This is a genomic window from Bacillus sp. F19 (assembly GCA_023823795.1).
Lineage (GTDB): Bacteria > Bacillota > Bacilli > Bacillales > Bacillaceae > Bacillus_P.
Window position 1 is genome coordinate 3863027 of record CP085710.1, and the last position, 57671, is coordinate 3920697.

At 41.0% G+C, this 57671-nt stretch carries 55 protein-coding genes and 2 other annotated features (2 of these 57 running past the window's edge); of the genes, 5 read left to right on the top strand and 50 right to left on the bottom strand.

Annotation, left to right across the window (positions count from 1 at the left end; translation table 11 throughout):
- From uvrC to zapA, 12 genes are all read right to left on the bottom strand, one after another.
- Window positions 1-398 carry the start of an excinuclease ABC subunit UvrC gene (gene uvrC, locus LIT25_19900; GenBank protein USK32826.1) on the bottom strand. It extends 1375 nt beyond the left edge of the window, so the window shows 398 of its 1773 coding nt (coding positions 1-398); the start codon lies at window positions 396-398; the stop codon falls past the left edge of the window.
- A gap of 236 nt (window positions 399-634) precedes the next feature.
- Window positions 635-949 carry a thioredoxin gene (gene trxA / locus LIT25_19905; GenBank protein ID USK32827.1) on the bottom strand — a complete coding sequence of 105 codons (315 nt, stop codon included), beginning with the start codon at window positions 947-949 and terminating at the stop codon, window positions 635-637.
- Window positions 950-1115: 166 nt separating this feature from the next.
- Window positions 1116-2093 carry an electron transfer flavoprotein subunit alpha/FixB family protein gene (locus LIT25_19910; GenBank protein USK32828.1) on the bottom strand — a complete coding sequence of 326 codons (978 nt, stop codon included), beginning with the start codon at window positions 2091-2093 and terminating at the stop codon, window positions 1116-1118.
- 54 nt (window positions 2094-2147) lie between these two features.
- The gene (locus LIT25_19915) at window positions 2148-2921 is read right to left on the bottom strand and encodes an electron transfer flavoprotein subunit beta/FixA family protein (protein ID USK32829.1); all 774 of its coding nucleotides are present in this window, start codon (window positions 2919-2921) and stop codon (window positions 2148-2150) included.
- Window positions 2922-2996: 75 nt separating this feature from the next.
- The gene (locus LIT25_19920; protein ID USK32830.1) at window positions 2997-3770 is read right to left on the bottom strand and encodes an enoyl-CoA hydratase; all 774 of its coding nucleotides are present in this window, start codon (window positions 3768-3770) and stop codon (window positions 2997-2999) included.
- Between the two features lie 49 nt (window positions 3771-3819).
- Window positions 3820-4404, bottom strand: a complete 585-nt coding sequence (locus tag LIT25_19925; protein USK32831.1) for a TetR family transcriptional regulator — start codon at window positions 4402-4404, stop codon at window positions 3820-3822.
- Between the two features lie 214 nt (window positions 4405-4618).
- Window positions 4619-6307, bottom strand: a complete 1689-nt coding sequence (locus LIT25_19930) for an AMP-binding protein (GenBank protein USK32832.1) — start codon at window positions 6305-6307, stop codon at window positions 4619-4621.
- A 387-nt stretch (window positions 6308-6694) separates the two neighbouring features.
- Window positions 6695-7099: a DUF350 domain-containing protein gene (locus LIT25_19935; protein USK32833.1), complete on the bottom strand. Its 405-nt coding sequence runs from the start codon at window positions 7097-7099 to the stop codon at window positions 6695-6697.
- Between the two features lie 21 nt (window positions 7100-7120).
- Complete coding sequence (locus LIT25_19940) at window positions 7121-9478, bottom strand: endonuclease MutS2 (GenBank protein USK32834.1); 2358 nt, start codon at window positions 9476-9478, stop codon at window positions 7121-7123.
- 29 nt (window positions 9479-9507) lie between these two features.
- Entirely contained in the window at window positions 9508-11229 is a 1722-nt protein-coding gene (gene polX / locus LIT25_19945; GenBank protein ID USK32835.1) for a DNA polymerase/3'-5' exonuclease PolX, read from the bottom strand.
- Between the two features lie 137 nt (window positions 11230-11366).
- Window positions 11367-11909 (bottom strand): CvpA family protein, encoded by a 543-nt coding sequence (locus LIT25_19950; protein USK32836.1) that lies wholly within the window; start codon window positions 11907-11909, stop codon window positions 11367-11369.
- Between the two features lie 8 nt (window positions 11910-11917).
- Window positions 11918-12190 carry a cell division protein ZapA gene (zapA, locus tag LIT25_19955; protein USK32837.1) on the bottom strand — a complete coding sequence of 91 codons (273 nt, stop codon included), beginning with the start codon at window positions 12188-12190 and terminating at the stop codon, window positions 11918-11920.
- A gap of 105 nt (window positions 12191-12295) precedes the next feature.
- On the opposite strand from zapA, the gene rnhC reads away from it, so the two are divergent.
- Window positions 12296-13231 (top strand): ribonuclease HIII, encoded by a 936-nt coding sequence (gene rnhC / locus LIT25_19960; protein USK32838.1) that lies wholly within the window; start codon window positions 12296-12298, stop codon window positions 13229-13231.
- A 30-nt stretch (window positions 13232-13261) separates the two neighbouring features.
- Here the strand turns inward: rnhC and bioD are convergent, their stop codons facing one another.
- Both bioD and LIT25_19970 read right to left on the bottom strand, forming a co-directional pair.
- Window positions 13262-13978, bottom strand: a complete 717-nt coding sequence (gene bioD / locus LIT25_19965) for a dethiobiotin synthase (GenBank protein ID USK32839.1) — start codon at window positions 13976-13978, stop codon at window positions 13262-13264.
- Window positions 13975-14568 carry a biotin transporter BioY gene (locus LIT25_19970; protein USK32840.1) on the bottom strand — a complete coding sequence of 198 codons (594 nt, stop codon included), beginning with the start codon at window positions 14566-14568 and terminating at the stop codon, window positions 13975-13977. Before LIT25_19970 ends, bioD begins: the two co-directional genes overlap by 4 nt.
- Window positions 14569-14711: 143 nt before the next feature.
- Between LIT25_19970 and bioA the strand changes: the two genes are divergently transcribed.
- Window positions 14712-16091 carry an adenosylmethionine--8-amino-7-oxononanoate transaminase gene (bioA, locus tag LIT25_19975; GenBank protein USK32841.1) on the top strand — a complete coding sequence of 460 codons (1380 nt, stop codon included), beginning with the start codon at window positions 14712-14714 and terminating at the stop codon, window positions 16089-16091.
- Between the two features lie 53 nt (window positions 16092-16144).
- On the opposite strand, the gene pheT is transcribed toward bioA, so the two are convergent.
- The 3 genes from pheT to LIT25_19990 form a co-directional block, all read right to left on the bottom strand.
- Window positions 16145-18559 (bottom strand): phenylalanine--tRNA ligase subunit beta, encoded by a 2415-nt coding sequence (pheT, locus tag LIT25_19980; GenBank protein ID USK32842.1) that lies wholly within the window; start codon window positions 18557-18559, stop codon window positions 16145-16147.
- Window positions 18560-18573: 14 nt separating this feature from the next.
- Window positions 18574-19608 carry a phenylalanine--tRNA ligase subunit alpha gene (gene pheS / locus LIT25_19985; GenBank protein USK32843.1) on the bottom strand — a complete coding sequence of 345 codons (1035 nt, stop codon included), beginning with the start codon at window positions 19606-19608 and terminating at the stop codon, window positions 18574-18576.
- Window positions 19609-19670: 62 nt separating this feature from the next.
- Window positions 19671-19913: a binding site (T-box leader), on the bottom strand.
- Window positions 19914-20733: 820 nt separating this feature from the next.
- Window positions 20734-21492 carry an RNA methyltransferase gene (locus LIT25_19990; protein USK32844.1) on the bottom strand — a complete coding sequence of 253 codons (759 nt, stop codon included), beginning with the start codon at window positions 21490-21492 and terminating at the stop codon, window positions 20734-20736.
- 264 nt (window positions 21493-21756) lie between these two features.
- On the opposite strand from LIT25_19990, the gene sspI reads away from it, so the two are divergent.
- The gene (gene sspI / locus LIT25_19995) at window positions 21757-21969 is read left to right on the top strand and encodes a small acid-soluble spore protein SspI (protein USK36348.1); all 213 of its coding nucleotides are present in this window, start codon (window positions 21757-21759) and stop codon (window positions 21967-21969) included.
- Between the two features lie 34 nt (window positions 21970-22003).
- Here sspI and LIT25_20000 read toward each other — a convergent pair whose 3' ends face one another.
- Both LIT25_20000 and LIT25_20005 read right to left on the bottom strand, forming a co-directional pair.
- Window positions 22004-23089 carry a M42 family metallopeptidase gene (locus tag LIT25_20000; protein ID USK32845.1) on the bottom strand — a complete coding sequence of 362 codons (1086 nt, stop codon included), beginning with the start codon at window positions 23087-23089 and terminating at the stop codon, window positions 22004-22006.
- Window positions 23090-23151: 62 nt separating this feature from the next.
- The gene (locus LIT25_20005) at window positions 23152-23640 is read right to left on the bottom strand and encodes a dUTP diphosphatase (GenBank protein ID USK32846.1); all 489 of its coding nucleotides are present in this window, start codon (window positions 23638-23640) and stop codon (window positions 23152-23154) included.
- Between the two features lie 138 nt (window positions 23641-23778).
- Between LIT25_20005 and LIT25_20010 the strand changes: the two genes are divergently transcribed.
- The gene (locus LIT25_20010; GenBank protein USK32847.1) at window positions 23779-24174 is read left to right on the top strand and encodes a sigma-w pathway protein ysdB; all 396 of its coding nucleotides are present in this window, start codon (window positions 23779-23781) and stop codon (window positions 24172-24174) included.
- 6 nt (window positions 24175-24180) lie between these two features.
- Here LIT25_20010 and LIT25_20015 read toward each other — a convergent pair whose 3' ends face one another.
- From LIT25_20015 to LIT25_20140, 26 genes are all read right to left on the bottom strand, one after another.
- On the bottom strand, window positions 24181-24789 hold the full coding sequence (locus LIT25_20015; protein USK32848.1) for a VTT domain-containing protein: 609 nt from the start codon (window positions 24787-24789) through the stop codon (window positions 24181-24183).
- Between the two features lie 56 nt (window positions 24790-24845).
- Complete coding sequence (locus LIT25_20020; protein USK32849.1) at window positions 24846-25115, bottom strand: DUF1294 domain-containing protein; 270 nt, start codon at window positions 25113-25115, stop codon at window positions 24846-24848.
- 216 nt (window positions 25116-25331) lie between these two features.
- Window positions 25332-25691, bottom strand: a complete 360-nt coding sequence (gene rplT, locus LIT25_20025) for a 50S ribosomal protein L20 (GenBank protein USK32850.1) — start codon at window positions 25689-25691, stop codon at window positions 25332-25334.
- Window positions 25692-25718: 27 nt separating this feature from the next.
- Window positions 25719-25919: a 50S ribosomal protein L35 gene (gene rpmI, locus LIT25_20030; GenBank protein ID USK32851.1), complete on the bottom strand. Its 201-nt coding sequence runs from the start codon at window positions 25917-25919 to the stop codon at window positions 25719-25721.
- 21 nt (window positions 25920-25940) lie between these two features.
- Complete coding sequence (infC, locus tag LIT25_20035) at window positions 25941-26459, bottom strand: translation initiation factor IF-3 (GenBank protein USK36349.1); 519 nt, start codon at window positions 26457-26459, stop codon at window positions 25941-25943.
- 58 nt (window positions 26460-26517) lie between these two features.
- Window positions 26518-26647, bottom strand: a sequence feature (ribosomal protein L20 leader region).
- 134 nt (window positions 26648-26781) lie between these two features.
- Complete coding sequence (gene thrS, locus LIT25_20040; GenBank protein USK32852.1) at window positions 26782-28713, bottom strand: threonine--tRNA ligase; 1932 nt, start codon at window positions 28711-28713, stop codon at window positions 26782-26784.
- Between the two features lie 495 nt (window positions 28714-29208).
- Entirely contained in the window at window positions 29209-30033 is an 825-nt protein-coding gene (gene ytxC, locus LIT25_20045; GenBank protein ID USK32853.1) for a putative sporulation protein YtxC, read from the bottom strand.
- A 216-nt stretch (window positions 30034-30249) separates the two neighbouring features.
- The gene (dnaI, locus tag LIT25_20050; protein USK32854.1) at window positions 30250-31185 is read right to left on the bottom strand and encodes a primosomal protein DnaI; all 936 of its coding nucleotides are present in this window, start codon (window positions 31183-31185) and stop codon (window positions 30250-30252) included.
- A 19-nt stretch (window positions 31186-31204) separates the two neighbouring features.
- Window positions 31205-32614, bottom strand: coding sequence for a replication initiation and membrane attachment family protein (locus LIT25_20055; protein USK32855.1), 1410 nt, complete (start codon window positions 32612-32614; stop codon window positions 31205-31207).
- Between the two features lie 60 nt (window positions 32615-32674).
- The gene (gene nrdR / locus LIT25_20060; protein USK32856.1) at window positions 32675-33133 is read right to left on the bottom strand and encodes a transcriptional regulator NrdR; all 459 of its coding nucleotides are present in this window, start codon (window positions 33131-33133) and stop codon (window positions 32675-32677) included.
- Between the two features lie 75 nt (window positions 33134-33208).
- The gene (locus LIT25_20065) at window positions 33209-33607 is read right to left on the bottom strand and encodes a cytosolic protein (protein ID USK32857.1); all 399 of its coding nucleotides are present in this window, start codon (window positions 33605-33607) and stop codon (window positions 33209-33211) included.
- A 154-nt stretch (window positions 33608-33761) separates the two neighbouring features.
- Window positions 33762-34142, bottom strand: a complete 381-nt coding sequence (speD, locus tag LIT25_20070; protein USK32858.1) for an adenosylmethionine decarboxylase — start codon at window positions 34140-34142, stop codon at window positions 33762-33764.
- A 474-nt stretch (window positions 34143-34616) separates the two neighbouring features.
- Window positions 34617-35639 (bottom strand): glyceraldehyde-3-phosphate dehydrogenase, encoded by a 1023-nt coding sequence (locus tag LIT25_20075; protein ID USK32859.1) that lies wholly within the window; start codon window positions 35637-35639, stop codon window positions 34617-34619.
- A 123-nt stretch (window positions 35640-35762) separates the two neighbouring features.
- Window positions 35763-36368 (bottom strand): dephospho-CoA kinase, encoded by a 606-nt coding sequence (gene coaE, locus LIT25_20080; GenBank protein USK32860.1) that lies wholly within the window; start codon window positions 36366-36368, stop codon window positions 35763-35765.
- Window positions 36369-36385: 17 nt separating this feature from the next.
- The gene (ytaF, locus tag LIT25_20085; protein USK32861.1) at window positions 36386-37021 is read right to left on the bottom strand and encodes a sporulation membrane protein YtaF; all 636 of its coding nucleotides are present in this window, start codon (window positions 37019-37021) and stop codon (window positions 36386-36388) included.
- 65 nt (window positions 37022-37086) lie between these two features.
- Window positions 37087-37911: a DNA-formamidopyrimidine glycosylase gene (gene mutM / locus LIT25_20090; protein USK32862.1), complete on the bottom strand. Its 825-nt coding sequence runs from the start codon at window positions 37909-37911 to the stop codon at window positions 37087-37089.
- A 12-nt stretch (window positions 37912-37923) separates the two neighbouring features.
- Entirely contained in the window at window positions 37924-40554 is a 2631-nt protein-coding gene (gene polA, locus LIT25_20095) for a DNA polymerase I (GenBank protein USK32863.1), read from the bottom strand.
- A gap of 147 nt (window positions 40555-40701) precedes the next feature.
- Window positions 40702-41637 (bottom strand): protease modulator HflC, encoded by a 936-nt coding sequence (locus LIT25_20100; GenBank protein ID USK32864.1) that lies wholly within the window; start codon window positions 41635-41637, stop codon window positions 40702-40704.
- A complete protein-coding gene (gene hflK, locus LIT25_20105; GenBank protein USK32865.1) occupies window positions 41627-42607 on the bottom strand; it encodes an FtsH protease activity modulator HflK in 981 nt (326 codons plus the stop codon). The genes LIT25_20100 and hflK overlap by 11 nt, the downstream gene beginning before the upstream one ends.
- A gap of 221 nt (window positions 42608-42828) precedes the next feature.
- Window positions 42829-44589, bottom strand: coding sequence for a PAS domain-containing protein (locus tag LIT25_20110; protein USK32866.1), 1761 nt, complete (start codon window positions 44587-44589; stop codon window positions 42829-42831).
- Window positions 44582-45301 carry a response regulator transcription factor gene (locus LIT25_20115; GenBank protein ID USK32867.1) on the bottom strand — a complete coding sequence of 240 codons (720 nt, stop codon included), beginning with the start codon at window positions 45299-45301 and terminating at the stop codon, window positions 44582-44584. The genes LIT25_20110 and LIT25_20115 overlap by 8 nt, the downstream gene beginning before the upstream one ends.
- Window positions 45302-45580: 279 nt before the next feature.
- Window positions 45581-46057, bottom strand: a complete 477-nt coding sequence (locus LIT25_20120) for an enoyl-CoA hydratase (GenBank protein USK32868.1) — start codon at window positions 46055-46057, stop codon at window positions 45581-45583.
- A 79-nt stretch (window positions 46058-46136) separates the two neighbouring features.
- Window positions 46137-47075 (bottom strand): malate dehydrogenase, encoded by a 939-nt coding sequence (gene mdh / locus LIT25_20125; GenBank protein ID USK32869.1) that lies wholly within the window; start codon window positions 47073-47075, stop codon window positions 46137-46139.
- A 71-nt stretch (window positions 47076-47146) separates the two neighbouring features.
- Window positions 47147-48415, bottom strand: coding sequence for an NADP-dependent isocitrate dehydrogenase (gene icd / locus LIT25_20130; GenBank protein USK32870.1), 1269 nt, complete (start codon window positions 48413-48415; stop codon window positions 47147-47149).
- Window positions 48416-48648: 233 nt separating this feature from the next.
- Window positions 48649-49767 (bottom strand): citrate synthase, encoded by a 1119-nt coding sequence (gene citZ / locus LIT25_20135; GenBank protein ID USK32871.1) that lies wholly within the window; start codon window positions 49765-49767, stop codon window positions 48649-48651.
- A 393-nt stretch (window positions 49768-50160) separates the two neighbouring features.
- A complete protein-coding gene (locus tag LIT25_20140; GenBank protein USK32872.1) occupies window positions 50161-50619 on the bottom strand; it encodes a DUF441 domain-containing protein in 459 nt (152 codons plus the stop codon).
- A 583-nt stretch (window positions 50620-51202) separates the two neighbouring features.
- Between LIT25_20140 and ytvI the strand changes: the two genes are divergently transcribed.
- Window positions 51203-52312 (top strand): sporulation integral membrane protein YtvI, encoded by a 1110-nt coding sequence (ytvI, locus tag LIT25_20145; GenBank protein USK32873.1) that lies wholly within the window; start codon window positions 51203-51205, stop codon window positions 52310-52312.
- 44 nt (window positions 52313-52356) lie between these two features.
- Here the strand turns inward: ytvI and fxsA are convergent, their stop codons facing one another.
- The 5 genes from fxsA to accD form a co-directional block, all read right to left on the bottom strand.
- Complete coding sequence (gene fxsA, locus LIT25_20150; protein USK32874.1) at window positions 52357-52743, bottom strand: membrane protein FxsA; 387 nt, start codon at window positions 52741-52743, stop codon at window positions 52357-52359.
- Window positions 52744-52834: 91 nt separating this feature from the next.
- The gene (gene pyk / locus LIT25_20155) at window positions 52835-54595 is read right to left on the bottom strand and encodes a pyruvate kinase (GenBank protein USK32875.1); all 1761 of its coding nucleotides are present in this window, start codon (window positions 54593-54595) and stop codon (window positions 52835-52837) included.
- A gap of 53 nt (window positions 54596-54648) precedes the next feature.
- Complete coding sequence (gene pfkA / locus LIT25_20160; protein USK32876.1) at window positions 54649-55608, bottom strand: 6-phosphofructokinase; 960 nt, start codon at window positions 55606-55608, stop codon at window positions 54649-54651.
- A 303-nt stretch (window positions 55609-55911) separates the two neighbouring features.
- A complete protein-coding gene (gene accA / locus LIT25_20165) occupies window positions 55912-56889 on the bottom strand; it encodes an acetyl-CoA carboxylase carboxyl transferase subunit alpha (protein ID USK32877.1) in 978 nt (325 codons plus the stop codon).
- Window positions 56883-57671, bottom strand: the 3' portion of a protein-coding gene (accD, locus tag LIT25_20170; protein ID USK32878.1) for an acetyl-CoA carboxylase, carboxyltransferase subunit beta. It continues 75 nt past the right edge of the window; the window shows 789 of its 864 coding nt (coding positions 76-864); the start codon falls outside the window, past its right edge — the gene reads right to left on this strand; its stop codon occupies window positions 56883-56885. The genes accA and accD overlap by 7 nt, the downstream gene beginning before the upstream one ends.

Consider the following 57671-nt stretch of genomic DNA (forward strand, 5'->3'; position numbering starts at 1 on the left):
TGTACGTTAGGATATGGACCAAAGTATTTTCCATGATCTTTTTTGACATTCCTTGTGACAATAAGACGCGGATGACGTTCAGCTGTTATTTTAATAAATGGATACGTTTTATCATCCTTTAGCATGACGTTGTATTTAGGATCATGCTTTTTAATTAGATTTAATTCTAAGATCAGCGCCTCGATGTTTGAAGATGTGACGATATATTCAAAATCCTTGATTTCATTTACAAGCCTTTGGGTTTTACCGTCATGTGAGCCGGTAAAGTAAGAACGCACCCTGTTTTTAAGCACTTTTGCTTTTCCCACATAGATAATGGTTCCGAATCGGTCTTTCATTAAATAACAGCCCGGCTGATCTGGCAGAAGTGCCAGCTTTTCTTTTATTAGTTGTTCCATAGCGGACACTCCGTTTCCCTGAAGTTAAGCGCAGAATAAATATCGATCAATTACGACTAGTTATTCCTTTTATTGTACCATTTTAGAGCGCCGGAGTCTTTTCTTTACGTCCATGGGTGACTTACCTTGCCTCCAAGGCGCCAAATCATTTCCTGAGCAATAATTGACAATTTTTTTGACAGCTGTCCTGTCTTCAAAAATAAAAAAAAGATCCAGATAAACCGGATCTTTTTTTATTAAGCGTGCTTATTTAAAAGTTCTGCTAATGCTTCTTTAGGCTGGAAGCCGACTGTTTTGTCAACAACTTCGCCATTTTTGAAAACAAGCAATGTAGGAATACTCATAACGCCGTATTTGCCTGCAGTTTCTTGGTTTTCATCAACATCAAGCTTAACGATTTTCACTTTATCGCCCAGTTCCTGATCAAGCTCTTCAAGGACCGGAGCAATCATTTTACAAGGTCCGCACCAAGGAGCCCAAAAGTCTGCCAGAACGACACCTTGGCTAGTTTCAGTTGTAAAGGTTTGATCTGTTACATTAGTAATTGCCATTATATTTTCCTCCTAATTATTCAAGTGATGCTTAAAGTATAGCATTAAAGAATGTGACCTGCTAATTTTTTGCTCACTATTCCTTTTCCCTTACTTTGTGATGAAAAACATTTTTTCATTCAAATCAAAAACACGCCCCTAAGTGCGTGTTTTTATGAAAATGATATTATGAATGAACTTTTAATTTTTTAAACTCTTCTGTTAACATAGGAACAACTTCAAATAAATCTCCTACAATTCCATAATCGGCTATTTTGAAAATGTTTGCTTCAGGATCTTTATTAATTGCCACAATAATCTTTGAGTTAGACATTCCGGCTAAATGCTGGATTGCTCCAGAAATACCGCATGCAATGTATAGATCAGGAGTTACCACTTTTCCTGTTTGGCCGATTTGCAGGGAGTAGTCGCAATAATCAGCATCGCAGGCACCGCGGGAAGCTCCAACTGCTCCGCCGAGAACATCTGATAGTTCCTTCAGCGGATTAAAGCCTTCTGTGCTTTTTACTCCGCGTCCGCCGGCTACAATGACTTTAGCTTCAGAAAGGTCCACGCCTTCTGTTGCTTTGCGCACCACTTCTTTTACGATTGTGCGAAGATCTTTGATCTCTGCGGAAACAGAAGAAACTTCACCCGTTCTTGTTTCATCCTTTTCAAGCGGAGCAATGTTATTTGGTCTGATTGTTGCAAAAATTGTTCCGTCTGTCACAATCTTTTTCTCGAAAGCTTTTCCTGAATAGATCGGACGGGTGAAAACGATATTTCCGCCTGCTGCTTCTAAATCTGTAGCATCTGAAATAAGACCGGATCCAATCTTAGCAGCAATTTTTGGGGATAAGTCTTTTCCAAGAGCTGTATGCCCGAAAACAAGACCTTCCGGTTTTTCAGCTTCAATAACAGCAAGCAATGCCTGTGAATAGCCGTCAGGTGTATACGTTTTCAATTTCTCATCTTCAACTGTAATGACACGGTCTGCGCCATAATGAATCATTTCTTCAGCTAACGATGCAACACTGTCTCCTACTAAAACGGCTGAAACCTCGCCACCTTCAGAAATCGTTTTACCTGCAGCAATTGCTTCAAAAGAAACATTGCGCAATGATTGATCGCGTACTTCTCCCAATACCAGTACTTTTCTTGCCATTATAAAGTCCCCCTGTTATACGTTTGATTGAAAAATATGCTTTTAGGTAAATACTTAGATTACTTTTGCTTCGTTGCGAAGAAGTGATACTAATTCCTTCACTTGTGCATCCAGATCGCCCTGAAGTACTTTACCCGCTTCTTTTTTAGGCGGCATATAAATTTCGATTGTCTTTGTTTTAGGTTCAACATCATCTTCTTCAAGATCGAGATCATCCAGTTCCAATTCTTCTAAAGGCTTTTTCTTTGCTTTCATAATACCCGGCAAAGATGGATAACGAGGCTCATTCAATCCCTGCTGTGCTGTTACAAGCAATGGCAATGTTGTTTCAATTACTTCTGAATCACCTTCAACATCGCGGACGACTGTTGCTTTGTTTCCGTCAATCTCAAGCTTTGTAATCGTTGTTACATAAGGAATATTCAGAAGTTCAGCCAGACGAGGTCCTACTTGTCCGGATCCGCCATCAATCGCCACATTTCCTCCTATGATAAGATCTGCATCTTTATCCTTGAAGTATTCAGCAAGAATTTTGGAGGTTGTAAATTGATCTCCATCTTCAAGGTCATCTTCCGTATTAATTAACACAGCCTTGTCACACCCCATAGCAAGTGCTGTACGCAATTCTTTTTCAGATTCTTCACCGCCGATTGTCACTACTGTTACTTCACCGCTGTTTGCATCGCGAATCTGAATTGCTTCTTCAATGGCATATTCATCATAAGGATTAATAATGAATTCAGCGCCATCTTCATTGATTTTGCCGTTTTGAAGCGTTATTTTTTCTTCCGTATCAAACGTTTTCTTCATGATTACATAAATATTCATGTCCATCCCCCTATTTACGTTAAGCATTCAATTTAGTTGTATAGAAAAAACGTCAGGAACGTTTTATCAAATAATTTATTCGCCTTTAAACTGAGGCTGTCTTTTCTCAAGAAAAGCACTGATTCCTTCTTTTGCATCTGCGCTTTCAAATACAGTCCCGAAATAGCCCGCTTCTTTTTTCACCCGTTCATGATACGGAAGGGTTTTAGAAGCATTGATTAAATCAATGGCTGCACTGACAGATATCGGACTTTTCGCAGCAAATTTCTTTGCAAGCTTCATCGTTTCATCTAATAAGGATTCTTCTGCAAAAGCATGGTTGGCAAGACCGTACTTGACTGCCTCTGCTCCTGAAATCGGTTCACTTGTCAGCAGCATTTCAAGAGCTTTTGCTTCTCCAACATACTTAGGAAGACGCTGCGATCCTGCGAAGCCTGGAATAAGTCCAAGCTGAAGCTCAGGCAGCCCAAGCTTTGCATTCTCAGTGACAAGTCTTACATGGCAGCTCATTGCAAGCTCAAGGCCCCCGCCTAGAGCAGCACCATGAATTGACGCGATGACAGGTTTTGAAAATGTTTCAATTCTCTCAAAAAGTTTCTGTCCGTTTGCAGCAAGCTTAGAGAACTCTTCACCATTCGGCACTGAAATAAATTCCTTTATGTCAGCCCCTGCAGAGAAGAATCGTCCCTCGCCATTAATGACAATGACCCTGACTTCTTTATTCGCTTCAAACTCATCCATAAGGGATGAAAGCTCTTTCAAAACATAAGATGAAAGGGCATTTGCGGGAGGTTGGTGAATGGTTACGACCGCAACATAATCTTCTACTTTAACATTTAAATAACTCACAGCTCAGGCCTCCTTATGTATTTAAACTATTACGTTAGGGAGGGTTTTCTTAAACCCTTCCGCAGCCTTTGATCATGAGTTCATGAACGCTTCCTGCAAGTGCAGTTAAATCATATTTCTGATCATTCATGACCCATGTTGTCACCGTTTCATCAATGGTTCCAAATATCATCTGCCTCGCTAAGCGAATATCCAGGGCTTCACTGAATTCGGATGTTTCTTTTCCTGTTTGAATAATCGAATCAAGAATATTTAAATATCCTTTCAGAACCTCGTTGATTCTCAGGCGCAATTCTTTATTTGACTGCCTGAGTTCAAGCTGGGTAACGATGGCAAGATGATGATCTTCGGCTAAAAGAGAAAAATGTTTTTCTATCAACATGTATAACTTCTCCGCCGCCGTGTCCTTTCCTGCTATTTCTTGTTGAATTTTTTCGATAAATACGCCCATTTTTTCCTGAAACAAGGAAATCAGGATGTCTTCTTTATTCTTAAAATAAAGATAAATGGTTCCGTCTGCGACTCCCGCCTGCTTGGCAATCTTTGAAACCTGTGCATGATGATAGCCGTTTTCAGCGATGACAATGGCAGCTGCATCTATAATTTGGAGATATTTTGGTCTTTTCTGTTTCAATATCAAATCGTCCCTTCAAACTGAATGAATAATCATTCATAATTTAATCATAAAATTACATCATCCATCTGTCAAGAAGAAAGATGATTTTATCTACATTATGATAGATGAAATGAACCATCTCAGCAATAGGATGAGATGGTTCTTTTATATTTTCTATTCTTATTGCTCTTCATTTTATTGAATAAGGCCATTTATATAAACGGTTTTCTGATTAATTGGCATTTTTCAGTTTTTCTTTTTCTTCTTCTACAAGTGAGCGCCTCAAAATTTTTCCGACTGCTGTTTTTGGCAGCTCTTTGCGGAATTCATAGATTCTTGGGATCTTGTAAGCTGCCATATGCTTGCGGGCAAATTCATCAAATTCCTGCTCAGTCGCCACAGCCCCTTCTTTTAAAACGATATATGCCTTCACCGTTTCTCCCCGGTAAGGATCGGGAATACCGGCTACTACTACTTCCTGCACTTTTTCGTGCTCATATAAAACCTCTTCGATTTCACGCGGATAAATATTGAATCCCCCGGCGATAATCATATCTTTTTTCCGGTCAACGATATAGAAATATCCTTCTTCGTCCATATAGCCAATGTCACCGGTTAAAAGCCAGCCGTCTCTTAATACGGCATCAGTTTCCTCTTGTTTTTTCCAATACCCTTTCATAACCTGCGGACCTCTCACAGCAATTTCTCCAAGCTCATTGTATTTTGCCTGCTTGCCTGTTTCAAAAGACAGAATAATAGAGTCTGTATTAGGCCATGGCACACCGATGCTTCCTTTTTTCCGGTGCGACCAGAGGAAGTTGGAGTGCGTAACAGGGGATGCTTCTGACAAGCCGTATCCTTCCACAAGCTTACCGCCAGTTTCGCGCTCGAATTTCTCCTGAACTTCTGCCGGAAGAGGAGCTGATCCGCTTATACACGATTCCACGGATGAAAGATCATAGTTTTTCAGATCCGGATGATTTAGTAATGCAATATAAATAGTAGGAGCTCCCGGGAACAGTGTCGGTTTTAATTTATCAATAGCTTTAAGCGTATCTGTCGCATCGAATTTGGGAAGCAGGATCATTTTAAAGCCTTGCATAATCGATAGGTTCATAACCGCTGTCATCCCGTAAACATGGAAAAACGGCAATATGCCAAGCACGGATTCTTCTCCGCGTTTGCATTTATACATCCAGGATGAGCACATGGACGTATTTGCAACCAGATTTTCATGCGTCAGCATAACTCCTTTTGGAAAACCGGTTGTTCCTCCTGTATACTGCAGCAAGGCAATATCCTCTTTAGGATTTGTTTCTATTTCCTCAATAGACGTGTGCTGCCGTTTCATGATTTCTTTGAATAAATGCGTGTGTCCGCTGTGCTCTATTTTTACCACGATTTGATTTTGCTTTTTCTGCACAAAAGGGTACAGAAGATTTTTCGGGAAAGGGAGATAATCTTTTATGCTTGTTGCAATAATATGCTCAATGCTTGTCAGCGCTTTCATTTTTGAGACTTTTGGGTAAAGGAGATCAAGTGTAATGATGTATTTCGCATCAGAATCATTCAGTTGATACTCAAGCTCCCTTTCCATGTACAGAGGATTTGTTTGAACGACAATACCTCCCGCAAATAAGATTCCATAGTAAGCAATCACTGCCTGTGGACAATTCGGGAGCATAATGGATACTCTTTCGTCTTTCTTTAATCCAAGTTCCTGGAGGTAGCCTGCAAGTTTTAAAGATTGTTCATAAATCTCTGTAAAAGTCAGTTCCTTGCCTAAAAAGTGAATAGCTGTTTTTGTCGGAAATTCTTGTGCTGCTTGTGCGAGATAAGATTGAAGAGGCTTGTTGTCAATTTCAGCATAATGAGGTATTTCTTCAGGATATAGATGAAGCCAAGGTTTTTGAACTTCCATTTCATTTCCTCCCTTTGTCGCCATTATGACTTTTGGCTTATAAAGAAAGTATACCAAAGTTATATTTAGAATATAGAATGTTTTTGAATTATTTTAAATGGATTAATAAAAGCGCAAACGCCCGTTTAGCCGGCAGGAAAGCCTTGGTTTGACTTTTCCCGCGGATTTGTTTTGGCCGAGGAGTTGGGCGCATCGGCTTACCATGAATGCGAAGAACTTTATACATATCTTATTTAAAAAAATCCGGATTCATGTCATGAAATCCGGATTTTCTTCATAATATTAAATTTTTCAAGCGAAAAAAACCATAAAGATAATGCCTATTACAATAAACAAACCGCATACTCCAAACAGTACTTTTGCTAATGTTTCCACTGTTTTCTCCCCTTAAATGCCTGCGCCGATAACGTAGGATAGACCAATTGAAATCACCATTGAAATAAAGCCTACCGCACGATTGTCATTTTGAATTTCATCATCTATTCTGAATTTAGGCGTTAAAAACTCATAGATAAAATAGCCAAAAAGCAATAATATGAAGCCAAACATCCCCCAGCCAACCATCTCAAGCAGGGTATCATGCTGCCCAATTGAAAAACGGAACACATTGGCAATTCCAAATATCTTTCCGCCCGTCGTCATTGCAACTGCAAGATTCCCTTTTTGAATTTCTTCCCAGTTATTATATTTCGTCACCAGTTCAAAAATGGTCAAAAACACAACAATGCATAAGATGACTACGCTAAAATACGCTGCTGTCTGAACGAATTCATTCTCCCAAAATTGATTCATTTCTAATCTCCCATATTTCGATTATTTTAATTCAACAATCGTAACGCCTGAACCGCCCTCGCCGGATTCCCCGTACCGGGTGCTCTTAACGTTTCTATGCTTTTTCAAGTATTCCTGCACTCCTGTTCGAAGTGCTCCAGTCCCTTTGCCGTGAATAATTGAAATTCTCGGATAGCCGGCGAGCACAGCATCGTCCATATATTTTTCTACTCTGAGAAGAGCATTCTCATACCGTTCGCCTCTTAAATCAAGTTCGAGGGAGACATGATAATCCTTGCCTTTTACCATTGCAAGAGGCTTGGTTTCAACAGGCTTAGGTCTGCTGATGTACTGCAGATCATCTTCTTTCACCTTCATTTTCAGAATGCCGATTTGCACCTGCCATTCTTGGCCGCCTACTTTTGACAGCAGATGCCCTTTTTGGTTGAAGCTGATGACTTTCACTTCATCGCCCTCTGCATACTGATGCTTCTGCGGCTTGCTTTTTGGCTGCTTGCTGCTTTTTTCAAACTCAGGCACCGCTTCTTCAAGACGTTTTTTGGCTTCGATTAATTCATGTTCTTTAATACCTGTCCGGTTTTCTTTTTGCATCTTTCTTAATTCGCGGATAATGGAGTCTGCTTCCGCTTTTGCAGCTTCCACTTTTTCTGCCGCTTTCTTTTCTGCCTGTTCGTAAAGCTTATCGCGCTCTTCGTTAAAAGAAAGAATTTGATTTTGCAGCTCTGAATGAAGCTTTTCTGCATCTTTGCGCAGCTGTTCTGCTTCAGTAAGCTCTGTGTCAGAGCGTTTTTTGCTCTCTTCAAGCGAAGCAATCATTGAATCTACTTCATTGCTCTCTGCACTCATATGAGATTTTGCTCGGTCTATGACAGTTTGCATAAGACCTAGCCGCTTTGAAATTTCAAATGCATTGCTTCGGCCGGGAACGCCGATTAAAAGCTTATATGTGGGGCTTAATGTTTCAATATTGAATTCAACACTTGCATTGACAACACCTTCACGGTTATATCCGTATGCTTTCAGTTCAGGATAATGCGTTGTGGCGATCACTCTTGCCCCGCGATGATGAACTTCATCCAAAATGGAGATAGCAAGTGCAGCTCCTTCCTGCGGATCTGTTCCTGCACCCAGCTCATCGAATAGGACGAGGCTGTTATTGTCAACGCGTTTTAAAATATCAACAATGTTTACCATGTGAGAAGAAAACGTACTTAAGCTTTGTTCAATTGACTGTTCGTCTCCGATATCAGCATATACATTTTCAAATACAGCCATTTCAGAACCGTCAAGAGATGGAATCTGCAGGCCGGATTGCGCCATCAATGTAAATAGACCGACCGTTTTAAGGGTTACTGTTTTTCCGCCTGTATTCGGACCTGTTATAACAATTGTCGTAAATTCACTGCCAAGTTCAATGTCATTTGCGACAACTTCCTCGGCATTCAAAAGCGGATGTCTTGCTTTAAACAGCTTAATTCTTCCGCTGTTATTCATTTCTGGCTTTGAAGCTTTTATTTTTTTTGCGTACGCTGCTTTCGTAAACATAAAATCCATTTCGCTCAGCGCTTCCACATTAATATAAAGGGGATCAGCTTCTTCAGCCACTTTCACAGTAATTTCTGTTAAAATGCGGTCAATTTCGATTTTCTCTTTCATGCGCGCCTGCTGAAGCGTGTTGTTTAAGTCAACCACTGCCTGAGGCTCGATGAATAAGGTTGCTCCTGATGAAGACTGATCATGGACAATACCTCCGTATGCTGAACGGTATTCCTGCTTAACAGGAATCACATACCTGTCATTACGTATGGTAATAATCGCGTCAGAAAGCATTTTTTGAGCAGATGAGGACCGGATCATCGACTCAAGCTTTTCTCTAACCCTGGACTCTGTTGTTCTTAATGATGTCCGGATTGATCGAAGAGCATCGCTTGCTCCGTCCAGAACCTCTCCATTATCACCAATACAGTGAAGAATGTGCTGTTCTAACTCCTGCAGTGGCTGAATTTCAGCCGCGAATCCGTCCAAATGAGGGATGTCAATTCCATTTTCCACCATGTCCTCAATAAACCGTTTCATGTGCTTGCCTGCATAAAGAGTTCCGGCAATCTCCATCAGCTCATGCGGATTCAGCATTCCGCCGATTTGAGACCGTTTAATGCTTTGGCGAATATCAACGAGACCGCCTAGGGGAGCATTGCCTTTCAGCCTTAGGACTTTTGCAGCCTCATCAGTCTGCTCCTGCCATTTCCTTACCTCATCATAATCAGTGGATGGAACAAGCTTCTCCACTTTTCCCTTTGCTAAAGAAGAAGATATATGCTTTAGAAGCTGTTCTTTAACTTTATTTAATTCTAATACTTTAAACACACGCTGCTGCACGGTATACAGCCTCCTTGCTGTCATTTAGGCTATTTATTATGCCTGTTAAAAAAGGATTGCAGTTGATTCAGATCCCAAGTATTGATTACGTTCTCTGCTTTCACCCATCCTTTAATTGCTGTTGAAACACCTGTTTTCATATCTTCAAGCATGTCTATATTATGTGCATCTGTATTAATTGCAAGTTTTACACCTGATTCATGTGCTTTTTTAATGTGCTCAGCACTCAAATCCAATCTGTTCGGATTTGCATTCAGCTCTAAAACAGTATTCGTTTCTTTTGCAAGCTGAATCAGCATCTCAACATCCGGCTCATATCCGTTTCTCTTGCCTATTAGTCTGCCTGTAGGGTGTGCGATCATATCCACATGATGACTTTCAAGAGCCGTCTTCAGGCGCTGCATAATGATCTCCTGTGATTGAGAAAAGCTGGAATGAATGGATGCAATGACAAAGTCCATGCCTTCTAATACTTCATCATCATAATCAAGAGTGCCATCCGGCAGAATGTCCATTTCAACTCCTGCAAAGATTTTAAAATCCTCATATTGTTCATTTAATTTGTCAATCTCATCCCGCTGAGCTTTCAATCGTTCAGGAGTCAGGCCATTTGCCACTTTAAGATACTGGGAATGATCCGTAATAGCCATATACTCATACCCGCGCATTCTGCACGCTTCTGCCATTTCACTGATTGTAAAAGCTCCATCGCTCCAAGTTGAGTGCATATGAAGATCGCCTTTTATATCATCGGCAGATATCAGCTTGGTCTCCTTCAGGTATTTTTCTACTTCTGTTCCGTCTTCTCGGATTTCAGGCGGAAAGAAAGGAAGATCAAAGTGAGCGTAAAATTCTTCTTCTGTTGAAAAAGTTGTGATTTCACCTGTCTCACTATTTTCCACACCATATTCGCTTATTTTTTCGCCGCGTTCCTTTGCAAGCTGCCGCATTTTTACGTTGTGATCCTTTGAACCGGTAAAATGATGAAGTGTGGTAGCAAATTCATCAAGAGTAACTAAACGAAAATCTACACCGATTTCATATTCATATTGCAGCTGAACAGAGACCTTTGTGTCTCCGTTTGCAATGATTTCAGAGAGATTAGGGATTTTTATGAGCTGATCTCTGACATACTGGGGGTGTTCCGTTGCGATAATAAAATCCAAATCTTTGACGGTCTCTCTCATTCGTCTGAGACTGCCTGCCCTGCTGTACTTTTGAACCTCTTCACACGATTCCAAATACGTCTCAATTTCCTCTGCAATCGGCAGAGCAAATGATAACGGCAGCCTTTCAGGACGCGTTCCAATTTCAGCAATCGCAGCAAGAATTTTTTCTTCTGTTTTTTTCCCGAATCCGGCAAGACTCTGAACCTTTTCTTCAAGACAAGCTTTTTTTAGAGATTCAACGTCCGTTACCCCAAGCTCTTTATAGAGCTTTGCAATTTTTTTGCCGCCAAGTCCTGGGAGTTTCAACAATGGAATCAGCCCTTGCGGAACTTCTGACTGAAGCTGCTCAAGAGTTTCAGATTTGCCTGTTTGAATAAACCCAGTGATAACCGCAGCTGTTCCTTTTCCGATTCCTGCGATTTTTGTAAAATCCTCAATTGAAGACAAGCTCCGCTCATCTGTTTCGAGTGCATTGGCAGCTTTGCGGAAAGCAGCAATCTTAAATGGATTTTCTCCTTTTAGTTCCATGTGTACAGCTATATATTCAAGTAATTTAATCACATCTTTTTTATGTACGCACATTGTTCCTTCACCTCGGGTCAAGTCGTTTTTCCATCTATCTTGGTTCATTTAAAATGATACAAATTTTTTCAGCAAAAGTACAACAGAAGAGATAAAGGGCTTTTTACCAAAAAAACTTCTCCTAATTGGAGGAGAAGTTAATTCGGTGCGTATTGCAGCCATAATTCCTGAACTTTATCAGAAAAATACGGCGTGTGATGAACGATTACTTTTGCAAGTCCTGAATCCCCCATTGCTGACTGTACTTCCGGAACCGGAAGCAGCCCGCCAATAAACAGCAAGATAAAAAGAATTAAATAGATTTCAAGAAATCCCAAAATGGCGCCAGCCCATTTATTCAGCTGTTTAAGGATTGGAAGGTATGTAACAAAATCAAGCATAGATCCTACTACTTGCATCAAGATCTTTGTGCCGATAAATAAAATGACAAACGCTACGGCTCTATAGTAGGCATCTTCAAGATTTCCGCCTGTAAAAAAGGAAATAGCCGATCCGCTCTCGCCAAGCGTTGGGTATGGAACCCACAGCTCTAACTTTGGCGCCAAAACACCAAAGTATTTATATGCTACAATATAGGCGATGATAAACCCAGTAAGATGTATGAATTGAAGAATAAAGCCGCGTTTTATTCCGACTAATAGGCCCATTGCCAGGATGATGAAAAGTGCAATATCAAGCATTTACCGCGTCAATCCTTTTCTATGATTTGTTTCTCTAGTTTTTCAAATTCATCTCTTAATTTTAAATAGTCATGCACAACATTCACTGCAGTTAAGACTGCCAGCTTATTAATATCAAGATTAGGACTTTTGCTGCTGATTTCACGCATTTTATCATCAACAATAGAAGCCACCAGGCGCACATGACTTGTGCTTTCCGTGCCTACTATTGAAAATTGCTGTCCATATATATCAACTGTCGTTTTCTTTTTTGAGTGGTTATCCAACGAAAAATCCTCCATTCTTGAGAATCCTAATCTTTATCATAACATGATATCTAGTATAATGAAAAGATAATGCCGATCAATATCTAGTATCAATCATTATTTTAAAAGAGGTGTCATCTCTTGTCCAATGCCGTTATTAAAATCGATCAGCCGACCATCCTGAAAATGAAATCCTACTACTCTTCGGATTTGGGCACAAAGCTCCCGCCGGGTGCAGTATTTACCGCTAAATCAAATGGATGTACCATTACTGCCTATAAGTCAGGAAAAGTTCTGTTTCAAGGTAATCTGGCAGCGGAAGAAGCAGAAAAGTGGTCTAAGCCTGAGCAAAAGACTACTAAGAAAACTTCGAAGCCACTTACTGTTTTTAGTCCGCCGGCCAACATATCCTCTCTCTCCATCATAGGATCGGATGAAGTCGGAACCGGTGATTTCTTCGGCCCGATCACCGTGGTTGCAGCCTATGTGAAAAAAGAGCAGATTCCGCTGCTTCAGGAATTAGGCGTAAAAGATTCGAAGCATTTAAATGATAAACAAATTACAGCCATTGCCAAAAATCTGCTGTCTATCGTACCCTACAGTCTGCTGGTCCTGCATAATGAAAAATACAATCAGCTGCAGAGCACTGGTATGTCACAAGGGAAAATGAAGGCTATCCTTCATAATCAGGCAATCAACAAACTTTACGACAAAATTGAGCCGGAAGTGCCGGAAGCTGTGCTGATCGATCAATTTGCAGAGCCTTCCATCTATTTCAAGCATCTTAGCGGAAATTCCTACCGTAAAGAAAATACTTTTTTCAGCACAAAAGCAGAAGGAATACACCTTGCGGTTGCAGCTGCTTCTATTTTGGCAAGATACGCCTTCCTTAAGGAGATGGATCGTCTGTCTGAAAAAGCCGGCATGACACTTCCTAAAGGGGCTGGAGCGAAGGTTGACGAAGCTGCAGCAGCAATAATTGTGAAAAAAGGGGAAAGCACATTAAAAAGCTTAACAAAGTTTCATTTTGCCAATACAGACAAAGCAAAAAAATTGGCTGCAAGAAAAAAAGGATAGATGAAACCTCATAAAAACAGCGGCAAAATCTCAATGATTTTGCCGCTGTTTTTTCACGATTTGTTCCAAGGAAATAAGAGACTCTCTATTTAATAGACTTTCAAACTTTCCCTTCGAGTATGGAATTTTCCCAATCACAGGCACCCCGCTCAAGATTTCAATCATCCGCACATTGTCCTGTTCCATTAAAGACTCTTCCTCAGACACATTGTTGATGATAAATCCAAGGATCGATATATCATTTTTCTTTGCATATTCTGCTGTCAGCAATGAATGATTTATCGTTCCAAGCGAGGGATGAGTGACAATCAGGACAGGAATGTCGAGCTCTTTAATTAGATCTTTCGTTAAATAGATTTCATCTTCATTTTCAGCAATAGGGACTGCGAGACCGCCTGCACCTTCTACGATCACAAGATCATTTTCCTTTTGAAGCTTGAGATATTGATTGACCAAACGGTTCTTATCGATTTTAACACCTGATATTTTTGCGGCTAAATGGGGTGACACGGGTTCTTCCAGACAGTATGTACAAAGCTCTTCTTGCTGGTAGGGCAGATTTGCAGCCAGACGATATTCTTCAATATCCTCTGCGACAAGAATACCCTCCTCCCGCCTTCCGCCACTTTGAACTGGTTTGTACGGTACGGCTTTTATACCGGAACGCTGAAGAATTCCGAGTAAATACGCCGTTACAAACGTTTTGCCAATGCCTGTGTCTGTGCCTGTAACAAATACTCCGCTCATCCTTTAGCTGCCCCAAAATAGGATACTTGACCTTTTTCTAACGGCCTGCGCACAGATTTATACAATCTTAATGCTAATAGCGATGCTCCAAAACAAAGAAGCAAGTCGCCGAATATACTCAGCAAAAAACCGCTGTAAAATGCTGCACCAAAAGAAATGCCTGTTCCAATCCAGGTGTTTAACGAGAGATATAAATAGCCTACGCCGAACAAATACACAATGATAAGACCAGTAAAATGGGCGAACAGAAAATGCTTCAGCTTCGGCTGATTGCATCTCTCAAGGATATAGCCAATGACAAAACTGGCGGCAGCAAATCCCATTAAATAACCGAATGTCGGCTGAAAAATATAGGAAAGCCCTCCACCGTTTGAAAATACCGGCAGTCCGGAAAGTCCGATTGCAATATAAAGACATTGACTCATTGATCCAAGCTTGCTGCCCAGCAGAGCACCTGCAAGGTAGACAAATAGAATCTGCAATGTAAATGGAATAACAGGCATCGGTATTTTAATAAATGCTCCTACTGCTGTTAAAGCTGCAAACATTGATACAACTGAAATGGAATAAACCGACAGCGAACGCTTCATCCTTTTTCTTCCTTTCCTTCTATTTGTCTTTATTTTATCTGCAGCAAAACATATATGTCAACTTAATTATTTTTTTAGTTGACATATGTTGTTTGCGGTCTATACGATAGAGTTATAACAATATTCTTAGAAGGGGGCAAACCATGTATAAAAGTCCGGCACTCACTGAAATCACCTACGAAGAACTGGCAGCTAAGAACAAGCAATATATTTGGCATCCTTTTACCCAAATGAAAGATTACATAGAGGATCAGCCTGTTATTATCGCTGAAGGAAAAGGCCTAAAACTAATTGACGTAAACGGCAAAGACTATTGGGATGGCGTCTCTTCCATCTGGTTAAATGTGCACGGCCACAATGTAAGAGAATTAAATGAAGCTATCACTCAGCAGCTGGATAAAGTAGCACACTCCACCCTGCTTGGAATGGCCAATGTTCCTGCCATTCTTTTGGCTGAAAAAGTCATTAAACTTATGCCAGATGGCCTCAGCAAAGTGTTTTATTCAGACTCAGGTGCAACTTCTGTAGAGATTGCTGTTAAAATGGCCTTTCAATACTGGCAGCATAAAGGAAAAGAAACTAAGAGACAATTTATCACTATGAAGGAAGCTTATCATGGAGATACGATTGGCGCGGTTTCAGTGGGAGCCATCGACCTGTTTCATAAAGCCTATTCATCCCTGCTTTTTGACTGCATTAAAATTCCTTATCCAACGGTATACCGTTCACCATACGGCAATTCTGAAACAGTCATCGTTCATGAATTGTTAAAAGAGTTAGAGACTCTGTTGGCACAGCGTTCTGATGAAATTGCTGCTCTGATTATTGAACCAATTGTACAAGGTGCAAGCGGAATTATTGTGATGCCTGAAGGTTATCTGAGAGGCGTGAGAGAGCTTTGTACCAAATATGAGGTTCTTATGATAGCGGATGAAGTCGCTACGGGGTTTGGCAGAACAGGGAAAATGTTTGCATGTGAGCACGAACATGTAACTCCTGATTTTTTAACAGCCGGAAAAGGATTGACAGGCGGATATCTCCCTGTCGCAATTACAGTTGCTTCTGAAGAGATTTACACTGCATTTTTAGGAGACTATGAGGAGCAAAAAACGTTTTTCCATGGCCACAGTTACACCGGAAACCCTTTAGGGTGTGCTGTTGCCATTGCAAATCTTGAATTAATAGAGAAGCGGAATTTAATACAGGAAGTGGAGATCATGTCAGAATATCTGGCAAGTCAATTAACAGCTTTTTCACAATTAGCCCACGTGGGTGATATTCGGCAAAAAGGATTTATGATCGGGATAGAATTAGTAAGGGATAAGGATACAGCCGAGCCGTTTGATTGGAAGGACAGGGTGGGAGTTAAAGTCTGCAGACGTGCTAGAGAGCTCGGCATGCTCCTCAGACCACTGGGAAATGTCATTGTGTTTATGCCGCCGCTTGCAGCTGCAAAAGAGGAATTGGACGAGATGACTGACATACTTTATCAGTCTATCAGAGACGTTACTGAGAAAAACTGAATGCAAAAAAGCAGTGAAATCTCATTAGATTTCACTGCTTTTCACTTCATTCATTAACCTCTCAGCACAGCTGCGTATTTCTCTTCAACTGCACGAAGCACTTTTTCATGAGCTTTCGTTACTTCTTCATCCGTTAATGTGCGCTCCGGGTCGAAATAGCGCAGAGAGAAGGCGAGAGACTTTTTATTTTCTTCCAGTTTATCGCCTTCATATAGATCGAATACAGACACTTCTTTTAGAAGCTTTCCGCCTGCTTCAGAAATCGTTTCTTTAAGATCGCCTGCGACAATTTCTCTGTCAACAACAAGGGCAATATCCCGTGTCATTGAAGGAAAGCGAGGGATCACAGAAAACTTTAATTCTTCCAGATTCGCCTCCAGCAGCTGCTGTAAAGCAAGTTCAAATACATATGTTTCAGTTAGATCCATTTGTTTTTGAAGCTTTGGATGAACTTGGCCGATGAATCCGGCAGTGATCCCATTTAGCAAGATTTCTGCCGTACGTCCAGGATGCAGCCCATCGCGCTTAGCTTGTTTGTATATGATTTGCTCTTTCAGCCCAAGGACATCAAACAATCCATCAAGAATTCCTTTTACTACATAGAAATCAACAGGCTTCTTTTCTCCCTGCCATTGATTTAAATGCCACAAACCAGTAATAGCACCGCTTAGTCGTTCTTTTTCAACAGGCTGTTCGCCTGCTCCATTTGAAATGAAAACCGAACTCATTTCATAAAGCGCTACTTGGTCATTTTGACGAGCAAGATTGTATTTCAGCGTTTCCAGCAAATGCGGAACCAAGCTTAAGCGGAGGACGCTTCGCTCTTCGCTCATCGGCATAGCAAGACGAGTATAATCTGATGCTTCAAGAGCAAATTGAGATGCTTTTTCTTCACTTGTTAAAGAATACGTAATCGCCTGGTACAAGCCTGCTCCTTCCAGATAACGGCGTGCTTTGCGGCGGTTTGACTGATATTCAGTCAGTCTGCCTGGTGAAGAAGCGCTGACCGGGAATGTTGATGGAATATTATCATAGCCATACAGTCTTGCTACTTCTTCAATTAAATCTTCTTCAATCGTAATGTCTCCGCGTCTTGTCGGAACAGTAACCGTAAACGTTCCGTTATCTTCCTTTACTTCAAAGCCAAGACGAGTGAAGATCGACTGAATTTCATTTACTGAAATGTTCATGCCGAGCACTTTGTTGATTTTATCCGCATGAATGCTGACAACAGCAGGCTCTGCTTCTAAGTAGTTCACTTCTGAAGATCCATTTAATACTTCTCCGCCTGCAAGCTCCATCATTAATTGTGCTGCACGTTCTGCTGCAGCGCGGACACGGTTTGGATCAACGCCCTTTTCAAAACGTGCACTAGCTTCACTGCGCAGCCCATGATCCTTGGAAGCTTTGCGGACGGTTTGACCGTTGAAGTACGCAGACTCAAGCAGGATCGTTGTTGTATCTGAATGAACTTCAGAATTTTCTCCACCCATCACGCCTGCTAGAGCAACAGGCTCTTTCCCATTTGTTATCACAAGGTGTTCAGGAGTAAGAACACGTTTCTGTCCATCTAATGTAATGATTTCTTCCCCTGCTTCAGCAAGGCGAACAAGAATTTCTTTTGAACCTAAGCGGTCATAGTCAAAGGCATGCAAAGGCTGACCGTATTCGATTAATACATAGTTGGTAATATCCACAACATTATTGTGCGGACGAATTCCTGCAGCCATTAACCTTGTTTGAAGCCAAAGAGGTGATGGAGCAATTCGTACATTGCGGATCACTTTAGCAACATATAAAGGATTCTCTTCTTTGGCCTTTACGGTTACAGAAATAAAATCTGATGCCTTTTCAGAAGCTTCCTCATGTGTAAGATCAGGATATGTGACACTTCTTCCTAAAATCGCAGCTACCTCATGTGCAACACCAAGCATGCTTAAGCAATCTGAACGGTTCGGAGTTAACCCCAGTTCAAGAATCTGATCATCACGGCTCAGCTCAGCTAGAGCATCTGCACCTGGCTGAACGTCATTCGGGAAAACAAAAATCCCTTCAGAAAATTCTTTTGCCACAAGCTTCGACTCAATTCCGAGCTCCTGAAGAGAACAAATCATTCCGTTTGATTCTTCACCGCGCAGCTTAGCTTTTTTAATCTTAAAGTTTCCAGGAAGAACTGCACCCACAGTTGCAACTGCTACTTTTTGGCCTTTATCGACATTTGCAGCACCGCAAATGATTTGTACAGGCAGTTCTCCCCCGACATCGACTAAACATTTGTTCAGTTTATCTGCATTAGGGTGTTGTTCTTTTTCAAGAACTTGACCGATGACAACACCGCTCATACCCTCGTTCAGTGCTTCAACTCCTTCTACTTCAATCCCGCTTCTAGTGATTTTTTCTGCCAGTTCTTCTGCTGATATTCCGCTGAGATCAACGTAATTCTGCAGCCATTTATATGAAACAAACATCGGTAAACCTCCTTTTATGCTCTTTTAAATTGTTTTAAGAATCGTACATCATTTGTGTAATAGTGGCGAATATCGTCAATGCCGTATTTCAGCATGGCAATGCGCTCAGGTCCCATTCCAAATGCAAATCCGCTGTATTTTTTCGAGTCAAATCCAGCCATTTCAAGCACGTTCGGATGAACCATTCCTGCACCTAAAATTTCAATCCAGCCAGTGCCCTTACATACATTGCATCCATGTCCTCCGCATGCAAAGCATGAAACATCAATCTCGACTGAAGGCTCTGTAAATGGGAAGAAACTTGGGCGCAAACGAATTTCTCTGTCCTCACCAAACATCTTTTTAGCAAAGGCTTCCAGTGTTCCTTTTAAATCGCTCATGCTGATGTTTTCATCAATCACTAACCCTTCAATTTGAGTGAATTGATGAGAATGTGTCGCATCGTCGTTGTCGCGGCGGTACACTTTACCCGGACAAATAATTTTAACAGGACCTTGCCCTTTATACTTTTGCATCGTTCTAGCCTGAACAGGGGATGTGTGTGTACGAAGCAGCGTTTCATCTGTAATGTAGAATGAATCCTGCATATCCCGGGCAGGATGTCCTTTAGGAAGGTTCAATGCTTCAAAGTTAAAATAATCCGTTTCAACTTCAGGGCCTTCTTCTACTGAATAGCCCATTCCGAGGAAAAGATCTTCAATTTCCTCAATAACAGCTGTGATAGGATGATGGTTTCCAGATCGGACCGGGCGTCCAGGAAGAGTTACATCGATTGTTTCTGCTGCCAATTTTTCCTCAACCGCAGCTTCCTCCAGTCCCTCCTGTTTTGCTGCAATGCTTGTTGCAATGCTTTCGCGGACCTCATTTGCAAGGGCACCCATTAACGGACGCTCTTCTGCAGATAGTTTTCCCATACCGCGAAGCGCTTCTGTAATCGGTCCTTTTTTGCCTAAGTATGAGACACGGATGTCATTCAGGCTTTTTAAATCATTAGCAGTTTGTATTTTTTCAAGTGCTTCTAACTGAAGCTGTTTCAGTTGCTCCTGCATGCTGTTTCCTCCTTTATTTCAAATGATTGCTCATTTTTTTCCAAAATAAAAAACCCGCCCCAAAAAGGGACGAGTTGAATATCGCGGTACCACCCTTGTTAACAGCCCAAAAAGAAACAGCTGTTCACTTCGTTCTAAGATAACGGAATTGATCCGGAACATCTTTACATTCAAAAACCGAATGGTCCTGATGCCAGCTAAAGAGGTGAATTCATTTACTGCTGTCAAAAAAATGCTCTCAGTCACCGGCATTTTCTCCCTGATTGACGCTCCCGTAAACTACTCTTCTCTATCATCGCTGTTAGAGTATGTAACTGTATCTTATTATAATGAAAAGAATATGTTCATGCAACACCGAAAAGCGGAACCGACTGATCAGACCCGACAGACAGATAAGAAATCACCCGAAAAGTCCGGGTTTGACTTTTTGGGGGATTTTGTTCTGGCCGAGGGGCTAGGAGGTGAAGCTGGACATCTCGAAAAGCGGAATCGCCGTTTAGCTCCGACAGACAGATAAGGATCCGACAGAAAAGGCGCTTTTTGACTTTACTGGCGGATCCGTTCTGGCCGAGGAGCTGGGTGATGGAGCTGGACAACACCGAAAAGCGGAACCGACTGATCAGACTCGGGCAGACAGATAAGAAATCACCCGAAAAGTCCGGGTTTGACTTTTTGGGGGATTTTGTTCTGGCCGAGGGGCTAGGAGGTGAAGCTGGACATCTCGAAAAGCGGAATCGCCGTTTAGCTCCGACAGACAGATAAGGATCCGACAGAAAAGGCGCTTTTTGACTTTACTGGCGGATCCTTTCTGGCCGAGGAGTTGGGCGATGGAACTGGACAAAACCGCGAAAAGCGGCATGCCATCTAAAATCTCTAATATAACTGCCAATTCAGCTCAGATTGGGATGAACAATTAGCCGAATTTGGAGTTTTATTAGCCAAAACTTCATATTTTCTAGCGGAAATTCCGTTTTATTTAGCGGATTTTGGAGTTATTTTAGCCGTTCATTTTTTTGATGCAGCCTATTTTTTATTAATTCATCCGTTTTGTTTTAAATTTAGCAAAAAGGCTGATTTATTAGCCGGACCCGCCGCAATATATTAGGAGTTGATAAAATCCCGTTCTTATTGATCCCCTATACAATGATACAAAAGAATGCCTGCTGCAATTCCTGCATTTAAGGATTCTGCTTTTCCTAGAATCGGAATGTACAGATTTTGATCAGTGAGCTGTAGATATTCTTTATTTACTCCGCTTCCCTCATTGCCAATAAGCAGACCAAATGAAGCTGCTGCTTCGGTTTTGCGGTAATCAACACCATTTTGAAGCGAGGTTCCGTATATAGAGACATTTTGCAGTTTAAGCTCTGAGATTGCCTCATTCAATTTTCTTTTTACAATTGGAATATGAAAAATTGATCCCTGACTGGAACGGACAACCTTTGAATTGTATGCATCCACAGTTCCGTCTCCAAGAATGACTCCATCCATCCCTGCTGCATCTGCAGTCCTGATGATTGTTCCCAGATTGCCCGGGTCCTGAATGGCATCTATCAGCACGACCTTTTTCCAGGCACTGATTTCGTGCTTTTCTGATTGAAAACAGACTGCAGCTGCACCCTGTGGCGATTCTGTTTCAGAGATAGCTTTCATGATTTCTTTCGTTACATATATAATCGGCAGATCATCCGCATTCCAATGAGATGGAATGGATGCTTCTTCTGAAATGATCAATTCTTTAATCACTGATTTATCTTTTAAGGCTTCTTCTACTAAATGCAAGCCTTCAATTAAAAATGTATTCGTTGTGTCTCGTTCTTTTTTGGTATGTAATTTACGCCACTGCTTTACCTTTTGATTTTGTACAGATTCAATTCGTTTCACGAGTACTGCTCCTTTATAGCTGCTTTTCATCTATTTAATTATTGGATCTTTTAATATTCTGCTTTTATCTTTTGTCCAGCTGCACTGCCAAAAGACTTCGCCATAAAAGTCATAACCGGGCTTTTATAGCTGAGCTTTATCTATCTGTCTGAGTTAAACGGGCGATATCACTTTTCTTTATTATATCTTATAAAACATACATAAAAAACACAAACTAACACAGGATATAGATAGGTAAATATTATATGATGTGGAGTGATTATGTTGGATTTAAATCTAAGAAATGCCATTATCTCAAATGTATCAGGCAATGACCAAGGTCAGCTTGAGGATACGATTGTAGATGCGATTCAAAACGGCGAAGAAAAAATGCTTCCTGGCTTAGGCGTTCTGTTCGAAGTGATCTGGCAGAATTCCAGCGAAGATGAGAAAAATGAAATGCTGACGATTCTTGAAGAAGGTTTAAAGAAGAAATAAATGCTGGGCAGACTGCCCAGCATTTTTATGTTATTTAATCAAAGGTAATCGTTTTAACGGTGTCTTCGTCTAAACGTTTAATAACCTCAGTAATTAATTTCACTGCATTTTCATAATCATCCCGATGCAGCATGGCAGCATGAGAGTGGATATATCTAGTAGCAATCGTAATGGAAAGAGCAGGAACACCATTCGCTGTCATATGGATTGCGCCTGAATCTGTTCCTCCGCCTGCAATCGCGTCAAATTGATATGGGATGCTGAGTTCATCGGCAACACCGACAACAAAATCACGCAATCCTTTATGAGACACCATTGATGCGTCATAAAGAATAATTTGCGGACCTTCACCCATTTTACTTGATGCTTCTTTCTCTGAAATTCCTGGTGTATCACCAGCGATTCCAACATCAACGCCAAATCCAATATCAGGCTGTATCGCATGTGCCGACGTACGTGCTCCGCGAAGCCCTACTTCTTCTTGAATCGTACCCACACCATATACAACGTTTGGATGTTCAGCATCTTTCAGTCCTTTTAGGACATCAATTGCAATTGCACAGCCGATGCGGTTATCCCACGCTTTCGCAAGCAGCATCTTTTGATTGTTCATAACCGTAAATTCAAAATACGGGACGATTTGATCTCCAGGCAAGACACCGAACTCCATTGCTTCTTCACGGCTTGATGCCCCTATATCAATAAACATATCTTTAATGTCGACCGGTTTTTTTCTCACTTCAGGAGGAAGGATGTGCGGCGGTTTAGAACCGATAACACCTGTAACATCCCCTTTTTTTGTAGTGATCGTCACACGCTGTGCAAGCATAACCTGTGACCACCATCCGCCTACCGTCTGAAAACGAAGAAATCCTTTATCATCAATTTGCGTGACCATAAAGCCAACTTCATCTAAGTGGCCGGCAACCATAATTTTCGGGCCGCCTTCTTTGCCTGTTTTTTTGGCGATTAAGCTCCCAAGACCATCTGTCGTAACCTCATCGGCATATGCCGTTATGTATTTCTTCATGACTTCTCTCGGCTCTCTTTCATTGCCGGGAATGCCTTTTGCATCTGTTAAATCTTTCAGCATCTGCAGTGTTTCATCTAATTTCGCCATTCATTTACCTCCCTCTTTTACTATTTCCTATTATACTAAACGCTGGAAAGTAATTCAAAATCTTAATAGCCCTGTTTTTGACGATCATGGTTTACTTCATTCTTTTTAACATAAGCAGTCTCAACTTCTTCAGCCGAAAATCCAAGAACTTTTCCAAGCAAAAGGTACTGCTGAAACATTTCAAGATAGTGTGCTTCAGAATGGCTTTTTTCAAACTGCGCTATCTTTTCATATACATGAACAAAATGTGCTGTTAAAGAAATTTCCTCATCGAGCAATTCAAATTCATACCCCTCTGTCATGCCAATCTCAATTCCAAGCGATAAAATGAAATGTATGCCATCTACATACTCCTCAAGAATGACGCTTGTTTCAGCTGGAGGTTTTAAACTCCAAAATTTAAAGCACCTTGTTTCATTGGCAAGTTCGCCAACTTCAACTAGCAAAGCTAAAATTTTCTTTTCAAGCAGCGGTTCCTCTTCCAGGCCGTGCTGTTTTTCAATTTTCAAATCAAGGTTCTTCTGCATCTCAAACAATTTCAAAAAATTCACTGTTCATCACTCCTATACTCCGCCAAGTTTACCACTTACACTTGTTTACTTCAAAAAAATTTAATCATACATAAAAAAACTGAAACCTTATGAATGCTTCAATCGTATTGTAACAAAATACGTTTGGGAGGCACTGCCATGATAGTAATCCTGTTACGATTACTTTTGCTTGTTCTTTTTGTCTTTGTCCTATATTCCCTTGCAAAATATGTGCTGAATCCCAAGCGGAGGCTTGAGCTTGCACAAGAAAAAAAGCAGTTTTTTCTGCTTGATGAACGTGACAACGTGCGCAAAAACTTCTTGTTAACTTACAAGGGTGTTTTGTTCGAAGGCGAGAAATACCTTGGAACAACAGATCAGGCGTTTGAGGTTGTATCCATCTTTATTTGGACCGGCACCCTAAGTAAACTTCAAGGGCTCTCCCTCTCTGATTTTGAATTTGTAGAAGAAAAAGTGAGGGAACGATATCCTCATGCTGCTCTTAATTGGAAAAGTCCCGTGAAAGAATTCTTGTTAAAAAGCCAAAAGCCGTGACAGAGGTCACGGCTTTTGCATGGTTTTTGCAAAAAAATCATGCCATTTAATAATTACTCTTTTTTCTCTCAGCAAATAGACAAATAAAATCAGCGTTCCAATTAATACAATTGTTGTAACAAGAGAGAATTTCCCAAAGTATGCCCCGAAGGATGTAAAACAAAAAGCTGCAGGTATATGAGTCCAAAAAGAAAGCTTTGCGTAGTCTTTAAATGAAGTCGACCGATCAAGGATACATAACGATAAAATGGAAAAGTTAACGAACGGGATCATTCTGAGAACAATAATTTGCCCTACAGAAAGTCTTGTATAGTTTCCAAGCCATTTTTTCTTTAACCCTGAAAAACGCTCCAAAAAAGAAGGAAATTGTTTTGATAGGGTATAAAAACTTATGCTTGCGACAGTAAGGCCAATAATGGAATAAAAGGTCCCAAATTGAGTGCCGAATAAAATTCCGCCAATGATGCAGATGACAACTACAGGAATGAATAAAAATTGCCTTAAAATGTGCATAAAGATAAAAAAAAGCGGGGCTAGAAAGCCTGTTGACTGAACCGTTGAAACGACTGCAGAAGTTGCAAGATCGATTGTCCTCACCTCTTTCGTGCAGTTCATAAGATGACTTTTTGTGAGAATCGTGTGTACTAAATTGTATCTAATTCAATGGAGGATTATGACATCTTATATAAAAAATAGCCGAACAGGACGAGATGAATAATCATTAAAGCAGGCAGACCGACAACAAAAGATTGATGCTTCGTTTTGTGCCTGAACGCGTTCATTCCAATTGTCAGCCCGACCGCTCCCCCAATGAAGCCAATAAGCCAAAGATTGCTTTCTTTAATTCTCCATTGTCCCTTTTTAGCTTTATTTTTATCTGCTCCCATTAAATAAAAGCCGTAAATATTCAGCAAGATGTAATAACTGATCAAAAGCGCCATCATCATCATCCTTTCTATAAGAAAAGTGCAAGTGCTTGTTTAGCTCTGGCATGACAGATCAGCAGCAAAGTCCGATTTTGACTATTTTGACGGATTTGTTCTGGCCGAGGATCTAGGCTTGCCATCAATGCTTAAAATTATATACTTTCTTATCTTCTTTAAAATAATGAGAAAAAAGGCCATTCTCAAACGGTGAGAATGACCTTTCTGAAGCGATTAGCTGTTTAATTTTGCTTTAGCAGCGTCTGCTAATTGAGCGAATGCTTGAGCATCAGTTACAGCAAGCTCAGCAAGCATTTTGCGGTTTACTTCGATGCCAGCAAGCTTTAAACCATGCATTAAACGGCTGTAAGAAAGACCATTCAAGCGAGCAGCTGCGTTGATACGAGTAATCCAAAGCTGACGGAAATCGCGTTTTTTCTGACGGCGATCGCGGTAAGCATACATTAATGATTTCATTACTTGCTGGTTAGCAACTTTGTATAATGTATGTTTTGAACCGTAATAACCTTTAGCTAATTTAAGAACTTTTTTACGTCTTTGACGTGAGACAGTACCGCCTTTTACTCTTGGCATGTCAATTCCCTCCTATGTGAAAACGAATTATTTAATATTATCTAATAAATGACGGATGCGTTTGAAGTCGCCTTTGCTTACTAAAGTGCCTTTGCGAAGTTTGCGTTTTGCTTTTGTAGATTTGTTAGCAAATAAATGGCTAGTGTAAGCGTGTGAACGTTTTAATTTACCTGATCCAGTCTTTTTGAAACGCTTTGCAGCGCCGCGATGAGTTTTCATTTTTGGCATAAGGTATTCCTCCTCGTATCTTTACTTTTCTACTTTAGGTGCTAGAACCAAGAACATGCTGCGTCCATCCATTTTCGGATGAGACTCAATTGTACTTAAATCTTCACAAGCTTTAGAAAAACGGTCTAAAACACGTTGACCAATTTCTTTATGAGTGATTGCACGGCCTTTAAAACGGATAGAAGCTTTCACTTTGTCTCCTTTTTCTAGGAACTTGCGTGCATTCTTAAGTTTTGTGTTAAAATCATGCTCATCAATTGTCGGGCTGAAGCGAACCTCTTTAATACTGATGATCTTTTGATTTTTACGTGCTTCTTTATCTTTCTTTTGCTGCTCAAAACGGAATTTGCCGTAGTCCATAATACGACATACAGGTGGTTTCGCGTTTGCAGCAACTAAAACTAAATCAAGATTCGATCTGGCAGCAATCTCAAGCGCCTCTTGGCGAGATTTAATTCCAAGCTGGTCGCCATTTGCACCAATCAGACGAACCTCACGAGCGCGAATTCCATCGTTTACCATCATGTCTTTGCTAATAATTAGCCACCTCCAAGGATTTTTAACTGAACAGATGAATTGTTTGTGCTACACTTTCTTGAAAAACAAAAAAGTGTGGGCGCACAAAACACCCACACTACGATTTAGTATACTAAGTATATATAGTCGTAAACCTGCAGACTGCAATGATGCGTCGATCAGGTGAGAAGCGGGTGCTTCTGCTTGCAAGACAAACTTCTATTCAATTACCCTGCAAATTATATCACGAAAAAATTTCCGCTGTCAAGTCATGCTGGTTTTATTGCAACAAAATGAATTGTATCAAACATTTACTGGATGTGCAATACTTTTTTTCTAGAAGATTTTATCTCTTCACTTCTTTTACGATTCCTTCGATAAATTCTTTAAGAGCAATTGTCTCTGATTTTTGTTCTCCGTATTTGCGGACATTAACGGCAGATTCAGCCGCTTCATTGTCACCGACAACAAGCATATAAGGTGTTTTCTGAATTTGCGCCTCTCGGATTTTATAGCCGATCTTTTCATCGCGTGCGTCAAGCTCTACGCGGATTCCTTCAGCCTGCAGCAGTTCTTGAACTTTTTTTGCATAATCAAGGTGCACAGAAGGTGAAACTGGAATCACCTGCACTTGTGTCGGAGCGAGCCAAGTCGGGAAAGCCCCTTTGTATTCTTCAATCAAGAATGCAACAAAGCGTTCCATTGTTGATACTACCCCGCGGTGAATAACAACTGGGCGGTGCTGTTTGCCGTCCTCGCCGACATAATTTAAATCAAAACGCTCCGGCAATAAGAAGTCAAGCTGAACAGTAGAAAGCGTTTCATCTTTTCCAAGCGCTGTGCGGACTTGTACATCAAGCTTTGGACCATAAAAAGCTGCTTCGCCGTCTGCTTCAAAATAATCAAGCTGAAGCTCATCCATTGCTGACTTCAGCATGCTTTGAGCTTTTTCCCACATCGCATCATCATCAAAGTATTTTTCCTTATCCTCTGGATCGCGGTAAGAAAGACGGAATGAATAATCATCGATTCCAAAATCTTTATATACTTCTTCAATCAATCTCACAACTCGGATAAACTCGTCTTTAATTTGATCCGGACGGACAAAGATATGTGCATCATTAAGTGTCATCGCACGCACGCGCTGAAGCCCGCTGAGTGCACCTGACATTTCATAGCGGTGCATTGTACCCAGCTCGGCTACACGGATTGGAAGCTCGCGGTAACTGTGAATATCATGCTTGTAAACCATCATGTGATGCGGACAGTTCATTGGACGAAGAACTAAATCCTCATTATCCATAGACATTGCAGGGAACATGTCATCCTGGTAATGATCCCAGTGACCTGATGTTTTGTACAGCTCCACACTTCCCAGAACAGGAGTGTAAACGTGCTGATAGCCCAGGCGCTCTTCTTTATCCACAATGTAGCGCTCGACGATGCGCCGGATTGTCGCACCTTTTGGAAGCCAGATCGGGAGACCCTGACCTACTTTTTGTGATGTAGTGAATAAGCTCAGTTCTTTTCCCAGCTTGCGGTGATCGCGCTCTTTCGCTTCTTCTAATAAACGAAGATGCTCATCTAAGTCAGCTTTTTTAATAAAAGCTGTGCCATAAATGCGCTGCAGCATTTTATTGTTGCTGTCTCCGCGCCAGTATGCACCCGCTACACTTAAAAGTTTAAACTCTTTTAATTTTCCAGTTGAAGGAACATGAATTCCGCGGCAAAGATCGAAAAATTCACCCTGCTCGTAGATTGTCACCTTTTCGCCTTCTGGGATAGCATCAAGCAGTTCTAGTTTCAGGTTATCGCCAATCTCTTCATAGATGGCTTTTGCTTCTTCCCGCGTTACTTCCTTGCGGACAACCTCAATGTTTTCATTGATGATTTTTTTCATTTCTTTTTCTATTGCCGGAAGATCTTCAACAGAAATCGATTGGTCCATATCAATGTCATAATAGAATCCATTCTCGATAACCGGTCCAATTCCAAGCTTCACATCTTTGTAGATCCTTTTTATAGCCTGCGCGAGTACATGTGCAGAACTGTGACGGATAATCTCTAATGCATCAGAACTGTCCAATGTGACAATTTCAATGCTGCCATCTTGATCGATTGGTGTTTTCAAGTCAATTAATTCACCATTGAATTTACCTGCCAATGATTTTTTTCTAAGCCCCGGGCTGATGGATGCCGCAATATCTTCAGTTGTTGTGCCTGCCTGATATTCCTTTACAGCTCCGTCCGGAAATGAAATTTTTACAGCGTCTGACATCCTTGTCACTCCTTAAATATAATTTTTAAAAAAATAAAAAACTCGTCCCTATAGTAAGGGACGAGTGATTATTCGCCGTGGTTCCACCCTTGTTTCCATCCACAAAGTACAGTGAATGGCTCAAAAAAATCTGTAACGGGAATACCCGTCAGCAATTACTGGGCAGCATGCCTTTCAAAGCTGAAGTTTAGAGGTGGTAAGCGAGTTATTCATGCCAGGAAGCTCTCAGCCGTGACTTCCCTCTCTTTGCGCCGTGATAACACCCTCATGTCCTCATCGTAACTTATCATGTATTTACTACGTATTATAGAATCATTTCCTGGGGAAATCAAGATTATTCAGCTTTTTTTTATAAGATAAGATAGTATCCGCATTGGTGTCTGGCTCCGTCTCCCAACTCCTCGGCCAGAACAAATCCGCCAAAAAGTCAAACCCGGACTTTTCTGCCTGATTCTTATCTGTCATGCCTGAGCTAAACGGGCGTTTCCGCTTTTCTTAAATACCGGCCATTATTCTGGGATAAATGTTTACCCGCTCCAAAAAAATATTCTGTATTGTCCGTACCATGCCAAAGTCTGGTGAATCGGTATATAAATGAATTTTGTTTGGAGCGATTGACACCAGCGGCGCCAAAAGCGAGGCATCAATGTACATAGGATGCTGATGAATAAAAGACCTGTCAATATACTTCATCAGCTCATCCTGGCTCAGTTCAGCAAAATGTTCATTGTAAACTGTCAGCTCTTTTTCATGCACGATGTGAAGCACGTTCACTTTCGTTTTCCTGTTCATGGCATAATCTCTTAAACTTTGAATAAATGTCTGATATTCCTGCTCGAGCTTGTACTCTTCGATCGCAATCTCAATATATTTATTTAAACGCTCCACATACTGGTGAAGACGGAATTTTATAAAGGATGGAAGAGCAAAAGACAGATTAGGCCTGATGAAATCGGCCAGAGCTTCATAGATGGGAGTTTCCCTTAGCGGAAGCTGATCAACTTTCGGAATCTCGCTGCGTTCTCCTTCAATAATCGCCTCGGCAATATGTATTATTTGCTGCTGTTCCTCCGGCTCTTGAAAATAGAATTTGTCTTTGATGATGGACAGCATCAGGTGAGATTCTTTGTACTTCAGGATGTAGCGGACGATCACCGGAATCAGAAGGACGTTAATCATCTCACCTGGATCATTGCTTACAATCTGGATTCCATGTTCCTTTATTCTAACAATCTCGGCTTTCCATTTATCACGCTCATGATCAAGCATATTGTGGACTGTTTCTGCTTCATGCGGAGAATTGAAAAATATTTCGATCATGGTTGTCCCCCCTTTTTAGCCAATACCTGATTTCATGTATATGGCGGAGAACCGTTAAATAGAATCGTTTTTTAAAGGAATTAGAAAAGCGCAAGCGCCATTCCGGTCTGATCGAGGATCTGTGCGATCCGCCTGCCATCAAATCGCAGCATTTTTACTTTCTTAAAAATAAATAAAAAACACAGTCCCTGTAGAACTGTGTCTTGCACTGCTTATTTATCTCTCCCGCCAATTTCGTCCTTTTAACTCATAAGGATCGGCAAGATATTTAATTCTCTCCATGATCCGCGCTGATTTGACAGGTTCTTCTTCCCCGCGCTGTGTAACACTTAAATGACTCTGCAGATCTTTCATGCTGAAGTTTGATGTGAAAAATGTCGGAAGATTTTCAAGCATGCGATATTGAAGAATAGAGCCTAATATATCATCCCGAATCCAGCTGGACATCGCTTCTGCGCCAATGTCATCGAGCATAAGCACTTTCACTTTTTTAACGGCATCAATCTTGTCTTCAAGTGAATTGTCATGGAGTGAGCTCTTCAGCTCTCTCATAAATTCGGGAACATAGACGAGCATGGAAGGGATTTTTTTCTTGGCGAGCTCGTTCGCAATGGCTCCAAGTATATAGGTTTTGCCGACTCCAAACGAACCGTATAGATACATTCCCTTTACATGTTTTCCTGCTTCATATTCTTCGCTGAAGCTAAGCACCATATTGACAACTCTTATTCTGCTGTCTTCTTTAAGGTCAATATCTTCAAGTTTCGCATTAAGAATATCACGGGGAATAAACATGGATTTAATTAAAGCCTGATGTTTTTTCCGTTCATCCTCCGCTTCCTTCATTGGACAAACCTCATATTTTAAATCAATCGTTTTTCCCTGAAGAATGAGCTGAGGATGATACCCCTCAACTAAATTCTTGCACTCTGACAGGCTTGGGCAATCTGCACACCGCTTGCTTTGGCCGATATATTCATACAGCTTGATTAGACTTCTGTTAATCATCTCATCGTTAATTTCTGTACGATGTTCACTCAGAAATTTTTGAATATCGGGATTCTTCATAATTTGTGCTTTCATCGCACTCATCCGTTTTTGAAAATCCTCACGGCCCGCAAGTCCGCTTAACGTTTTATTTATCGATTCCACTTGGATTCACCTCCAATTGTTAATCTGACTGCTGCTGTCTGTATTGTTTTATTTTTTCTTCAAGCCTTTTCCGCTCAAGATCCACTTCTGTTTGGTTGATTTCTTCTTTTGGATCGGGTTTTTCCAGGTCTTCTTTAAGCCACTGAGGAAGCTTCTCTTTCCGTATCAGCTTTCTGCCTGTTTTAGAAACGGTTTTCTTTTCGGCCCACTCCTGGTATTGGCGATGCTCCTGCTTTGCGAGCTCCATAGCTGATTTCACAGTGGATACTTGTTTTCTTGCCCAGTGACTTGCAATTTTTTGCACATACGTTTTCGATAGCTTCATATCTGTTTTTAACATAACATAGTAAATTAAAACATTGACGACGCCAGGATGAAGCTTTTGCTTAAACATCACTTCTTCAACGATCTGTAAATCTGCAGCTGCCGGCTCAATTCCGTCTGCCAGATCCATTAAAAATTGCTTTGGCGATATTGAATCCAGCTGTCTGATCAGCATTTCCTCCTGAGACAGTTCTTTTTTTGAGGAAGTATCAGATCTTAGTAAAACCGGCTGGGTTTTATCGGCAAGTGCAGGCAATTTTTCGCCGTGTTCAAACTGATACCAGTCTCTTGCAGCTTTTCTCAAACTGTCGATCTGGATTGTTTCATTTGCGTCAATTGCATTCATCACGACATTTTTCATTTCCATTGCACCTATGCCATACAAGTAAGAAAGCTTTTTAATGGTTTCTTTCACTTTCTTTGTTATGGATTTTCTGGGAATGACAGCTTCAGACAAACCTGCAAAAAATAAATCAAAATCAAACACTTCATCTGTCATCTGAGGCGATGCGGCTTCTCCAGAATGATAAAATTCTGATCCTTTTTCAGGTTCAAGGTCTTCCTGCACCTCATCTGTAAGTCTGGAAATCATTTCACTCGGCTGAAGAGATTTAAATACCTCATTAAACGGCCTGGTAATCTGGACAAGATCAGAAGACAGACTGCTGTCTGCAAAAAACTTTTTCAGCTGATTGTATTTGTTTTTCCCTACGCGATTATATAAATAAATGTTTAATACCCCATCCTGAAAAAAATCAGCAGGCTTTAGGGGAGGCATTAATTCGTAGATGTACAGCTTTGTGTCACTTTGTTCCTTTTGATACGTTTTTAATAATCCTATGCCCTCAAGTTTAATCCGCTCTTCATAGATTTCTCTCAGGTTGCTTTGCATGAGGGACATCAGTCCATGATGTGTCGTTTCTTCGCTCCACATCCGGTCCTGTTCAAGCTCCGCCCAAAGCGTCATATAAAGACCATAGCATTTTGCACCTAATAGCGGCTGATAAAGCAGCGTCAAAACTTTCCTGTCAAAATCCTGCAGGACACCATTCATTTTGACCAAATACCGATCAACAGGCAATAACTGATTCCAATGCTTGTCCATTACTTTCCCTCTATTTCATAAGTTGAAAAAAGAGCCTGAAGCGATTCCTTCACGAGCTCTTTATTTCACCTTTTTAATCAGCTCTGATAACTCTTGAATGAAAACATTGATATCTTTAAATTGACGGTAAACTGAAGCAAACCGGACGTATGCAACTTCATCAACGTGCGCAAGTCTGTCCATTACCATCTCGCCAATATCTTCACTGTTTACTTCTGAGATTCCTTGATTTCTTAATTCCTTTTCAATATCCTGGACGATTTCCTCTAAGTTCGTAAGAGGCACAGGGCGTTTTTCGCAAGCCTTAATCAAGCCCCGCAGAATTTTGTCCTTGCTGAACTCTTCTCTAACGCCTTCTTTTTTCACAACAATCAGAGGAATTTCTTCCACTTTTTCAAAGGTTGTGAACCGATATTGGCATTCCTCGCATTCACGTCGTCTTCGAATCGATTTCCCTTCATCAACAGGCCGAGAGTCAAGCACTCTTGTTCCATTATGCTGACATGTTGGACATTTCATACTACCAGCTCCAATCCAAAAGCATCAGGGTTGTTTCTTTATTTTTTTATGAAAATAAATGACATGCTGCAAGAATCACTTTGGATTCAGTCCGGTTCCTATAAACGGCAGTGCCTTGTTCAGCTTTTCATAGGCATCAATAATCAGCTTTCGGCTGAATCCGAAATCGCTTGCCAATCTAGTGTCTGCTGATACATTAAAATCAATAGCTGTTTCATAAGGTCTCACCGAAACGATGGTTATAATCATCAATGCTTTTTTCGGCTTGTCAATCACAATGCTGATTTCGCCTCGATCTTCTGAAACTGATGTAACCGTCGCACCGGGCTGTTTGCTGAATGTATTTTCAACAGCTTCAATTGCCTTTTTTGCAGTTGTTTTATAATAATGGCTTTTTAATGCGTCGTCATAATGATTTTCGGATGTTTCTTGATCTGTAGAAAGAAAAACCTTCATTTTTCGCAGCATGCTCATAGTCGAAGTAAAGCTCCTTTTATTGTTTTCTATATGTAAACTTGTAATTCTTAGACAAAAGTGCAGGTGTTTTATAATAAAATAGCATTTCTGAAACATAAGAAAAAAGAGGTGCAGCTGCACCTCTTTTATTTTACATTAAAATGATTCATCATTAAAGAGCTTTTACTTGAGCTTGTTTAACTTGTACAGGACCCATGCCGCGCGGAATTTCAATATTCTCGCGAGTTTGTGCTCCAAGAGCTTCTGCAATGTAGTCTGCAGCAATATTTGGATTTAAGTCACCGCATGTGTAAACATCGATGCTTGCATATCCGTGCTCAGGGAAGCTGTGGATGGTTAAATGCGATTCAGAGATGATAACAACTCCGCTTACACCTTGTGGAGCAAATTTATGAAAGGCAACCTCGCGTACTTCGGCACCTGATTTTAAAGCAGCATTTACAAACGTTTTTTCAATGTATTCCATGTCGTTCAGCTTATCAAAGTCGCATCCCCATAATTCTGAGATAACGTGTCGTCCCATTGTTTCCATTTTTAATGGATCCCCCTTTAGCAAAATTAGTTTACATGAATTCTTCGCAAATGGTTTGTTCAACTACCACGGGGGAAAGTTAGTCCAAAGAGGTCCTAACCCTTTAAGTAGCCACAAGGCCGTGCTTAGTAAGAAGTTCACGAAAAATAGTATACTTCCTTTAGTTTCTTTTTGCAACAAACTTTTTTTAAAAAAACTGCAGCACAGTTTCTCACATGAACCGCAGAGCCCTCCAAAACTGATTTTAGAGAAGCCCATTTTTTCGAAATATCCTCTTTTTTTTGTTGTGATGGTTAAATTTATGAAACTGTGAACGTTTGTTTTAACCGCTTAATGCGGATTTATAACCTTATCTGGACGCATAGAGCTGCTTCACATTCGTTAATCCATCTATTCACATTCCCCAAGCTCAGGTTCATTAGACATTAAAAAAAACAGGCTGTCAGCGCAGCCTGTTTCCATCTTATCATCCTATTAAACTGCAGACAGCCGCTTCATTTTTGAAGCAACAAACTGAACTAGGTCAACGACTCTGCAAGAATATCCCCATTCATTGTCATACCAGGCCAGCACTTTTATTTTTCGGCCCGCCATCACAATTGTTGATAAACCATCAATGATTGCAGAGTGGGGGTTTGTATTGAAATCTACAGAAACAAGCGGTTCTGTCGTGAAGTCCAGCACTCCTTGCAAAGGACCGCTTGCAGCAGTCATAAATGCAGAACTTACTTCTTCAACCGTTACATCCCTCTTGACATCCACCACAAGATCTACAAGCGAAACATTAGGTGTTGGCACTCTGAGCGCCATCCCATGCAGTTTTCCCTGAAGATGCGGCAATACGAGTGACAGTGCCTTTGCTGCTCCTGTCGTTGTTGGAATTATGGACTGGCCGCAGGATCTTGCTCTGCGAAGGTCTTTATGAGGGTTATCTATGTTTTTTTGATCATTTGTGTAAGCATGTACTGTCGTCATTAATCCGTTTTCAATTCCGAATTGCTCGTCAAGTACTTTTACAACTGGCGCGAGACAGTTTGTTGTGCAAGAAGCATTTGAAATAATGACGTGCTGATCATTATTGTAAGCCTCTTCATTTACTCCCATCACAATTGTTACATCTTCGTTTTTGCCGGGTGCCGTCAGGACTACTTTTTTAGCCCCTGCTTGTACATGGTACATGGCTTTTTCGCCGTCATTGAACTTACCTGTTGCTTCAATGACGATATCAATATCCATCAATCCCCATGGCAAATCCCTGGGATCTCTGAAATTTAACAGCTGGATTTTTTGTCCATTTACAAGTAGATAATCATCGAATGGAATAACTTCTCCCTCGAATTTCCCGTGATTTGTATCATATTTTATCATGTGCGCCAACGTCTCAGCCGGATAACTGGCGTTAATCGCTACAATCGATAAATCCTCTTCAAAGATTGCTTTTCTAAATACCATTCTCCCAATGCGACCAAAACCGTTAATGGCAATCTTCGCTTTCATACCATTACCCCTTCCGGATTATGTGATATACTAATATATGCTCAATTTCATAAATAGTATATCACATTTAACTAGTAATAGGATGATTAATTTCGTTTTTTTTCAAAAAAAAAGAATCAGGCTTCAAATAGAAGCAAGATTCCATTTTTTCATTAACTCTTTAAATTGTCTTTTCGTAGACTGAAGCGAGCCATTGTTATCGATCACTTCATCTGCTTTGTCCTTCTTATCCTTCAGAGGCAGCTGTGACTGTATTCGCCACTCGGCTTCCTGTTTTGTCAATTGATTCCGGTTCATTAGACGCTCAAGCTGCACATGGGGATCAACATATACGACAACTGTTACGTCTGCCATATGTGCTAAATTGCTTTCGAATAAGAGAGGAATATCGAGCACAACCGCAGGCTCATTTCTTCTTTCGGCATCCTCTTTTTGTTTCAGCATTTCCCTGCGGACTGCAGGATGAACGATGCCGTTCAATTTTTTTCGCTCTGTTTCATCTTGAAAGACGATGCTGCCTAACTTTTCACGGTCAATTGCACCATCATCTTTTAAGATGCTGCGCCCAAATGTTTCTACCACTGAATGGTAAGCAGGTTCTCCTGCTTCCACTACTTGTTTGGCGATTACATCTGCATCTATTACCGGTATATTTGCATCCTTGAACATGTTTGAGACTGTGCTTTTTCCGCTGGCTATGCCTCCAGTCAATCCAATCGCCAATGTCACTTTGAATCCCCCTTCCCCTACAGCTTCCAGATGCCTAAAATAATCAGCAGGACACCTGGTAAAAAAGTGAGTTTATCCATCCAGGCAAACCGTGAAAAGAGATGGCCTGATTTTATCCCAAACGCTACAAACAATGAGCTCATAACAGCTACCAGCAAGCTTGTTAATATAGGCGAATATCCTAAAAGAGCAGCTCCAATTCCTGCTCCAAATGCATCAAGTGATAACGCAAAACCCAGCAGCAGGGCCTCTACTCCTGTAATGGTTCCTGATTTATCAATATCCGCCGCAGTAGGCCTGCTTAATATATTAATCACGATTCCGAACGTTTTAATCTCTAAGTTGAGCAGTGTTTTCTCCGATTCTTCCTGCGTCATTTCTTTTACCGGCCGGAAAAACTGATAAAGAACCCACGCTCCAATGGCAATTAGGATTATGCCTCCAAGTTTTCCAGTCAGGCTATGGGGGAGAAATGACGTAAGCAGATGACCTGCTCCCATCGCTAAAAGCAAAGTCACTGCCGAACAGCAGGCAATAATAACGATTGATTTAAACGGCATGCTCATTTTTCTTAATCCATAAGTAAACCCGACTGAAAAACTATCCAAACTTACTGCAAATGCCAATAAAAAGAGTGATGCAGCTGCAACCATAAACCATGCCCCTTCCGCAAAAAGCTACGGTAGTATATGACAATGGCCTATGAGTTGTTAAAGCCTCATCGCTGGCAATTTTCGCAATAGTGTGTTCCTCTGCCCCCTACAGCTGTTTTTATCAGCGTTTTTCCGCAAACTTTACACGGCTCATTTGTTCTTCCGTAAACAAACAGTTCAAGCTGGAACATACCAATCTGCCCTTGTGTGTTGACGTAGGATCTTATGGTGCTGCCGCCTTTTTCAACCGCCTCACTTAAAGTAAGAATAATCTCATTGTGAAGCTTTACGATTTCCTCATCTGATAATTCGTTTGAAGGGCGTTCAGGATGAATGCCCGCCCGGAATAAAGCCTCATCAACATATATATTCCCAAGTCCAACCATCACTTTTTGATCCAGCAGGACAACTTTTATTTTCCGATTTGTTTTTTGGAGCTTTTCGCTTAGATAACTCACAGTAAAATTCTCAGAAAAAGGCTCAGGTCCTAAATGAGATAAGGGAAGATAGAGTTCCTCCTCTCCCTTTTTGAAAAGATGCATTGTTCCAAACTTGCGTACATCCTTATATCTCAGTTCTGTACCGTCTGTCATCGCAAAAACAACATGTGTATGTTTATCAATCGGGTCAGAGTCCTTGTATAGACCGTATCTTCCTTCCATTCTCAGATGTGAAACGAGCACATAGTCATCAAGGAAAAATTTCAGGAACTTTCCCCTTCTCCCTACATCATGGATTGTCTGACCAACGACAGCATCCTGAAATTGCTCGGTCACTTCCGGTCTTTTAATGATTTTAGGCCAATGAATATAAACGGCTGCGATTGTTTTTCCTTTTACAAGTTCAATAAGTGTCCATCTTACGGTTTCAACCTCTGGCAGTTCAGGCATCCTATCACTTCCTTATTTTGCGTCATACCAAGATGATCCGAATGAATAATCAACTTTAAGCGGCACCTTTAGTTCAACGGCATGCTCCATCACTTGCGGAACCAACTTTTCAAGAATTTCGATTTCAGCTTTAGGCGCTTCAAAGATCAATTCATCATGCACCTGCAGCAATAATCGTGTTTTCAGGTTCTTTTCTTTCAGCTGTGCAGCCATATCAATCATCGCTTTTTTAATGATATCAGCGGCGCTTCCCTGTATCGGAGTATTCATAGCCGTTCTCTCGGCAAAACTGCGCACATTGAAATTTCTGCTTGTAATCTCTGGAATGTAACGGCGGCGCTGCAGCAGTGTTTTTACATAGCCATTTTGCTTTGCTTCCTGAACGATTTCTTCCATATACTCTTTGACACCTTCGAAGCTTTCCAGGTAACGTTTAATAAATTCACCCGCTTCTTTACGAGTGATATTTAAGCTTTGAGATAAACCATAATCACTTATGCCGTAAACAATACCAAAGTTTACGGCTTTTGCCTGTCTTCTCATATTTGAAGTCACGGCTTCCGCTTCAACATGAAACACATCCATTGCCGTTTTCGTATGAATGTCCAGATCATTTTGAAAGGCTTCAATTAAATTGATGTCACCTGCTATATGGGCAAGAACTCTAAGCTCAATTTGAGAATAGTCTGCAGCAAACATCACCCAGTCTGGTTCAGAAGGGACAAAGGCCTGGCGGATTTTACGCCCTTCTTCTAACCGGATCGGTATGTTCTGCAGATTTGGATCTGTCGAGCTTAAACGCCCTGTCTGCGTTAATGTCTGAACATATCTTGTATGGACTTTATTTGTGTCGCGGTGAACAACTTTCAGCAGCCCTTCAATATAAGTTGACTGCAGCTTCCCCAGCTGACGGTAATGGAGGATTTCCGTAACGATCTCATGCTTGTCTGCAAGTTTTTCAAGAACATCAGCAGAAGTAGAATATCCTGTTTTTGTCTTCTTTACGGCTGGAAGCTGAAGCTTATCAAATAAAATCACGCCGAGCTGCTTCGGAGAATTAATGTTGAACGCTTCCCCTGCTAATCGATGGATATTTTCTTCAAGAGTTTTTAACCGTTCAGTCAGCTGCTGGCCCATATCATTTAAACGGTTCACATCCACCGTTACACCTGTTGCTTCCATATCAGCCAAAATGATCGAAAGCGGCATTTCAAGATCCTGATAAAGCTCAAGCTGTTCATTCTCCTCCAGTTCAAGCTGAAGTTTTTCCCTGACTGTTTGAAGAGCTTTTCCTTTCCGAACCAGATGCTCTGCTAGCCTTTCAGTGTCCGGAATCCTCCGCTTGGCCCCTTTTCCATATACTGTATCATTAGACTGAACGATATGTATTCCTTTATGACGGGCAACACTTGCAGCATCATCAAACGTTTGAGAAGGATCGAGGATGTATGCCGCAAGCAAAACATCAAATTCAACCGCATTCAGGTCAATTCCCTGCCAGTGAAGAGCCACAATCGATTGTTTAGCATCGTAGACGGTTTTGCGCTTCGTATCGTCTGATGCCCATTTTGAAAACTTTTCAGATTTTAAAGCAAGATCGGTCGGAACATAAAAGTTTCCGTTCTCATTTATAATCGCAAGACCGATAATGTCGCTGTTATGATAATTCTCTTCCAATACTTCCACGATTAGAACAGCTTCATCTGTAAGGAGGTCATCTGTTATTTCTTCTGCCATTTCATATTGGACATCCTCGATTGGCTGTTCCTCAATGCCTGCCTCCGCTCCAAGCTTATCGAGCAGCGAATTGAATCCAAGCTCTTTGTATATCTCAATTACATTCTTTACATCGTATCCCCCGTACTGCACATCAGCCAATGTGATTTCTACCGGTGCATCACAGTTGATTGTTGCAAGCTCCTTGCTCATAATGGCCTGGTCCTTATTTTCTTCGAGTTTCTCTTTTAACTTATTACCGGTCACCTGATCAAGAGATTCAAGGAGCCGCTCAAGCGTTTCGTACTCCTTAAGAAGCTTAATCGCCGTCTTCTCTCCCACTCCCGGAACTCCGGGGATATTATCCGAGCTATCACCCATTAACCCTTTCATATCCACAATCTGAGCCGGAACAAGTCCATATTTCTCCTGAACAAACTCCGGTGTATAAGAATCAACGTCAGTAATTCCTTTTCTAGTAATATCAACAGTGATATGCTTTGAAACAAGCTGCGTTAAATCTTTATCGCCGGAGATGACTTTCACTTCAAATCCATCCTTCTCGGCTTGTCTTGATAGAGTTCCTATAATGTCATCTGCTTCAAAATTTGGAAGTTCATATCGTGATATGCTGTAGGCATCCAGCAGCTCGCGGATAAACGGAAACTGCTCCGACAGCTCAGGCGGTGTCTTTTGTCTGCCGCCCTTATATTCTTTATACGTTTCATGTCTGAAAGTAGTTTTCCCGGCATCAAATGCAACTAGAAGGTGGGAAGGTTTTTCATCCTCAAGAATTTTCATAAGTATCATTGTAAATCCATATATAGCATTGGTATGTACACCCTTATCGTTATTCAGCAGCGGCAATGCAAAAAAAGCGCGATAGGCAATGCTGTTCCCGTCAATAAGAACGAGTTTTTTTGTCATTCAAATGAACCTCCTGTATTAAAAAAATGCACCTATAAACTATGTTTTTTATATAAAAAAACCCATGATTTATCTTTCTCTATTCTACCATGACAGGCAGATAGAAAGAAAATCAAGGGCTTATTATTTCTATAAAGGTGTTAAAGATTATTCCGTCCCGCCCATCAGTGTTTTTGCATACTCTGAGTCAAACGGCATAATGATGACTGTTTCATTGTCGATAGTTTTCTTGTAGGATTCCAGAGTGCGGTACAGTTCATAGAATTCAGGATCTTTTGAATACGAACTGTTGTATACCTTACCTGCTTCCTTTTCACCTTGACTTCGAATGACGTCTGCGTCTGCAGCCGCTTTAGCAAGCATTTCTTTTACGTTCCGGTCTGTCTCTGCAATGATCGTATTTTTTCGGGCATCTCCCATAGATAAATACTCCTGGGCTGTAGACTGACGTTCTGAGATCATTCTGGTGTAAACCGATTCCTCATTATCTTCAGGAAGATCTGTTCGTTTAATCCTGACGTCCGTTACACTGATGCCGTATCCATCTTTTTCAAGAAGTGAATTCACAATCTCTGTTACTTTATCGTTAATGCTTCCCCGGGAGGATTTTTCATCGTTGATGATCTCATCATAGTTCAATTTCCCAAGTTCAGAACGAACAGTAGAGAACGTAAATTCAGCCATCTTTGTTTCAGCATTGACAAGTGTTCTTGCATTGGCAATCAATTTTTTTGGGTCATCTACTTTCCACACAGCATAGTTATCTATCAAAATGCGCTTTTTATCTTTTGTGTTAATTTCCGCCTCTTCTACATCAAAAGTCATTTGGTATTTCGGAATCGAAGATACCGTTTGTACAAATGGTATTTTTATGTGCAGGCCTGGTTTTTCAATGATTTTAACAACTTCCCCAAACTGGCGGATTACTTTGTACTCATTTTCTTTAACGACAAAAAGATTTGTCAGCAGCACAACAGCAAGGATCAGCGTTAAAATGAACCAGATCCCCGTGCGGATATACTTCCGGTATCCGCTGAAATCTCTGCTCTTATCTTTCATTTTGACTAGATTATCATTGGCCATTTTTATCACTTCCTTTTTCATCTGCTGCTTTTGGCATAGCCTCTGTTTGTTTTTGCATTTCTCCGATCGGGAAATACTTCATTGTGTTGCCGTCATCTTTCATGAAATAAATGCTTGCCCCCGGCAGTACTTGATCAATGGTTTCAAGGATTAATCGTTTTTCAGTGATTCCCTTTGCATTCTGATACTCACCCAGAATGGCATTGAAAGTAGCCACCTCACCGCGTGCTTTCTCAATTCTTGCGGTTTTATCCCCTTCAGCTTTTGAGATTAATGCATTTTTTTCTCCCTCTGCCTCTTGAGTACGCTGATTTGAATATTTCTTTGCTTCATTTATTTTTGTATTCATCGTTTCACGGGCACTTGTTACATCTGTAAAGGCTTTGCGAACCTCATCATTCGGCAGATCAACATCCTGCAGTTTCACAGCAAGGACTGAAATACCGATATCATATTTTTCAACGAGGGAGATTAAAAGCTCCTGTACATCTTCCTCGATTTCAACTTTTCCGGATGTCAGTGCATCATCAATTATGGAACTTCCGATAATACTTCTTAATGATGCAGATGTAGCATCATATAAAATTTCCTGAGGATCCTCAGAGTTAAATAAATATTTTTCAGGATTGGTTATTTTCCATTGCACAACCATATCAGCCAAAACAATATTTTCATCACCAGTGATCATTTTTGTGTCTTTTGGGAATGACTTCACATCTCCATCCTTCTCTGTGTAGCCAAACTTAAGACTGAATGTTTCTTTTGACAGTTTTTCTACAGTTTGAATCGGCCACGGCATTTTAAAATGAAGTCCAGGTTCACTTATGCCTTCTTCCACTTCACCAAAAGTAATAATAACAGCCTGATCCGATTCATCTACCGTATACCAGGTTGTAAAAGCGATAATAGCTAAAACAATAACTAATAAGACAGCTCCGATTATTGTATAAATGCGCTTGATGCTGATCATTTCTACGCCCCCTTTTTCCCTTCTCAAATATTTACGCAAATCCCAAGAAAAGGTTTCACTTTTTTTGTAAGCATTTTTATCTAAATACGAACAAAAAAAGGGACGAGAACAGGGAATGTTCTCGTCCAAAAGATTGGCTCCTTGGATGAAGGGGTTTTCACTTATTATATTAACAGCACTTTATTAAGCAAAATTAAATGTGATGTAAATATAATGTAAACCTAATCTAAATGATTATTTTTATTGAGTTTTACTGTGAACGTCGTTCCTTCACCTACCGTGCTGTTTACAAAAATCTGGCCCTTATGCGCTTCAACCAAATGCTTCACAATAGCAAGCCCAAGGCCCGTTCCTCCCGAGTTCCGGCTTCTCGCTTTATCTACTCTGTAAAAACGTTCAAAAATCCTCGGAATCTCTTCTTTTTCAATTCCAATGCCTGTATCGCTGACAATAAAGGTTGCGTAACTTTCACCGTCTTTTAATGACACCTGAACTCTGCCGCCTTTAGGGGTATAGTTCAAAGCATTACTTATGAGATTAATAAAGATTTGCTTCAGACGGTACACATCCCCATACACATAGAGTTCGCCGGAATTTACATGCAGTGATAACTCAATTTCTTTCTCATCTGCTTTGCTTTTAAGAATGATAATGACCTCTTCAAGGATTTCCTTTGCATTGCAGTTTTGAAGATTGAGCTTGAAGCCCTGTTGTTCAATTTTCGATAAATCAAGCAAATCCTGAATCAGCGTTTGCAGTCTGTCGCTTTCTTTTAAAATGATTGATAGAAAATACTCCAGAGTCTGTTTGTCCTCAAGTGCACCATCAAGCAAGGTCTCAGTAAAGCCTTTTATGGATGTGATTGGCGTTTTCAGCTCATGAGATACATTTGCAACAAAGTCTTTTCTCATTTGCTCAAGCTTTTTCAGTTCCGTAATATCATGAAATACCAGAACGATGCCTTTCCATTCATCGTTTGTGCCAATAATCGGCGCACCATAGACTTCAAAATGCCTGCGCTCTATTTTCAGCGGAAGATGCAGCTGTTTTCTCGCCTTAATTTCAGTCATAAAGATGTGCTCGACTAAATCCACAATTTCTTTATGCTGGAATGCTTCATAATACAGCTTATATAAAAAGTCGGTGGATTCAATATTGAATAATTCTTTGTATGCACGATTGACAAGATTGATATATCCTCTGCCATCAATCAAAATCAATCCGCTGCCCATGTTTTCTATTAGAGTCTGAAGACGATCCTGCTGCATTTCCTGGGCACGGTTCATATCCTGAAGATTTCTTGCAAGTATATTTATTGATTGACTCAGCATGCCTGTTTCATCCAGATGATCTTCATACGTTCTCGCTTTATAGTTGCCTTTTGCAAGCTCCATGGCCACATTTGTTGCAGATTCAATTGGTCTTGTATAGCGCGACGTAATTCTTACCGCAAGCAGAAGAATAACGAGAAGAGCCAAACCAAGGCTTGCAATGAGAAGAAACCAGATCTGCTGATTGATTTTCTTAAAGGAGTTTTCTGTAGAGCTCAGGACAATGTATCCTTGCTTCACATCCTTTTCAATGTAAGGCAAACCGTAAAAATAAAGATTGTCTTCTTCAATATTGAGTTTGAATCCTTTATTGGTATTTCGGTGTTTCAGCAGAATTTCTTTCGCAATGGCATCATGGTCTTGCAAAAAAGGCCCTGCATCCTTTAAAACGTTTCCGTTTCGATCATAAATTGTAATATGGGAATTGATTGTATCACTGTAATGTTGAAGAAACGAATCGAAATCAGGAGACGTAAACCCTTTTTCCTGAATTAAAAGCTCAGTTATTTTTGCCTCTTCTTTTATCCGCTCCTGAAAAGAATTCATATAATAACTGCCGAATATTTGACCAAGAAGAAGCCCGAGACCAACTAAAACAGCAATAATCAGTGTGATAAGAGCAAATATCAGCCGTGAGCGAAACCTATTCATCCATTCTAGGCTCCTCGAGCTTGTATCCTAGTCCCCTTATCGTTTTTATGTAAAGAGGTTTTTTTGTGTTTCGTTCAATTTTTTCACGCAAGTGGCTGATATGAACATCAACGATTCGGGTATCTCCGGCGAAATCATAGTTCCATACTGCGCTCAGCAGCTGGTCCCTTGTAAGCACACGTCCCTTATGTCTGGCTAAATAAACAAGAAGTTCGAATTCTTTAGGCGTCAGCTCAAGACGTTCATCTCCGTAATATGCCTCATAATGTTCCGGGAGGATCTTCAGATCTCCAATCATCATTCTTTCAGAAGTATCAAGCTCCTTGATTTCTGTATCTGCTGAAGTCTGAGTTCTCCTTAAGATAGCCTTTACCCTCGCAACTACTTCTCTTGGACTGAAAGGCTTTGTCATATAATCATCTGCGCCCAGTTCTAATCCCAAAACTTTATCAAATTCATCATCCTTAGCCGTCAGCATCAGAATCGGCACCATGATTTTCTTTTGTCTAAGCTGTTTGCATACCTCAATGCCGTCCATTTTAGGAAGCATGAGATCTAGCACCATTAAATCAGGCGATTCATTTAAACCCTTTTCAAGACCTTCTTCTCCATCGATTGCTGTAATGACTTCAAAACCCGCTTGAATAAGATTGTATTGAAGCAGGGTTAATATTGATTGTTCATCATCTACGACCAGAATTTTCTTACTCATATAAGCCTCCACCAAATAGTTTTACCCCAAACAATCCAAAACGCTTTATCTCTTTTTATATCTCCATTATAGAGGATAGATGCAATTGAACAAACGTTTTCTTTCAGATCGTGCAGATCCTGTTTTAAATAGATAGGTTACTATTCATTAGAATGACCAATAAAAAGCAGACAAATTCCTATTGGATTCATAAAGGAGAAGAACAAAAGTACATGTATCCTAATTGATATTTATTAAAATAAAATACCAGCATCCGAATAGGACGCTGGTATGGTAGGTTTAAAAGTTTTCAAGAGCATGTCCGTCCATTGAAGAAAGCTGAACTGGCGGTACGACAATGATCGTTCCTTCGATAACAGTCACTTCTTTTTCATTTAGCGCTTCTACACGCAAGGTAATTTGATTTTCTGTTTTATTAACATCTGTGACTTCAAAGAAAAACTGAATCATGCTGTAATGATAGACTGGCAGGGGAAACGAGAGGTTCTGCTTCAGGATATGGCTTCCTGGTCCCGGCAAATATTTCGAAACTGCAGATGTAATAATTCCTGTCAGCATGATACTTGGTACAATCGGTTTTTCATAAGGTGTTAAAGAGGCATAGTCATGCTGAATGTACAGCGGGTTTGCGTCATTTGTCAGTCCAAGATACAGGAGCAGATCTTTATCTTCAATCTTTTCAGTAAGCGTTAATTTTTCGCCTGTTGTGATCTCTTCTATTTGTCTCCCAAGTTTTCTTTTTTTGCCAAGAAGCATTTTCGGTCACCTCCAAAATTGAAAACGTTTACAATTCGTTTTGTAAAGAAGCTGGGGATCTCTCCCCAACTTCAGTTTATTACGAAAGAACTTTCATTACGCTTTTTACAGAGTCCGCAGACTTTGTTAAAGCTTCTTTTTCGTCATTTGTTAATTCAAGTTCAATAATTTGCTCAAGCCCGTTACCGCCAAGGATAGTTGGCACGCCCAGGTAAATTCCTTCATAGCCATACTCGCCTTCTAAGTAGACAATCGCAGGGATTACGCGGCGCTGATCTTTAAGGATCGCTTCTGACATTTCAACTAATGAAGCTGCTGGAGCGTAATACGCGCTGCCATTGCCTAATAAGTTAACAATCTCTCCGCCGCCTTTGCGTGTTCTCTCAACGATTGCTTCTAAACGGTCTTTCGGGATCAGTGTTTCAAGCGGAATACCGCCGGCATATGAGTAGCGTACAAGCGGCACCATATCGTCTCCGTGTCCGCCTAGTACAAAACCTGTTACATCCTTCACAGAAAGATTCAGCTCTTGAGCAACGAATGTACGGAAGCGCGCTGTATCAAGTACTCCTGATTGTCCGATAACACGGCTTTTCGGGAATCCTGATTCTTTATACACAGTGTATGTCATTGCATCAACAGGATTTGTTAATACGATAATAATTGTATTTGGAGAGTATTTTACAATTTCTTGTGAAACACTCTTCATAATTTTTTGGTTTGTTTGAACTAGATCATCGCGGCTCATTCCAGGTTTGCGGGCGATGCCTGCTGTAATGATGACAATATCAGAATCAGCTGTATCGGCATAATCGCTTGTTCCGATAATATTTGCATCAAACCCTTGAACAGGGCTTGCTTCAAGCATATCTAAAGCTTTTCCTTTAGTAGGATTCTCAAGTTGCGGAATATCGACTAATACAACATCTGAAAGTTCTTTTTGAGCTAACAAAAATGCCGTAGTCGCACCAGTAAAGCCAGCACCTATGACTGATACCTTTTTACGTTTCATTCCCAATCAAAACATCCCCTTTACTATACATGATAAGGCTATTTTTCTTAAAAGAAAAATAGCCTGAACTTGTTTACTTACATTTTGCTGATTAAAGCATCAGCGAACTCAGAGCATTTTACTTCTTTAGCGCCGTCCATCAAACGGGCAAAGTCATACGTAACTACTTTATCTGAGATTGATTTTTCCATTGCGTCAACAACTAATTTAGCTGCTTCATTCCAGCCTAAGTGCTCAAGCATTAACACACCTGACAGAATAACAGATGATGGATTTACTTTATCAAGTCCCGCATATTTAGGAGCTGTGCCATGAGTAGCTTCGAAGATAGCATGTCCAGTTTCATAGTTGATATTTGCTCCAGGAGCAATACCGATTCCGCCAACTTGAGCAGCAAGGGCATCAGAAATGTAATCTCCGTTTAAGTTCATTGTTGCAACTACGTCAAATTCACGCGGACGAGTTAAGATCTGCTGTAGGAAGATATCTGCAATCGAATCTTTTACGATGATTTTGCCTGCAGCTTCTGCATCCTGCTGTGCTTTGTCTGCAGCATCCTTGCCGTCTTTTTCTACGATGCGGTCGTATTCAGCCCAAGTAAATACTTGATCTCCGAATTCTTTTTCAGCCAGTTCATAGCCCCAGTTCTTGAAAGCACCTTCAGTATATTTCATGATGTTTCCTTTATGAACGAGTGTAACTGATTTGCGGCCTTCTTTAATTGCATAATTGATTGCTGCACGCACCAGACGCTGAGTTCCCTCTTCAGAAACAGGTTTAATGCCGATGCCTGAAGTTTCAGGGAAACGGATTTTATTAACGCCTAACTCATTTTTAAGGAAAGAAATCAATTTTTCTACTTCTTCTGATCCTTTAGCATACTCAATTCCAGCATAGATATCTTCCGTATTTTCACGGAAAATCACCATGTCTGTATCTTCAGGGCGCTTAATCGGAGAAGGAACTCCATTAAAATAGCGTACAGGACGAAGACAAGTGAACAAGTCAAGCTCTTGACGAAGAGCAACGTTCAATGAGCGGATTCCTCCGCCTACTGGAGTAGTTAAAGGTCCTTTAATAGCAATGAAATATTCGCGGATTACTTCAAGTGTTTCTTCAGGAAGCCATTCTCCAGTTTTGTTAAATGCTTTTTCTCCAGCTAAAACTTCTTTCCACTCAATTTTCTTTTCGCCATTATATGCTTTATCAACTGCTGCCTCTAAAACGCGTGAAGCAGCCGCCCAGATATCAGGACCAATTCCGTCCCCTTCGATAAATGGGATGATAGGATTGTTAGGTACGTTTAATACTCCATCTGCAACTGTAATTTTTTGTCCTTGTGTCAAAATAATGACCTCCTGTTATGTAATTTAGAAAAGCGGAATCGCCTGGTCAGCTCCGACAGACAGATCAGAAATCACCCCAAAAGTCCATTTTTGACTTTTTGGGGGATTTTATTCTGGCCGAGGAGTCAGGCAGTGGGCTTTACTTGAAAAGCTAAAACTGCGGGCTTCTGATTCTTCAATAAGTGGCCGTTTCAGTTTCACCTGAAAAGGGCCTCTTGTGTGATTAAGGGAGATCAGCCCCGCTGGTCCATTGGCACGTATTTCTGCATATTCGGTCCTGTGTAATCTGCACGCGGGCGAATCAGACGGTTGTTCTCATATTGCTCGAGAATATGAGCGAGCCATCCTGATACACGGCTCACAGCAAAGATAGGCGTGAATAAATCATGATCAATGCCTAAGCTGTGGTACATGGATGCAGAATAGAAATCTACGTTTGGCGGAATGGATTTTTCACTTGTTACAACTTCTTCAATTTTAGTAGAAATTTCAAACCATTTTGGCTCACCTGTAAGATTCGTCAATTTTTCAGACATTTCCTTCAGATGTTTCGCTCTCGGATCTCCCTGGCGATACACACGGTGTCCAAAGCCCATAATTTTTTCTTTTCTGGAGAATTTTTCATGCAAGTATGACTCAACGTTATTAATGTCTCCAATTTCTTTGAGCATTTTCATTACCGCTTCATTTGCTCCGCCATGCAAAGGTCCCTTAAGAGCGCCGATTGCTGCAGTTACGCCAGAATAAACATCTGATAATGTTGCTACACACACGCGTGCTGTAAATGTAGATGCATTCAGTTCATGATCGGCATGAAGGACTAATGCTTTATTAAAAGCTTCCACTGCAACACTGCTCGGCTCTTCTCCAGTTAAAGTATACAGGAAATTCACTGCTAAACTAGCATCTGATTTTGGTTTAATAGGCTCAAGTCCTTTGCGGATACGGGCGAATGCTGAAACAATTGTCGGCAGCTTTGCCTGAAGACGGATCGCTTTGCGGTAGTTAGCTTCCGGATCCATTACATCTGCTTCACTGTCAAATAAGCCAAGAAGAGAAACAGCTGTACGGAGAGCTGCCATCGGATGCACAGATTTTAGATCGTATGATTTAAAGTGATCGACAACCTCCTGCGGTATTTCTGCATTTTCAGCAAGCTCTTTTTTAATTTCTGCAAGCTGGTCTTTCGTAGGAAGCTTTCTATGCCACAATAAATAAACGACCTCTTCGAAACTAGCATTCTCTGCTAAATCATCGATATTATACCCCGCATATGTAAGAGTATCATCAATAATCGAACTTACAGATGAAGTAGTAGCAACTACTCCTTCTAGACCCCGTGTTGTTGTCATGTAAATCTCTCCTTTGCAAAAATATCCCCATTGATCCGCTCTTCTCGTCAACAATAAAAGATAGCATTCTACAAACTGGTCTTTTTCTTTTTATTTGCCCAATCTTCCAATCGTTTAAACGACCGAGCGCTTGCTCAATACACAAGCATTTATTAAAAAGAAAATGCTTACATTTACAGCTAATATAATAGCCACATCGAATGTTATCTTCAATTGTGACTTTAATTAATAAGAAGGCGGAATTAAACTGCCTATACCCATTATAAACAATTATCTGATTTTTGTGAACGAAAAGAATTTCCAGTACCAAAAAATTTGTCAGAAAAATGATATTAAAGAAGAATAATGAGTTTTTAGGGCGCCTTCTCACTTATTGTATCAGAATTTATTATATTAACCAAAAAATTTAACTGTTTGCATCACTAAATAGGCAATACCCGCTCCAATCAGCGGACCGACTGCAACTCCCCCAAATAAAGACACCGCTAAAATAGTTCCGAAGACAAGAGCTGTTGTTATATGGGGATCTTCAGAAAGAAGCGTCAAGCCATTTTTGGCTATAAGGGCAACAGCAATTCCGGCTCCTAAAGCGATCCATGCATAGGATGATCTCATTGCCTCTGTCAGCTGCTTAAATCCAATATCACCGGTCGCAATCGGCACCAAAACGGCAATCATAATAACCGTTACGCCCCAATTGATTCCTTTTGCCTGGATATGCGGGAACAATTTAGTATCAAGGCCGGTCAGTTTGATAAAAAGTAAAAAGCCGACTGCAAACATTAATGATTGATTTTTGGCAAGAAATCCAACGATCAATAATATGATTAAAAATAGGACAGGTTGATTCATTCTCTTACATCCTTTCAAAACATGTTTCTACTAAGAAAAGCGGAACCGCCTGGTCAGCTCCGACAGACAGATAAGGATCCGACAGAAAAGGCGCTTTTTGCCTTTGCTGGCGGAGCCGTTCTGGCCGAGGAGTTAGGCGGTGGAGCTGGAAAACTTGAAAAGCGGAACCGCCTGGTCAGCTCCGACAGACAGATAAGGATCCGACAGAAAAGGCGCTTTTTGCCTTTGCTGGCGGAGCCGTTCTGGCCGAGGAGTTAGGCGGTGGAGCTGGACAACTTGAAAAGCGGAACCGCCTGGTCAGCTCCGGCAGACAGATAAGGATCCGACAGAAAAGGCGCTTTTTGCCTTTGCTGGCGGAGCCGTTCTGGCCGAGGAGTTAGGCGGTGGAGCTGGACAACTTGAAAAGCGGAACCGCCTGGTCAGCTCCGGCAGATAGATAAGGATCCGACAGAAAAGGCGCTTTTTGCCTTTGCTGGCGGAGCCGTTCTGGCCGAGGAGTTAGGCGGTGGAGCTGGACACGAGTACGGAAATTTATATCCTTTCTTACTATAAAAATTCCGAATGAAAAACAGGAGGGAAACATTTGAATGCATATTTAGTACAAGTTGCTGCCAGAGCACTTGCTGTTGCATGTATCATTGCCGCCGCTCTAGCCTCTGTTTATTATGTCTCGGCTCTTACTTACCCGTTTATTATAGGTCTCATTCTTGCGATTCTTATTAATCCAATGGTCAATCTGCTTGAAACAAAAATGGTCCGAAGTGCTGCTGTTTTTATTTCAATCGCATTCCTGTTTGTCATTTTCGCAGGAATCATAACTTTGCTTATCACAGAACTCGTAACGGGAACAACCTACCTGGCGTCGTCCGTTCCTGAGCATTTCAAAACTCTGGTTGTTTATATTGAGACATTCATTGGGGATCGTGTGCTTCCCATCTATGAAGATATTGCTGCTTTATTTAATACGCTTGATTCAAGTCAGCAGGCTACGATACTTGCCAACATTCAAAATGCAGGTGAACAAATCGGATCGAATGCAGCCGATTTTTTAAAAGGGCTGCTTGAGAATATTCCTCTGTTTATCAGCTGGCTGCCGAACGCCGCAACAGTGACGATTTTCTCCTTGCTGGCTGCTTTTTTTATCAGCAAAGACTGGTACAAATTTCAAAAGCTGCTGCGCAAGTATCTTCCTCTTAAAGCAAGAAAAAGCGGGAGAACGGTGGTTGATGATCTAAAAAAAGCTTTGCTTGGATTTATTAAAGCGCAGCTGATTTTAATCAGCATTACAACGATTATCGTATTAATAGGGTTACTCTTCCTGAGGGTGGATTATGCAATAACGATTGCTTTGTTAATTGGAACAGTTGATTTGCTTCCCTATCTCGGAACAGGCCTGGTTTTTGTTCCATGGATTGTTTATTCGGCATTCAGCGGCGATCTGCCATTTGCTATTGGTTTAGGTGTCTTATATCTGATTATATTGATTCAGCGTCAAATGATGGAGCCCAAGATTTTATCCTCAACGATTGGGCTTGATCCTCTTGCTACTCTGATTTCATTATTTGTTGGATTCAAACTGATTGGATTTCTCGGTTTAATTGTGGGGCCTGTGGCTTTAGTCATTTTTAATGCCCTTCATAATGCAAGAGTATTTGAAGATATTTGGACATTTATCACTGCTAAGAAATCGTGATAGCAAGCGAAAAAAAACCGCTGATGCAATATGCTCAAGCGGCTCTATCGTATGATCGTAAATCGATTTTGGTCAATCAGCCTGCTGATCCATTTTTGGAGAAGCGGCTTTACGAATTTCCTTGTTGCCGGTATTAATAAAACAAACCCAGTTAAATCTGTCAGGAAACCGGGTGATAATAGAAGCAAGCCCCCGACAAGTACACAAAGACCATCGATTATGGCATCACCAGGTATATTCCCAAAGCTTATTTCCCGCTGAACTTTTCGGATCGCTTCCATTCCCTGCTTCTTTGCAAGCCATGCTCCAGCTATTCCTGTAGCTATGATCATAAGGATAGTTGGAATGATTCCGATGGTTTTACCAGAGAAAAGCAGGATGCCGATTTCACAAGCTGGGATGATAATTAAAAACGGCAGTAAATATCTCATCTAATGCACCTCATTTTGTCGTATATAAAGATTATATGGAATGCATGCAAAAAAGAGAAGGAAAAGCCCTTCTCTTTTTTAATGTATTTTCTTAAAGAACACTTGCATGTCCTTGATAGATGGCACCGCGTGATCCATCAACTGTAATTTCCTGGCCATCTTTCAGGATAGAAGTTGCACCTTCAACTCCTACAATAACCGGAATTCCAAGGCTCAGGCCAACTACAGCAGCATGACTTGTTAATCCGCCTTCTTCAGTAATTAATGCTGAAGCTTTCTCTAATGCACCCATCATATCGCGATCTGTACTTTGAGAAACTAAAATAGCACCCTGAGTCATTTTTGATTCAGCATCAGAAGCTGAGCTTGCTACAACAACTTTGCCAAACGCTGTTTTGCGTCCGATTCCCTGCCCTTTAGCAATCACATCGCCAACAACATGAACTTTCATTAAGTTCGTTGTGCCAGTTTCGCCGATCGGAATGCCTGCAGTGATGACTATTAAATCACCATGTTTAACAATTCCTGACTCTAATGACTCTTCTACTGCCTGATCAAGCATTTCATCTGTTGATGTCGCTTTCTCACCATTACGCGGGTAGACTCCCCAAACAAGAGCAAGCTTGCGAGATACTGACTCACATGAAGTAACGGCAACGATCGGAGCTTTAGGGCGGTATTTAGAAATCATGCGGGCAGTATGACCGCTCTCAGTTGTTGCTACAATAGCAGAAGCCTGCAAGTTAAGGCCTGTATGCGCAACCGATTGTCCAATTGAATCCGTAATTGTCATATCAGCCTGTTCACTGCGTTTCGCAAGAATTTGCTTATAATCAAGCGCCTGTTCTGCACGTGAAGCAATGTTATTCATTGTTTGAACAGCTTCAACCGGATAAGAACCTGCAGCCGTTTCACCTGATAACATGATCGCATCTGTACCGTCAAAAATAGCATTTGCAACGTCACTTGCTTCTGCCCGCGTTGGACGCGGATTGCGCTGCATGCTGTCCAGCATTTGCGTAGCTGTAATGACCGGTTTGCCTAAAGCATTGCACTTTTTAATTAGTTCTTTTTGAACCAATGGCACTTCTTCAGCAGGAATTTCAACACCCAAGTCACCGCGTGCAACCATTAAACCATCTGAAACCTCAAGAATCTCGTCGATGTTGTCGACACCTTCCTGGTTTTCAATTTTAGGAATGATTTGAATATGGCCTGCATCGTGCTTTTCAAGCAATTCACGAATTTCAAGAACATCTGCTGCACGCCGTACGAATGACGCAGCGATGAAGTCTACTCCCTGCTCGATTCCAAAAACAATATCATTTGCATCTTTTTCTGTGATTCCTGGAAGCTTAACGCTTACGCCTGGAACGTTAACGCCTTTTTTATTTTTTAATGTTCCTGTGTTTAAAACCTTTGTTCTTATTTCTTTCGCTTCTTTATTCATTTCAAGAACTTCAAGTCCAATCAGTCCATCATCAAGCAAAATGATTGAGCCTGCATGTACATCATTAATTAATCCTTCGTATGAGATAGAGAACTTATCAGCAGTTCCAAGCACCTCAGTCATTGAAACGATCACTTCTGATCCTGCAACAAGCTCGATTGCACCTTCCTGCATGGAATGTGTGCGGATTTCAGGTCCTTTAGTATCCAAAAGGATTGCGATATCCTTATTAAGCTTTCCTGAAGCCTCGCGGATGTTTTTGATTCGTGCTCCGTGCTCTTCGAAATCTCCGTGTGAGAAGTTTAAGCGTGAAACGTTCATTCCGGCTTCCATTAATTGCGTAAGTTTTTCAACACTTTCACTTGCAGGGCCGATCGTACAGACTATTTTCGTTTTTCTCATTCGATATATTCCTCCTGTTAATAGGTATGAAAACGATACCAAACAGATATCATTTAGATGGATAATTCTTTTGAAAGCTGGTACATGTCCTTATCGACTGTATGCGGAGTATCTAAAATCTCAAGGATACCATTGTTTGTCAGTTTATTGCTTTGAATACCAACTGCACGTCCGCCTTTTCCTTCAAGCAATAATTCCACAGCATAAGCACCAAGACGGCTTGCAAGCACACGGTCAAAAGCAGTCGGTGATCCTCCGCGCTGTATATGTCCTAAAACAGATACGCGTGTTTCAAGGTTTGTAGCCTCTTCAATTTTTCTTCCGAATTCCACTCCGCTACCAACGCCTTCAGCCACGATGATAATACTGTGTTTTTTGCCCCGGTCTGTTCCATGCTTTAAACGTGCAAGGATATCTTCCATGTCATAGTCCACTTCCGGAATCAGAATGGTTTCTGCTCCGCCGGCAAGACCTGACCATAACGCAAGATCTCCAGCATGTCTTCCCATGACTTCAATCACGTATGTACGTTCATGTGATGTGGCAGTATCACGAATTTTATCTATAGCATCAATTACTGTATTAAGTGCAGTATCAAATCCAATGGTAAAATCAGTGCCTGGAATGTCATTATCAATGGTTCCCGGAACGCCTACACATGGAAAACCATGTTCAGTCAGCTTTTTGGCTCCCATATAAGAACCGTCTCCGCCGATGACAACTAAGCCTTCTATTCCATGTTTCTTTAATTGCTCGATTCCTTTTAATTGTCCCTCAACTGTTCTAAATTCAGGACAGCGTGCTGTATAGAGCTTTGTACCCCCGCGGTGGATAATATCTCCTACAGATCCAAGCTCAAGCTTTTCGATATGTCCAGCAATTAATCCAGAATAACCGTGATAAATTCCGTACACTTCTACATCATGATAGATCGCTTTACGTACAACTGCGCGCACGGCCGCGTTCATACCAGGCGAATCTCCTCCACTAGTTAATACGCCGATTTTTTTCATTTTTCTCACCCCAAAGTAGTATGTGATATTAAAATAACATGAAGAAATAGGCAACACAATAGACAAGAAACGACAAATGTCGAATTTTCACGTTACATTTAAACCATTCTCATTATACAATAAAACCTCTTGTTTTGAGGGGTTTTCAGCGAATCTTTGAAAATTAAATAAAGTAAACGCTTCCTTTTAGATTTGTCGAAAAATCTCATTAGTTCAAGGCTCTGCGATTACCATCATTTACTAGGCATATTCCCTTAAAAAAAGAAACGTGCTGCCTTCCTGGTTCGAAGGCTACACGTTAATCTATTTTACCCCAAGTATTTCTCCTGCAAACGAAACTTGACCGATTCTTTTAAACTTTTCATAACGATGCTGAACTAATTGAGGTCCATCCAGCTTTAACAATTCTTTAAGGGATGCATGAATGACTTTATCAATATTTTTTGCCTGTTCAGATACATCCCTGTGTGCGCCGCCTTTGACTTCATTGATAATATGATCGATGACGCCCAGCTTCTTCAGATCAGGTGCTGTGATTTTCATTGTTTCCGCGGCTTTTTTTGCCAGCCCTGCATCCTTCCATAAAAGAGCAGCTGCTCCTTCTGGCGATATAACAGAGTAAGTGGAGTTCTCAAGCATATGAATATGATTTCCTACTCCCAGCGCCAGCGCACCGCCGCTGCCGCCTTCCCCAATTACAATACAGATAACCGGAACAGATAATCCAGCCATTTCAAATAAGTTTTTGGCGATGGCTTCGCTTTGGCCCCGTTCTTCTGCTGCCTTACCGGGATAAGCCCCTTTTGTATCAATAAAGCAGATAATCGGACGGTTGAATTTTTCAGCCTGATGCATTAACCGCAAAGCTTTGCGGTAGCCTTCCGGATGAGGCATTCCGAAGTTCCGGCGAATATTCTCTTTCGTATCCTTGCCGCGCTGGTGGCCTATTACCGTTACTGGAAGCCCGTCGTACTTTGCGATGCCCCCTACAATAGCTTCATCGTCGCCGTAGTAGCGGTCACCATGAATTTCAAAGAAATTCGTAAAAAGTTTTTCAATATAATCCAAAGTTGTCGGGCGGTTAGGATGTCTTGCAATTTGCACTCGATCCCAAGGCTGCAAATTGGTATAAATATCTTTTTCAAGCTTTTCAAGACGGCCCTCAAGCTTCACAATCTCAGCTGAAAGGTCTACATCGGTATTTTTTGTAAATTCTTTAAGCTCTGAAATTTTCCCTCTTAACTCTGTTACAGGTTTTTCAAACTCCAGTTCTCCTACCATGATGATCCACCGCCTGACGTATGAAGTTCGAGGATGTTTGAAAGAGTGTCCTTCATATCCAATCGATTAATAACGGCATCAAGCTGGCCGTGTTTTAAAAGAAATTCTGCCGTCTGAAAATCTTCAGGCAGGTCTTCTCTGATTGTCTGTTCAATAATTCTTCTTCCTGCAAACCCAATCAATGCACGGGGTTCTGCAAAATTGTAATCGCCAAGAGAAGCAAAGCTCGCTGAAACTCCGCCTGTCGTCGGATGTGTCATAACAGAGATGATCAAACCTCCGTTATTGCTGAACATTTTTAGTGCAGAGCTCGTCTTGGCCATTTGCATTAAACTGAGAACACCTTCCTGCATTCTTGCACCGCCCGAAGCTGTAAAGATGATAAATGGCAGCTCACGGTCATTTGCACGCTCTATCGCTCTAGTAATCTTTTCGCCGACAACCGATCCCATGCTGCCCATTCTGAAGCTTGCATCCATGATGGCAACGACTGTGTGATTGCCGTTTATCGTGCCTTCTCCGGTCACAACCGCTTCATTTAAATTTGTTTTTTTGCGGTCTTTTTCTACTTTTTCCATATAACCTGGAAAATTAAGCGGATTTTCTGAAACCATTTCTTTATCGAACTCTGTAAATGAATGTTCATCAAATAAGCTTTTAATTCTTTCTCTGGCATTCATGGTGTGATGATGGCCGCAATTCATGCACACTCTCAAGTTTTTATTCAATTCTTTAGAATACATAATCTTTTTACAGCTAGGACACTTTGTCATTATTCCTTC

What these genes read in the sequence shown, in the direction of transcription:
- thrS (USK32852.1), bottom strand. Translation starts at nt 28,713, where the DNA reads ATGTCAGACGCTGTAAAAATTTCATTTCCGGACGGAGCTGTAAAGGAA.
- LIT25_19915 (USK32829.1), bottom strand. Translation starts at nt 2,921, where the DNA reads ATGAATATTTATGTAATCATGAAGAAAACGTTTGATACGGAAGAAAAA.
- LIT25_19950 (USK32836.1), bottom strand. Translation starts at nt 11,909, where the DNA reads ATGCTTGATATTGCACTTTTCATCATCCTGGCAATGGGCCTATTAGTC.
- LIT25_20015 (USK32848.1), bottom strand. Translation starts at nt 24,789, where the DNA reads ATGAACTGCACGAAAGAGGTGAGGACAATCGATCTTGCAACTTCTGCA.
- LIT25_20100 (USK32864.1), bottom strand. Translation starts at nt 41,637, where the DNA reads ATGGCCAATGATAATCTAGTCAAAATGAAAGATAAGAGCAGAGATTTC.
- LIT25_20020 (USK32849.1), bottom strand. Translation starts at nt 25,115, where the DNA reads ATGGCGCTTTTGATCAGTTATTACATCTTGCTGAATATTTACGGCTTT.
- zapA (USK32837.1), bottom strand. Translation starts at nt 12,190, where the DNA reads ATGGAGGATTTTTCGTTGGATAACCACTCAAAAAAGAAAACGACAGTT.
- trxA (USK32827.1), bottom strand. Translation starts at nt 949, where the DNA reads ATGGCAATTACTAATGTAACAGATCAAACCTTTACAACTGAAACTAGC.
- LIT25_19935 (USK32833.1), bottom strand. Translation starts at nt 7,099, where the DNA reads ATGAATCAATTTTGGGAGAATGAATTCGTTCAGACAGCAGCGTATTTT.
- LIT25_20055 (USK32855.1), bottom strand. Translation starts at nt 32,614, where the DNA reads ATGGACAAGCATTGGAATCAGTTATTGCCTGTTGATCGGTATTTGGTC.
- LIT25_20140 (USK32872.1), bottom strand. Translation starts at nt 50,619, where the DNA reads ATGAATCAACCTGTCCTATTTTTAATCATATTATTGATCGTTGGATTT.
- rplT (USK32850.1), bottom strand. Translation starts at nt 25,691, where the DNA reads ATGCCAAGAGTAAAAGGCGGTACTGTCTCACGTCAAAGACGTAAAAAA.
- ytxC (USK32853.1), bottom strand. Translation starts at nt 30,033, where the DNA reads ATGATCGAAATATTTTTCAATTCTCCGCATGAAGCAGAAACAGTCCAC.
- pfkA (USK32876.1), bottom strand. Translation starts at nt 55,608, where the DNA reads ATGAAAAAAATCGGCGTATTAACTAGTGGAGGAGATTCGCCTGGTATG.
- LIT25_20000 (USK32845.1), bottom strand. Translation starts at nt 23,089, where the DNA reads ATGGCGAAATTAGATGAAACACTGCAGATGCTGAAAGATTTAACAGAT.
- LIT25_20120 (USK32868.1), bottom strand. Translation starts at nt 46,057, where the DNA reads ATGCTTCTTGGCAAAAAAAGAAAACTTGGGAGACAAATAGAAGAGATC.
- hflK (USK32865.1), bottom strand. Translation starts at nt 42,607, where the DNA reads ATGATCAGCATCAAGCGCATTTATACAATAATCGGAGCTGTCTTATTA.
- fxsA (USK32874.1), bottom strand. Translation starts at nt 52,743, where the DNA reads ATGAGATATTTACTGCCGTTTTTAATTATCATCCCAGCTTGTGAAATC.
- rpmI (USK32851.1), bottom strand. Translation starts at nt 25,919, where the DNA reads ATGCCAAAAATGAAAACTCATCGCGGCGCTGCAAAGCGTTTCAAAAAG.
- LIT25_20075 (USK32859.1), bottom strand. Translation starts at nt 35,639, where the DNA reads ATGAAAGCGAAGATTGCCATTAACGGTTTTGGTCGCATTGGGAGAATG.
- pyk (USK32875.1), bottom strand. Translation starts at nt 54,595, where the DNA reads ATGAGAAAAACGAAAATAGTCTGTACGATCGGCCCTGCAAGTGAAAGT.
- mutM (USK32862.1), bottom strand. Translation starts at nt 37,911, where the DNA reads ATGCCTGAACTGCCAGAGGTTGAAACCGTAAGATGGACACTTATTGAA.
- citZ (USK32871.1), bottom strand. Translation starts at nt 49,767, where the DNA reads ATGACAACAACACGGGGTCTAGAAGGAGTAGTTGCTACTACTTCATCT.
- bioA (USK32841.1), top strand. Translation starts at nt 14,712, where the DNA reads ATGTATAAAAGTCCGGCACTCACTGAAATCACCTACGAAGAACTGGCA.
- LIT25_20115 (USK32867.1), bottom strand. Translation starts at nt 45,301, where the DNA reads ATGAGTAAGAAAATTCTGGTCGTAGATGATGAACAATCAATATTAACC.
- LIT25_20065 (USK32857.1), bottom strand. Translation starts at nt 33,607, where the DNA reads ATGAGCATGCTGCGAAAAATGAAGGTTTTTCTTTCTACAGATCAAGAA.
- speD (USK32858.1), bottom strand. Translation starts at nt 34,142, where the DNA reads ATGGAAACAATGGGACGACACGTTATCTCAGAATTATGGGGATGCGAC.
- ytaF (USK32861.1), bottom strand. Translation starts at nt 37,021, where the DNA reads ATGGTTGCAGCTGCATCACTCTTTTTATTGGCATTTGCAGTAAGTTTG.
- polX (USK32835.1), bottom strand. Translation starts at nt 11,229, where the DNA reads ATGTGCGTACATAAAAAAGATGTGATTAAATTACTTGAATATATAGCT.
- LIT25_20010 (USK32847.1), top strand. Translation starts at nt 23,779, where the DNA reads ATGATAGTAATCCTGTTACGATTACTTTTGCTTGTTCTTTTTGTCTTT.
- LIT25_20110 (USK32866.1), bottom strand. Translation starts at nt 44,589, where the DNA reads ATGAATAGGTTTCGCTCACGGCTGATATTTGCTCTTATCACACTGATT.
- pheS (USK32843.1), bottom strand. Translation starts at nt 19,608, where the DNA reads ATGCAGGAGCAACTGAAACAGCTTCAGTTAGAAGCACTTGAAAAAATA.
- polA (USK32863.1), bottom strand. Translation starts at nt 40,554, where the DNA reads ATGACAAAAAAACTCGTTCTTATTGACGGGAACAGCATTGCCTATCGC.
- LIT25_19930 (USK32832.1), bottom strand. Translation starts at nt 6,307, where the DNA reads ATGGAAGTTCAAAAACCTTGGCTTCATCTATATCCTGAAGAAATACCT.
- nrdR (USK32856.1), bottom strand. Translation starts at nt 33,133, where the DNA reads ATGAAATGTCCAACATGTCAGCATAATGGAACAAGAGTGCTTGACTCT.
- accA (USK32877.1), bottom strand. Translation starts at nt 56,889, where the DNA reads ATGGTAGGAGAACTGGAGTTTGAAAAACCTGTAACAGAGTTAAGAGGG.
- bioD (USK32839.1), bottom strand. Translation starts at nt 13,978, where the DNA reads ATGAGCGGAGTATTTGTTACAGGCACAGACACAGGCATTGGCAAAACG.
- LIT25_19910 (USK32828.1), bottom strand. Translation starts at nt 2,093, where the DNA reads ATGGCAAGAAAAGTACTGGTATTGGGAGAAGTACGCGATCAATCATTG.
- LIT25_19970 (USK32840.1), bottom strand. Translation starts at nt 14,568, where the DNA reads ATGAAGCGTTCGCTGTCGGTTTATTCCATTTCAGTTGTATCAATGTTT.
- pheT (USK32842.1), bottom strand. Translation starts at nt 18,559, where the DNA reads ATGTTTGTTTCATATAAATGGCTGCAGAATTACGTTGATCTCAGCGGA.